The organism is Streptomyces mutabilis (genome assembly GCF_014649815.1).
In the GTDB taxonomy this organism is placed as follows: domain Bacteria; phylum Actinomycetota; class Actinomycetes; order Streptomycetales; family Streptomycetaceae; genus Streptomyces; species Streptomyces mutabilis.
The window spans coordinates 1-56871 of sequence record NZ_BMTT01000026.1 but is presented as its reverse complement, the minus strand read 5'-3'; the positions used below and the strand labels follow the sequence as shown (position 1 = coordinate 56871).

At 71.6% G+C, this 56871-nt stretch carries 53 protein-coding genes, 1 pseudogene and 1 riboswitch (1 of these 55 only partly in view); of the genes and pseudogenes, 19 read left to right on the top strand and 35 right to left on the bottom strand.

Annotated features, from left to right (window positions below; genetic code table 11):
* The 5 genes and pseudogenes from IE142_RS31550 to IE142_RS31530 all read right to left on the bottom strand — a co-directional run.
* Positions 1–516: the 5' portion of a 2-hydroxyacid dehydrogenase gene (locus IE142_RS31550; protein ID WP_191888894.1), read on the bottom strand. 480 nt of this gene lie to the left of the window's left edge; 516 of the gene's 996 nt are visible here — the first part of the coding sequence; the start codon lies at positions 514–516; its stop codon lies beyond the left edge, outside the window.
* Positions 517–594: 78 nt separating this feature from the next.
* Positions 595–804 (bottom strand): annotated as a pseudogene (locus IE142_RS31545) (6-phosphofructokinase); the annotation flags it as partial.
* 104 nt (positions 805–908) lie between these two features.
* Positions 909–1586, bottom strand: a complete 678-nt coding sequence (locus IE142_RS31540) for a response regulator (protein WP_043373882.1) — start codon at positions 1584–1586, stop codon at positions 909–911.
* Positions 1583–2818, bottom strand: coding sequence for a MacS family sensor histidine kinase (gene macS / locus IE142_RS31535; protein ID WP_191888893.1), 1236 nt, complete (start codon positions 2816–2818; stop codon positions 1583–1585). Before macS ends, IE142_RS31540 begins: the two co-directional genes overlap by 4 nt.
* A 48-nt stretch (positions 2819–2866) precedes the next feature.
* The gene (locus IE142_RS31530) at positions 2867–3676 is read right to left on the bottom strand and encodes a lysophospholipid acyltransferase family protein (RefSeq protein WP_191888905.1); all 810 of its coding nucleotides are present in this window, start codon (positions 3674–3676) and stop codon (positions 2867–2869) included.
* 238 nt (positions 3677–3914) lie between these two features.
* Between IE142_RS31530 and IE142_RS31525 the strand changes: the two genes are divergently transcribed.
* Both IE142_RS31525 and IE142_RS31520 read left to right on the top strand, forming a co-directional pair.
* Complete coding sequence (locus IE142_RS31525; protein ID WP_191888892.1) at positions 3915–4718, top strand: alpha/beta hydrolase; 804 nt, start codon at positions 3915–3917, stop codon at positions 4716–4718.
* Positions 4711–5361, top strand: a complete 651-nt coding sequence (locus IE142_RS31520; protein WP_191888891.1) for a hypothetical protein — start codon at positions 4711–4713, stop codon at positions 5359–5361. Before IE142_RS31525 ends, IE142_RS31520 begins: the two co-directional genes overlap by 8 nt.
* Positions 5362–5394: 33 nt before the next feature.
* On the opposite strand, the gene IE142_RS31515 is transcribed toward IE142_RS31520, so the two are convergent.
* From IE142_RS31515 to IE142_RS31490, 6 genes are all read right to left on the bottom strand, one after another.
* Positions 5395–6147: an endonuclease/exonuclease/phosphatase family protein gene (locus IE142_RS31515; protein ID WP_191888890.1), complete on the bottom strand. Its 753-nt coding sequence runs from the start codon at positions 6145–6147 to the stop codon at positions 5395–5397.
* A 152-nt stretch (positions 6148–6299) separates the two neighbouring features.
* Complete coding sequence (locus tag IE142_RS31510) at positions 6300–7253, bottom strand: ROK family glucokinase (protein ID WP_007448618.1); 954 nt, start codon at positions 7251–7253, stop codon at positions 6300–6302.
* A 54-nt stretch (positions 7254–7307) separates the two neighbouring features.
* Complete coding sequence (locus IE142_RS31505) at positions 7308–7841, bottom strand: DUF5304 domain-containing protein (RefSeq protein WP_191888889.1); 534 nt, start codon at positions 7839–7841, stop codon at positions 7308–7310.
* 57 nt (positions 7842–7898) lie between these two features.
* A complete protein-coding gene (locus IE142_RS31500) occupies positions 7899–9071 on the bottom strand; it encodes an ArsA family ATPase (protein ID WP_191888888.1) in 1173 nt (390 codons plus the stop codon).
* A gap of 200 nt (positions 9072–9271) precedes the next feature.
* Entirely contained in the window at positions 9272–9706 is a 435-nt protein-coding gene (locus IE142_RS31495) for an SRPBCC family protein (RefSeq protein WP_191888887.1), read from the bottom strand.
* Between the two features lie 139 nt (positions 9707–9845).
* Positions 9846–10601: a metallophosphoesterase family protein gene (locus IE142_RS31490; protein ID WP_191888904.1), complete on the bottom strand. Its 756-nt coding sequence runs from the start codon at positions 10599–10601 to the stop codon at positions 9846–9848.
* Positions 10602–10953: 352 nt separating this feature from the next.
* On the opposite strand from IE142_RS31490, the gene IE142_RS31485 reads away from it, so the two are divergent.
* Positions 10954–12750 (top strand): AMP-dependent synthetase/ligase, encoded by a 1797-nt coding sequence (locus IE142_RS31485; RefSeq protein ID WP_191888886.1) that lies wholly within the window; start codon positions 10954–10956, stop codon positions 12748–12750.
* A 121-nt stretch (positions 12751–12871) separates the two neighbouring features.
* Here IE142_RS31485 and IE142_RS31480 read toward each other — a convergent pair whose 3' ends face one another.
* A complete protein-coding gene (locus tag IE142_RS31480) occupies positions 12872–14014 on the bottom strand; it encodes a glycosyltransferase family 4 protein (protein WP_191888885.1) in 1143 nt (380 codons plus the stop codon).
* A 119-nt stretch (positions 14015–14133) separates the two neighbouring features.
* Here IE142_RS31480 and IE142_RS31475 point away from each other — a divergent pair, with 119 nt between their 5' ends.
* Positions 14134–15375, top strand: a complete 1242-nt coding sequence (locus tag IE142_RS31475) for a glycosyltransferase 87 family protein (protein WP_191888903.1) — start codon at positions 14134–14136, stop codon at positions 15373–15375.
* Here the strand turns inward: IE142_RS31475 and IE142_RS31470 are convergent.
* From IE142_RS31470 to IE142_RS31450, 5 genes are all read right to left on the bottom strand, one after another.
* Positions 15332–16525 carry a hypothetical protein gene (locus tag IE142_RS31470; RefSeq protein WP_191888884.1) on the bottom strand — a complete coding sequence of 398 codons (1194 nt, stop codon included), beginning with the start codon at positions 16523–16525 and terminating at the stop codon, positions 15332–15334. The two genes, IE142_RS31475 and IE142_RS31470, sit on opposite strands and share 44 nt — an antisense overlap.
* Before the next feature lie 164 nt (positions 16526–16689).
* The gene (locus tag IE142_RS31465) at positions 16690–17703 is read right to left on the bottom strand and encodes a C40 family peptidase (protein ID WP_191888883.1); all 1014 of its coding nucleotides are present in this window, start codon (positions 17701–17703) and stop codon (positions 16690–16692) included.
* 225 nt (positions 17704–17928) lie between these two features.
* On the bottom strand, positions 17929–18969 hold the full coding sequence (locus IE142_RS31460) for a C40 family peptidase (protein ID WP_191888902.1): 1041 nt from the start codon (positions 18967–18969) through the stop codon (positions 17929–17931).
* Between the two features lie 231 nt (positions 18970–19200).
* Positions 19201–20544, bottom strand: coding sequence for an NYN domain-containing protein (locus IE142_RS31455; RefSeq protein ID WP_191888882.1), 1344 nt, complete (start codon positions 20542–20544; stop codon positions 19201–19203).
* 64 nt (positions 20545–20608) lie between these two features.
* Entirely contained in the window at positions 20609–20848 is a 240-nt protein-coding gene (locus IE142_RS31450; protein ID WP_043373838.1) for a hypothetical protein, read from the bottom strand.
* 157 nt (positions 20849–21005) lie between these two features.
* Here IE142_RS31450 and IE142_RS31445 point away from each other — a divergent pair, with 157 nt between their 5' ends.
* The 7 genes from IE142_RS31445 (at position 21006) to IE142_RS31415 (ending at position 27284) form a co-directional block, all read left to right on the top strand.
* Positions 21006–21767 (top strand): rhomboid family intramembrane serine protease, encoded by a 762-nt coding sequence (locus IE142_RS31445; protein WP_191888881.1) that lies wholly within the window; start codon positions 21006–21008, stop codon positions 21765–21767.
* Positions 21764–22045: an Lrp/AsnC family transcriptional regulator gene (locus tag IE142_RS31440; protein WP_100044201.1), complete on the top strand. Its 282-nt coding sequence runs from the start codon at positions 21764–21766 to the stop codon at positions 22043–22045. The genes IE142_RS31445 and IE142_RS31440 overlap by 4 nt, the downstream gene beginning before the upstream one ends.
* 87 nt (positions 22046–22132) lie before the next feature.
* Positions 22133–22450, top strand: coding sequence for a small secreted hydrophilic protein (locus IE142_RS31435; protein ID WP_191888880.1), 318 nt, complete (start codon positions 22133–22135; stop codon positions 22448–22450).
* Positions 22368–23867, top strand: a complete 1500-nt coding sequence (locus IE142_RS31430; RefSeq protein ID WP_370466440.1) for a sensor histidine kinase — start codon at positions 22368–22370, stop codon at positions 23865–23867. The genes IE142_RS31435 and IE142_RS31430 overlap by 83 nt, the downstream gene beginning before the upstream one ends.
* A 19-nt stretch (positions 23868–23886) precedes the next feature.
* Entirely contained in the window at positions 23887–24552 is a 666-nt protein-coding gene (locus IE142_RS31425; RefSeq protein ID WP_191888879.1) for a response regulator transcription factor, read from the top strand.
* Between the two features lie 57 nt (positions 24553–24609).
* On the top strand, positions 24610–26025 hold the full coding sequence (locus IE142_RS31420) for an SLC13 family permease (RefSeq protein ID WP_191888878.1): 1416 nt from the start codon (positions 24610–24612) through the stop codon (positions 26023–26025).
* A gap of 38 nt (positions 26026–26063) precedes the next feature.
* On the top strand, positions 26064–27284 hold the full coding sequence (locus IE142_RS31415) for a glycerate kinase (protein ID WP_191888900.1): 1221 nt from the start codon (positions 26064–26066) through the stop codon (positions 27282–27284).
* Here IE142_RS31415 and IE142_RS31410 read toward each other — a convergent pair.
* From IE142_RS31410 to ctaE, 6 genes are all read right to left on the bottom strand, one after another.
* Positions 27221–28591, bottom strand: a complete 1371-nt coding sequence (locus tag IE142_RS31410) for an aminotransferase class V-fold PLP-dependent enzyme (RefSeq protein WP_191888877.1) — start codon at positions 28589–28591, stop codon at positions 27221–27223. The genes IE142_RS31415 and IE142_RS31410 overlap by 64 nt on opposite strands.
* Before the next feature lie 147 nt (positions 28592–28738).
* Positions 28739–28855, bottom strand: a riboswitch (SAM riboswitch).
* A gap of 80 nt (positions 28856–28935) precedes the next feature.
* Entirely contained in the window at positions 28936–30000 is a 1065-nt protein-coding gene (gene trpD, locus IE142_RS31405) for an anthranilate phosphoribosyltransferase (protein WP_191888876.1), read from the bottom strand.
* A gap of 131 nt (positions 30001–30131) precedes the next feature.
* Positions 30132–31769, bottom strand: a complete 1638-nt coding sequence (gene qcrB, locus IE142_RS31400; RefSeq protein WP_191888875.1) for a cytochrome bc1 complex cytochrome b subunit — start codon at positions 31767–31769, stop codon at positions 30132–30134.
* On the bottom strand, positions 31766–32821 hold the full coding sequence (gene qcrA, locus IE142_RS31395; protein WP_191888874.1) for a cytochrome bc1 complex Rieske iron-sulfur subunit: 1056 nt from the start codon (positions 32819–32821) through the stop codon (positions 31766–31768). The genes qcrB and qcrA overlap by 4 nt, the downstream gene beginning before the upstream one ends.
* On the bottom strand, positions 32818–33627 hold the full coding sequence (gene qcrC, locus IE142_RS31390; protein ID WP_191888873.1) for a cytochrome bc1 complex diheme cytochrome c subunit: 810 nt from the start codon (positions 33625–33627) through the stop codon (positions 32818–32820). The genes qcrA and qcrC overlap by 4 nt, the downstream gene beginning before the upstream one ends.
* Before the next feature lie 65 nt (positions 33628–33692).
* Positions 33693–34313 (bottom strand): aa3-type cytochrome oxidase subunit III, encoded by a 621-nt coding sequence (ctaE, locus tag IE142_RS31385; protein ID WP_029393865.1) that lies wholly within the window; start codon positions 34311–34313, stop codon positions 33693–33695.
* Between the two features lie 188 nt (positions 34314–34501).
* Between ctaE and IE142_RS31380 the strand changes: the two genes are divergently transcribed.
* The gene (locus tag IE142_RS31380; protein ID WP_191888872.1) at positions 34502–34903 is read left to right on the top strand and encodes a response regulator; all 402 of its coding nucleotides are present in this window, start codon (positions 34502–34504) and stop codon (positions 34901–34903) included.
* A gap of 114 nt (positions 34904–35017) precedes the next feature.
* Here the strand turns inward: IE142_RS31380 and IE142_RS31375 are convergent, their stop codons facing one another.
* The 4 genes from IE142_RS31375 to ctaC form a co-directional block, all read right to left on the bottom strand.
* The gene (locus tag IE142_RS31375) at positions 35018–36292 is read right to left on the bottom strand and encodes a L,D-transpeptidase (protein WP_191888871.1); all 1275 of its coding nucleotides are present in this window, start codon (positions 36290–36292) and stop codon (positions 35018–35020) included.
* Positions 36293–36422: 130 nt separating this feature from the next.
* Complete coding sequence (locus IE142_RS31370; RefSeq protein ID WP_191888870.1) at positions 36423–36821, bottom strand: cytochrome c oxidase subunit 4; 399 nt, start codon at positions 36819–36821, stop codon at positions 36423–36425.
* A complete protein-coding gene (gene ctaD / locus IE142_RS31365) occupies positions 36818–38551 on the bottom strand; it encodes an aa3-type cytochrome oxidase subunit I (protein ID WP_043373804.1) in 1734 nt (577 codons plus the stop codon). Before ctaD ends, IE142_RS31370 begins: the two co-directional genes overlap by 4 nt.
* The gene (ctaC, locus tag IE142_RS31360; RefSeq protein ID WP_043373802.1) at positions 38548–39507 is read right to left on the bottom strand and encodes an aa3-type cytochrome oxidase subunit II; all 960 of its coding nucleotides are present in this window, start codon (positions 39505–39507) and stop codon (positions 38548–38550) included. Before ctaC ends, ctaD begins: the two co-directional genes overlap by 4 nt.
* Before the next feature lie 326 nt (positions 39508–39833).
* Here ctaC and IE142_RS31355 point away from each other — a divergent pair, with 326 nt between their 5' ends.
* The gene (locus IE142_RS31355) at positions 39834–41216 is read left to right on the top strand and encodes a cysteine desulfurase/sulfurtransferase TusA family protein (protein WP_191888869.1); all 1383 of its coding nucleotides are present in this window, start codon (positions 39834–39836) and stop codon (positions 41214–41216) included.
* 78 nt (positions 41217–41294) lie between these two features.
* Here the strand turns inward: IE142_RS31355 and IE142_RS31350 are convergent, their stop codons facing one another.
* Positions 41295–42269: a carbohydrate kinase family protein gene (locus IE142_RS31350; RefSeq protein ID WP_043373796.1), complete on the bottom strand. Its 975-nt coding sequence runs from the start codon at positions 42267–42269 to the stop codon at positions 41295–41297.
* A gap of 132 nt (positions 42270–42401) precedes the next feature.
* Between IE142_RS31350 and IE142_RS31345 the strand changes: the two genes are divergently transcribed.
* Positions 42402–42611 carry a hypothetical protein gene (locus IE142_RS31345; protein WP_191888868.1) on the top strand — a complete coding sequence of 70 codons (210 nt, stop codon included), beginning with the start codon at positions 42402–42404 and terminating at the stop codon, positions 42609–42611.
* A gap of 113 nt (positions 42612–42724) precedes the next feature.
* A complete protein-coding gene (locus IE142_RS31340) occupies positions 42725–44239 on the top strand; it encodes a hypothetical protein (RefSeq protein ID WP_191888867.1) in 1515 nt (504 codons plus the stop codon).
* A 79-nt stretch (positions 44240–44318) separates the two neighbouring features.
* Here IE142_RS31340 and IE142_RS31335 read toward each other — a convergent pair whose 3' ends face one another.
* The gene (locus IE142_RS31335; protein ID WP_043373791.1) at positions 44319–44675 is read right to left on the bottom strand and encodes an iron-sulfur cluster assembly accessory protein; all 357 of its coding nucleotides are present in this window, start codon (positions 44673–44675) and stop codon (positions 44319–44321) included.
* Between the two features lie 252 nt (positions 44676–44927).
* On the opposite strand from IE142_RS31335, the gene nadA reads away from it, so the two are divergent.
* Together nadA and IE142_RS31325 are read left to right on the top strand one after the other, a co-directional pair.
* On the top strand, positions 44928–46112 hold the full coding sequence (gene nadA / locus IE142_RS31330; protein WP_191888866.1) for a quinolinate synthase NadA: 1185 nt from the start codon (positions 44928–44930) through the stop codon (positions 46110–46112).
* Between the two features lie 99 nt (positions 46113–46211).
* The gene (locus IE142_RS31325; RefSeq protein WP_191888865.1) at positions 46212–47726 is read left to right on the top strand and encodes a DUF4246 domain-containing protein; all 1515 of its coding nucleotides are present in this window, start codon (positions 46212–46214) and stop codon (positions 47724–47726) included.
* 10 nt (positions 47727–47736) lie between these two features.
* On the opposite strand, the gene IE142_RS31320 is transcribed toward IE142_RS31325, so the two are convergent.
* From IE142_RS31320 to IE142_RS31295, 6 genes are all read right to left on the bottom strand, one after another.
* Entirely contained in the window at positions 47737–48534 is a 798-nt protein-coding gene (locus tag IE142_RS31320) for an SMI1/KNR4 family protein (RefSeq protein WP_191888864.1), read from the bottom strand.
* 138 nt (positions 48535–48672) lie between these two features.
* Positions 48673–51789 carry an efflux RND transporter permease subunit gene (locus IE142_RS31315; protein ID WP_191888863.1) on the bottom strand — a complete coding sequence of 1039 codons (3117 nt, stop codon included), beginning with the start codon at positions 51787–51789 and terminating at the stop codon, positions 48673–48675.
* 156 nt (positions 51790–51945) lie between these two features.
* Complete coding sequence (locus IE142_RS31310) at positions 51946–52632, bottom strand: response regulator (RefSeq protein ID WP_191888862.1); 687 nt, start codon at positions 52630–52632, stop codon at positions 51946–51948.
* On the bottom strand, positions 52629–53858 hold the full coding sequence (locus IE142_RS31305; protein ID WP_191888861.1) for a sensor histidine kinase: 1230 nt from the start codon (positions 53856–53858) through the stop codon (positions 52629–52631). Before IE142_RS31305 ends, IE142_RS31310 begins: the two co-directional genes overlap by 4 nt.
* 164 nt (positions 53859–54022) lie before the next feature.
* Positions 54023–54307 (bottom strand): PspA-associated protein PspAA, encoded by a 285-nt coding sequence (gene pspAA, locus IE142_RS31300; protein WP_100044220.1) that lies wholly within the window; start codon positions 54305–54307, stop codon positions 54023–54025.
* A 21-nt stretch (positions 54308–54328) separates the two neighbouring features.
* Entirely contained in the window at positions 54329–55114 is a 786-nt protein-coding gene (locus tag IE142_RS31295; protein ID WP_268252993.1) for a PspA/IM30 family protein, read from the bottom strand.
* A 268-nt stretch (positions 55115–55382) separates the two neighbouring features.
* Between IE142_RS31295 and IE142_RS31290 the strand changes: the two genes are divergently transcribed.
* On the top strand, positions 55383–56021 hold the full coding sequence (locus tag IE142_RS31290) for a DUF3043 domain-containing protein (protein WP_191888898.1): 639 nt from the start codon (positions 55383–55385) through the stop codon (positions 56019–56021).
* Positions 56022–56104: 83 nt separating this feature from the next.
* A complete protein-coding gene (locus IE142_RS31285; RefSeq protein ID WP_191888860.1) occupies positions 56105–56806 on the top strand; it encodes a class I SAM-dependent methyltransferase in 702 nt (233 codons plus the stop codon).
* The last annotated feature ends 65 nt before the right edge of the window (positions 56807–56871 follow it).

Here is a 56871-nt window from a genome sequence, read left to right as displayed (position 1 = left end):
CCAGCCCAGCAGCCGCATGCCGAAGCCGTGGGCGATGCGGGCGAAGGCCTCGCCGATCTTGCCGGTGCCGAGGACGCCGGCGGTGCGGCCGTGCATGTCCCGGCCCATCAGGCCGTGCAGGCGGAAGTCGAAGTCCCGGGTCCGGGTGGAGGCGCGCACGATCCGCCGGTTGACGGCCATGGCGAGGGCCCAGGCGAACTCGGCGACCGAGTACGGGGAGTAGTACGACACCCGGGCGACGGTCATGCCGAGCCGCTCGGCCGTGTCGAGGTCGATGTTGTTGAAGCCGGTGGAGCGCTGGGCCACCATCCGGGTGCCGCCGGCCGCGAGGATCTCCAGGACGGCCGCGCCGAGGTCGGCGTTGACGGACGTGGAGACGATCTCGTGGCCGGCCGCGATGGGCGCGGTGTCCTCGTTGAGGAAGACGTCGAGGCAGCGGATCTCGTCGTGGCCGTGGAAGGCCCGCTCGATCAGGGGCCGCTCGTCGGCCTGTACGCCGAAGGCCAGGATCTCCATGACCGCTCCCGTTCTGCCGCGCTCGGGCTGTAGCCGGACTCCGGGCCGAATATACGGTGCGGGGCGCACGGCCGCCGGTCAGCCGAGGAAGACCCCGACCTCCTCGTACGGCTTCGGATCGACCGTCTTCAGCCGGGCCGTGGCCTCGGCGATGGGGACGCGGACGATGTCCGTGCCGCGCAGGGCGACCATCTCGCCTAAGTCGCCGTCGCGGACGCAGCCGATGGCGTGCAGCCCGAAGCGGGTGGCGAGCCAGCGGTCGAAGGCGCTGGGTGTGCCGCCGCGGCGTTGAGCCCGGGGCAGTCACCGCCTCCGGTCAGTGCTCCGACCTTCATCGCGTGATCCCCTTGCCACGTGGGTGGTTCAGGCCACCGCCACTGTCCCGCGCGGGGTCACGCGTCGTCCAGACCCCGTTCTATCGCGTACCGCACCAGTTCCACCCGGTTGTGCAGCTGAAGCTTGCCGAGGGTGTTCTGGACGTGGTTCTGCACGGTGCGGTGGGAGATGACGAGGCGTTCGGCGATCTGCTTGTAGCTCAGGCCCTTGGCGACCAGGCGCAGCACCTCGGTCTCGCGGTCGGTGAGCCGGGGCGCCCCGGGGTCGCCGGTCTCCGCGGCCGGGGCCGGTTCGGAGGCGAGGCGGCGGTACTCGCCGAGGACCAGTCCGGCCAGCCCGGGGGTGAACACCGGGTCGCCGACGGCCGTGCGGCGCACCGCGTCCTGCAGTTCCTCGGTGGAGGCCGACTTCAGCAGGTAGCCGGTCGCGCCGGACTTCACCGCCTCCAGCACGTCGGCGTGCTCCCCGCTCGCGGAGAGCACGAGGACGCGCAGCTTCGGGTCGGCGCCGACGACCTCCTTGCAGACCTGCACGCCGGGCTTGCCGGGCAGGTTGAGGTCGAGGACGAGGACGTCGGGCGCGGCGGCCCGGGCGCGCCGCACGGCCTGGTCGCCGTCGCCGGCGGTGGCGACCACGTCGAAGCCGGACTCCGCGAGGTCCCGCGCGACGGCGTCGCGCCACATGGGGTGGTCGTCGACCACCATGACCCTGATCGGTTCCTGTCGTTCGGTCATCGGTCCGCTTTCCCCCGTGCGGTGGTTCCGCCGGTCTTCTTCGGTGCTTTCAGTTCGACCTCCGTACCCTGCCCGGGCACCGAGATCAGTTCGGCCGTGCCGCCGAGGTCGCGCAGCCGGCCCCGGATCGACAGGGCCACGCCCAGCCGCCCCTCGCCCTCGGCCTCCGCGAGCCGGCCCTCCGGGATGCCGGGGCCCTCGTCGCGGACGGTGACGATCACCTCGTCGGGCTCGTCCTCGACGAGTATCCACGCCCGGGCGTCCGCGCCGACGTGCTTGCGTACGTTGTCCAGAGCGGCTCCCACGGCGGCCGCGAGCTCCCGGGCCGCGCCGGGTGCCAGCAGGACCGGCGCCCCGGGTTCGGCGAGGTTCACGAGGGAGCCCGCGTACGGGGCGAGCAGGGTCCGCAGGTCGACGGGGCCGTCGGTGTCCGTGGTCCCCGGTTCGTCCACCGCGCGGACGACCGCGCCCTCGGCGGCATCCTCCGACACGCGGGACACGGGCACCAGGCCGCCGGAGACCAGGGTGCGCAGGGCGACCTCCTGCTCGCCGGCCAGCCGGCCCAGTTCGGCCGCCTCACCGCCGATCACGGCGCCGCGCCGCTGCACCATGGCGAGGACCTGGAGCACGCTGTCGTGGATGTCCCGGGCGAGCCGCTCCCGCTCCCTGGTCGCCGCCTCGATCTCCAGGGCGCGGGCGAGGGTGCGCTCCGAGGCGCGGGCGACCTCGACGACGTAGCCGATGGCGATGGAGGCGACCCAGACCAGGATGACGTTGTGGACGGTGTCGCGGGCCGGGGAGCCGCGTTCGATCAGATTGGCGACGGCGACCAGGGTGGAGGCGACGGCCGCCCAGCGCCAGCCGCCCTTGATCGCGAAGGCCAGGACGGAGCCGGCGGTCCATATCGACGGCAGCGTCGGGGCGCCGTCCGCGACCCGCTCGGGCGCGTCGGCGAGCGGGGTGATCAGGATGCCGGTGAGCGCGATGGTGAGGTCGGCGGTGAGGAACCGCTTGGTGCAGCTCGCCGCTCCCGCGACCTTGGGCAGGGTCGCCAGGGTCCAGACGAAGAGGACGGCGTAGTAGGCGACGGCGAGCCAGGGGCGGACGAAGCCGGAGTGGGCGGTGGCGAAGAAGCCGATCGCGTACAGCATGGTGAGCACGCGGTAGCCGGCGAGCGCGCGCCACAGCGGCTGCTCGACCGACATCCTCATGACTCTTTCGCGCCTGGCCATGTCCCCCCGCCCCCTGGCACGTACGTCCCGCTGCCCGGTGCCCGGGCGCTACCGGTCGCCGGACCGCTCGTCGGACCGGTCCGCCGGCCGGTCCTGCCCGGCGGCCGCCTTCTCCTTGGCGGCCTGCTCCTTCTCCGCCTGGGCGAGCGCGGCCTTCGCCGCCTTGCCCGCCTCCTTCTCCGCCTTCGCCGCCTCCGCGAGCTGCCGCTTCATGGCGGTCGCGTACATGTCGACGTACTCCTGGCCGGAGAGCTTCATGATCTCGTACATGACCTCGTCGGTCACCGCGCGGAGCACGAAGCGGTCGTGCTCCATGCCCTGGTAGCGGGTGAAGTCCAGGGGCTCGCCGATGCGAATGCCGGGGCGCATCAGCTTCGGCATCACCGTGCCGGGCGGCTGGATCTTCTCGGTGTCGATCATGGCGACCGGGATGACGGGAGCGCCGGTGGCGAGCGCCACGCGCGCGAGGCCGCCGGGCTTGCCGCGGTAGAGGCGGCCGTCCGGGGAGCGCGTGCCCTCGGGGTAGATGCCGAACAGCTCACCGCGCTCCAGGACCTCTATTCCGCTCTTGATGGCGGCCTCGCCCGCGCCGCGCGCGCCGGAGCGGTCCACCGGGAGCTGGCCGACGCCCTTGAAGAAGGCCGCGGTCAGCCGGCCCTTGATGCCGGGCGTGTTGAAGTACTCGGCCTTGGCGATGAAGGTCACCTTGCGGTCGAGGACGGCGGGCAGGAAGAACGAGTCGGAGAACGACAGGTGATTGCTCGCCAGGATCGCCGGGCCGTCGGCCGGGATGTGCTCCAGGCCTTCCACCCAGGGCCGGAAGGCGAGCTTCAGCGAACCCCCGACGGTGACCTTCATCGCGCCGTACAACAACCGAGTGCCTCCTGTGTCCGTGGTCAGACCTTAACCCGGGGCACCGTCAATGGCCCCGACGGCCCTGGCCGGTGTCAGTGCGGTCGCGTACGGTGAAGTACCCGCAAGTACCGCGCCTACAAGTACCGCGCCCACATGTACCGCACCCGCGTGTACACACCCCCGCGCGTACCGCGCCCGACGTGCCGGCTGTGCCGGCCCGCTGACGACAGGAGACCGAGACGTGCCGGTCCTGCCCGGAGCCGAGCCGTTCCGCCATGAGGGCGGGGAGGCCGGCGTCCTTCTCTGCCACGGCTTCACCGGTTCCCCGCAGTCCCTGCGCCCCTGGGCCCGCCACCTGGCCGCGCACGGCCTGACCGTCACCCTGCCGCTGCTGCCCGGGCACGGCACCCGCTGGCAGGACATGCAGGTCACCGGCTGGCAGGACTGGTACGCCGAGGTGGACCGCGAGCTGCGCGCCCTGCGGGAGCGCTGCGCGCGCGTCTTCGTGGCCGGCCTGTCCATGGGTGGCGCGCTGGCGCTGCGGCTCGCCGCCAAACACGGGGACGCAATCTCGGGCGTCATGGTCGTCAACCCGGCGAACCGGATGCACGGAGTGGCCCAGCACGCCCTCCCGGTCCTGCGCCACCTGGTGCCCGCGACGAAGGGCATCGCCAGCGACATCGCCAAGCCGCTCAGCACCGAGCTGGGGTACGACAGGGTGCCGCTGCACGCGGCGCACTCGCTGCGCGCGTTCTTCCGGCTGGCCGACCACGATCTGCCGCAGGTGACCCAGCCGCTGCTGTTGCTGCGCAGTCCGCAGGACCACGTGGTGCCGCCGGCCGACTCGGCCCGCATCCTCGGCCGGGTCTCGTCGACGGACGTGACGGAGGTCCTGCTGGAACAGAGCTACCACGTGGCGACGTTGGACCACGACGCGGACCGGATCTTCGCTCAGAGCGTCGCGTTCATCGGCCGACTCGCGCCCGGTTCCGTCGGGGAGCCGAAGTTCGGTCTCGGTAAGGAAGGGACGACCACAGGTGGCTGAGCACGACTCCGACCGCGAGGAGCGCGGCGAGCGCGAGGACCGGGACCGGGACCGGACGCCGGAGCACCGGGAGGGACGGGAGCACGCGGCCGACCGCGGCCCCGGGGACCCGGCCGTGCCCTTGGACGAGGACGCCGCCTGGGCCGCGATCGTGGCCGGGTACGGCGACGAGCCGCCGGACCCGCCGGGCGCGAAGCCGTTCAAGTCGGTGGACGACCTGGCGCTGCTGGAGGTCGAGACCAACGACGACCGGCCCGAGGCCGACCGGAGCACGCCGGACCAGCCCGCCTCGGCCCGTCCGCTGGGCAGCTCCGTCGCCTTCGCCCCCGGGGTGGCCGGTCCGCGCGACCACAGCCTGGCCGAGCCCTCGGAGGACGATCTCGGCGAGGAGGACGAGGGCCACTTCGTACCGCCCGAGCCGCCGCCGCTGCCCGAGGGCGACACCACCGCGAAGTTCGCCTGGCTGGGTGTGCTCGGCGGGCCGGTCCTGCTCCTGCTGGCGGTGGTGCTGGACTGGGACATGACCTGGTGGCTGACGACGGTGAGCGTCGGCGGCTTCCTCGGCGGCTTCGCCACGCTGGTCATGCGGATGCGCACGGGTGACGAGGACGACGACGACCCGGGCCGGGGCGCGGTGGTCTAGGGTTGGTCCGGCACCGGGTCGCGGGTACGCGGCTCAGTCGCCGGACGCGGGCAGGCGGAGGGCGGTCAGGACCGGGAGGTGGTCCGTGGCCGCCCTCAGGTCGTCCTCGGCGACGCCGGGGAGTCCGAGCGGGACTCCGCAGCCCAGTACCTCGATGCCCTCCGTGACGAAGACCGCGTCGATGCGCCGGTCCGGGCCGGAGGCGGGGAAGGTGTACTCGCTGCCCCAGGGCGCCGCCGTCCAGCAGTCCCGCAGTCCGTCGCCGAGCCGCCGGAAGGTGCGTCCGCCCGGGCGCTCGTTCAGGTCGCCGCCCGCCACGGCGTGGGCCACGCCCATGCCGGCCAGTTGGTCGAGGAGCAGGCCGGCCTGCGCGTGCCGCTCTTCCGCTTCGAGGGAGAGGTGGCAGCTCAGCACGCCGAGGCGGGCCCCGCCGACGCGTACGACGGCGGTGGCGAGGCCGCGGCGGTGCCGGCCGGGGGTGAGCGGGAGCAGCACGTCCTCCGTGCGCTCGACGGTGGCTCGCAGGGAGCACAGCAGCGCGGGGCCGGCGGCGGTGGCGCCGCCGGAGAGGATCACCAGCCCGGAGGCGGCCGCGAGCCGGGCCAGCTTCTTGCGCCAGCGGAAGAAGCGCGGGGCTTCCTGGAGGAGGACGAGGTCGGGGTCGCAGGCGGCGATGACGCGAGCCAGGGCGGCGGTGTCGTCGCACATCGAGCGGATGTTGTAGCTGAGGACCCGGATGACGGGGGAACCGTCGGGTTCGGTGCGGGAGTTGGGGAGCGGCTCCATGTGGATCAATGTACGCCCAAGAGCTCGGGGCGCGGGGAGCGTGGGCGGCTGCCGGTAGTGCGTGGCTCGTCGCGCCCACGGGGCGGAGCCCTGGATGGACTCCGCCCCGCGCCCCTGAGGTCGGCGCAGTCCCCGGTACCGGGACGTGATCGTCACATGATCGGGTCGGGCTCCCGGGCCAGGTCGGCGGCGCCGACCAGACCGGCCTTGTTGCCGAGCTGGGCGGCGATCACGTCGGCGACCGGGCGCCAGTTACCGCCGACCAGCCACCGCTTGTAGGACTTGCGGATCGGGTCGAGGACCAGATCGCCCTCGTCGGAGAGGCCGCCGCCGACGATGAAGGCGGACGGGTCGAAGAGCGAGGCCAGGTCGGCGAGTCCGGCGCCGGCCCAGCGGGCCAGCTCCCGGTAGGAGTCCACGGCGACCGGGCAGCCCTGGCGGGCGGCGACGGAGATGTGCTTGCCCTCGATGCCGTCGGGGGTGCCGTCGCCGAGCGCGAGCAGCACCTCGGCGCGCTCCGGGGTGGCGTTGGCGCGCTGCTTGGCGTACCTCACCAGCGCCCGGCCCGACGCGTACTGCTCCCAGCAGCCCTGCGAGCCGCAGCCGCACAGCAGGCCGTCCGGCACCATGCGGATGTGGCCGAACTCGGCGGCCACGCCGAAGTGGCCGCGGCGCAGCTTGTTGCCGATGATGATGCCGCCGCCGAGGCCGGTGCCGAGGGTGATGCAGATGACGTTGCGGTGGCCCTTGCCGCCGCCGAACTTGTACTCGCCCCAGGCCGCGGCGTTGGCGTCGTTCTCCACGACGACCGGGAGGCCGACGCGGGCCTCGACCTTCTCCTTCAGCGGCTCCTGGCGCCAGTCGATGTTGGGCGCGAAGTAGACCGTGGAGCGCTGGCGGTTGACGTATCCGGCGGCGCCGATGCCCACGCCGACGATCTCGTGCCCCACGCGCGCACCCTCCACCGCCGAGGCGATGGCGTCCACGATGGCCTCGGGCGTGGTGGGGGTCGGCACCTTGTGGGTCGAGAGGATGTTGCCTTCCTCGTCGACCACGCCGGCCGCGATCTTCGTGCCGCCGATGTCGACGCCGATGGTGAGTCCCATGAATCCCTCAGTTCGGTCGAGCCCCGCTATGGCCAACCGTACCCGAGGCAGGACTCAGTCCAGGTCGATGCGCTGCCCCGGGCCGGTGCCCTCGTCGCCGTCGTCCCGGCCGTCGTCGCGGCGTCCGTCGAGGTTCCGGGGGTCGCTCGGGTCCTTGGAGGCGGTGTCCTGGGCGGTCCAGCGGCGCTCCTGGTTCTGGACCGCGGAGCGGTAGGCGGCGAGGAGTTCACCGCCGGCGGCCGCGAGGTGGTCGAAGACGTCCGGGTTGCGCTCGATGACCGGTTCGACGGCGGCCTTGGCCTGCTGGACGACCTGCCGGACCACCTGCTGGGCGGCCGGCCCGGCGGCCTGGCCGAACAGCGGGGACTGGAGGCCGGACAGCTTGTCCGCGACGGTGTCGACGAGCCGGCGCAGCTCCTCGGCCGCCGAGCCGGGGGGCGGGCCGTACTCGGCGCGACGGCGGGCCTTCTCCGCCTCCAGGTCCTCGGCGCACGCCGTCGCCCAGGCGTCGGCGTCGGTGGCCCGCACCTCGTCGACCGCGTCGGCCTCGTCGGGGCGGTCGGCCTCGGACGGGAGCTCTTCGCTCATGACGGACTCCTGACTACGGTTCGTCCTTACGACGTTACCCGAACGGGCGCGGCGGGATCAGCGTCCCCGCGGCCACAGCCGGGGGTCCGGCGTGAACCGGACGGCGAGGGTGCCCTCCCGCAGGGCGGCTCCGTCGACCGTGCAGCGGCGCAGCGCGGACGGCAGCGGGACGATCCGGCGGAACGGCCCGGCGGTGACGACCAGTTCGTCGCCGCGCCGGACCAGGTCGAGTTCCTCCCGTACGGCGCCGGGCAGCGGGATGTGCCAGACCAGGACGCCGTCCTCGGCCAGCCGGTCGGCGACGGGCCACTCGGCCGGGGTGGCGTCCGGGTTGACGAAGGGGGCGTCCAGCACGGCGAGGTCGTCCGTGCCCCGCGGGTCGCGTCCCAGGTGGGCGACGGTGCGGACGTCGTACGTGCCCTGCCACTCCTCCAGTGCCTTGCGCTGCTGGGCGAGGGGCCCGCCGAGCCAGCTGTCGGCCGGGACCTCCTCGGGCAGGACGCGGTTGGCGACCAGAAGGTCGGTGCGCAGGCCACGCAGGGCGAGGCCGAGGCCGGCGGAGCGCACGGCGTCGGCACCGGCGGGGCCGGGCTCGGCGACCAGCCGTACGACGGTGTTCCGGTCGGCGACGACGGCTTCCGTTGCGGCGAGTTCCAGGTCCCAGCGGGCGGCGGCCTCGTACAGCGCCTCGGCGGGCATGGGGACGCCCGCCAGCCGGCCGAGCACGGGGCGCAGGGCGCGGGCCGTCTGCCGCTCGGGCGGGAGGAGGCGGCGCAGGTAGCGGCGCAGTTCCTCGGGCAGGGCGAGCAGGGCGAGGGCGCGCGGGGCGGGCGGGAGGTCGACGACGAGGAGGTCGTGCGCCTCGGCGAGGGCGGCGTCACGCAGGGCTCGCAGCAGGGCGAGTTCGTCGGCGCCGGGCAGGGGGGTGAGCTCCTCGGGGTCCAGGCGGGAGGCGCCGAGCAGGTCGAGGGCGGCGGCGGCGCGGTCCTGCAGCGCGGCGAGGCCGTCCCGGAAGCCCTGGGCGGGGTCGGGGCGCCGGGCGGTGAGGCCGGGTTCGACGGTGACCGGTTCCGGGCCGGTGCGCATCCCGAGCGCGGCGCCGAGGGTGTCGTCGCGGTCGGCGCCGAGGAGGAGGGTGCGGGTGCCCTGGCGGGCGGCGGCGAGCGCGGTGGCGGCGGCGACGGTGGTACGGCCACTGCCGCCGGGGCCGGTGATCAGGATGGTGCGCATGGGGGTGAACGGTACCGGCGCCGGCGGCGCTGCGGGGTTGACGGCGTCTCGGGCATCGCACGGGCACTGCGCGGCCCGCCGTCGCGGGGTGCCGCTGCGCCCACCCGTGCCGCTGCTGGGGGCACGTCCCAGGCTTTCAGGCACTGGGGGAGGCACGACTGCCCGCGGCTATGGCGGCACGGCGACTTCCCGCAGCCGCGTTACTTCGACTCCACGCGCTTCTTCAGGCCCGCCAGTGCCCGGTCGATGATGACCTTCTCGGCCTTGCGCTTGATCATGCCGAGCATCGGGATCTTGACGTCGACCGTGAGCCGGTAGGTGACCTCCGTACCCGTGCCCGCGGGCTTGAGCAGGTAGGAGCCGTCGAGGGAGCGCAGCATCTGGGACTTGACCAGGGTCCAGGAGACCTCGTGCTCACCGGTCCAGGTGTAGGCGAGGGTCTGGTCGTCCTTGATCGCCCCGGCGTCCATGACGAGTCGGACCTGCTCGGCACGGCCCTGCGCGTCGGAGCCGAGCACCTCGGCCTCCTTCACCTCGCCGGTCCAGTCCGGGTAGCGGGCGAAGTCGGCGATCACCGACATGACGTCGGCCGGTGCCGCCTCGATGGTGATGCTCGAGCTGGTGTGTTCCGCCATCGCCGTGGCTCCTGTCGGATGCGGGCCGGTACTGAGTGTCGTCGTGCGCCGGTGGCGCACACGTGTGTGCCGCGTGAAGGCTATCGCGCACGGGCACCGCCGCCGTCACCACCTGCCTGCGCAGATCGGCCCGCAGGCTTCACCACTCCAGCGCCCACGGCTTCCCCGTCGACGCGAAGTGCCCGACGTTCACGCACTCGGTCGCCCCGATCCGCATCCGCCGCGACAGCGGCTGGTGCACGTGCCCGAACAGCGCGTACCGGGGCCGGGTGCGGCGGATGGCGTCCAGCAGCGCCCGGCTGCCCCGCTCGAAGCGCCGCGCCACCGTGTCGTAGACCAGCTCCGGCACCTCCGGCGGGATGTGCGTGCACAGCACGTCGACCTCGCCGACGGCCTCGATCTTCGCGGCGTACTCCTCGTCGTCGATCTCGTACGGCGTCCGCATCGGCGTCCGCAGTCCGCCGCCGACGAAGCCGAAGACCCGGCCGCCGATCTCCACCCGTTCCCCGTCGAGCACGGTGGTGCCGGGACCGGCGTACTCGGGCCACAGGGCCGGCATGTCGACGTTGCCGTAGGTGGCGTACGTCGGCGTCGGGAACGCGGCGAACATCTCGGCGTACTGCCGGCGCACCGCCCCCTCGATCAGCGCCGCACGGTTTCCGTCGACGCTCGCCCACAGCCGCGCCCCGAACTCGCGTGCCTCGGCGAAGCGCCGGGCGGTGCGCAGCTCGACGATGCGGTCGGCGTTCGCGACGCCGAAGAGGTCGGGGAAGATGCCGCGCGAGTGGTCGGCGTAGTCGAGGAAGAGGACGAGGTCGCCGAGGCAGATCAGGGCGTCGGCGCCGTCGCCGGCCCCGGCCAGATCGCGGGCGTTGCCATGGACGTCGCTGACCACGTGGACACGGGTCCTCGTGTTGCCGGGCGGTGTGGGTGCCATGACGATCAAGCGTAAGCAGCGCGTGCCACTCGTGAACAGTGGCGGTCGGACCTGCGGTTACTGGCTGGTCGGTCGGTGTGTCGACTACTGTGCGCGAAGGAAACCCCATCCGTGTGACGCAGCGAACATCTCGCGGGGACCCCCTGTCGGAGAGGCCATACCGGCGGGTAACGTCCGGGCAGTCCAGTCGTGCTCTGGGCTTCAACATGTGAATTCCGCATGAGTCGTCCCGAGCGCTTGCCCGAGCCTTGGACCGCACCGTCGCATCACACAGTGTCGTGGCGCCGGCGCCCTATGAGGAGCAGCAGTCTTGCGCGAGTTCAGCCTTCCGGCTTTGTACGAGGTCCCTGCGGACGGGAACCTGACCGACATCGTCCGCAGAAACGCCGCGCAGCACCCGGACGTCGCCGTCATCGCCCGCAAGGTGGGCGGCGCCTGGCAGGACGTGACCGCCCGCGACTTCCTCGCCGAGGTGCAGTCCGCCGCCAAGGGCCTCATCGCGTCCGGCGTGCAGCCGGGCGACCGGGTCGGGCTGATGTCCCGTACGCGCTACGAGTGGACGCTGCTGGACTTCGCGATCTGGAGCGCGGGTGCGATCACCGTGCCGGTGTACGAGACCAGCTCGCCCGAGCAGGTGCAGTGGATCCTCAGTGACTCGGGCGCCACCGCGTGCGTCGTGGAGTCCGCCAGGCACGCGGCTTCCGTCGAGTCGGTGCGCGAGCAGTTGCCCGCCCTCAAGCACGTCTGGCAGATCGACGCCGGTGCCGTCGAGGAGCTGCGACGCCTGGGTCACGACGTGACGGACCAGGCCGTCGAGGAGCGCGGTTCGATCGCGAAGGCCGACGACCCGGCGACCATCGTCTACACCTCCGGCACCACCGGCCGCCCCAAGGGCTGCGTGCTCACCCACCGCAGCTTCTTCGCCGAGTGCGGCAACGTGGTGGAGCGGCTGCGTCCGCTCTTCCGCACCGGTGAGTGCTCGGTCCTCCTCTTCCTCCCGCTCGCCCACGTCTTCGGCCGCCTCGTGCAGGTCGCGCCGATGATCGCGCCGATCAAGCTGGGCTGCGTCCCGGACATCAAGAACCTCACCGACGAACTGGCCGCCTTCCGGCCGACGCTGATCCTCGGCGTGCCGCGCGTCTTCGAGAAGGTCTACAACTCGGCGCGCGCCAAGGCGCAGGCCGACGGCAAGGGCAAGATCTTCGACAAGGCCGCGGACACGGCGATCGCGTACAGCAAGGCGCTGGACACGCCGTCCGGTCCGCCCCTCGGTCTGAAGATCAAGCACAAGGTCTTCGACAAGCTCGTCTACTCCAAGCTCCGCACGGTCCTCGGCGGGCGCGGCGAGTACGCCATCTCCGGCGGCGCCCCGCTCGGCGAGCGGCTCGGCCACTTCTTCCGCGGTATCGGCTTCACGGTGCTGGAGGGCTACGGCCTGACCGAGTCCTGCGCGGCCACCGCCTTCAACCCCTGGGACCGGCAGAAGATCGGCACGGTCGGTCAGCCGCTGCCCGGGTCCGTGGTGCGCATCGCGGACGACGGGGAGGTGCTGCTGCACGGCGAGCACCTGTTCAAGGAGTACTGGAACAACCCGGGCGCGACCGCCGAGGCGCTGGCCGACGGCTGGTTCCACACCGGGGACATCGGCACCCTGGACGAGGACGGCTACCTGCGGATCACCGGCCGCAAGAAGGAGATCATCGTCACCGCGGGCGGCAAGAACGTCGCCCCGGCCGTGATCGAGGACCGCATTCGCGCGCACGCGCTGGTCGCGGAGTGCATGGTGGTCGGCGACGGGCGGCCGTTCGTGGGCGCGCTGGTCACCATCGACGAGGAGTTCCTCGGCCGCTGGTGCGCGGACCACGGAAAGCCGGCCGGCTCGACCGCGGTGTCGCTGCGGGAGGACCCGGATCTGCTCGCGGCGATCCAGGACGCGATCGACGACGGCAACTCGGCCGTCTCCAAGGCGGAGTCGGTGCGGAAGTTCCGGGTGCTGTCGGCTCAGTTCACCGAGGAGTCGGGGCACTTGACGCCTTCGCTGAAGCTGAAGCGGAGTGTTGTGGCAAAGGATTACGCGGACGAGATCGAGGCGATCTACGCCAAGTAGGGGCGCCTTCCGAGGTGCCGGGTCCGGTTCGTCGGCGGCTGCGCGTCCGTTGTGGCCGGCCGCGCAGTTCCCCGCGCCCCTCGGCGGCGTGCAGACCCCAGCGCTTCCTCGGCGTCCCTTGTCACAGCAGCGCCTTCAGGTGTTCCGCCAGCAGGTCCCACCGCCACTTCTCCTCGACCCAGGCACGGCCCCGCTCGCCCATCCTGCGGCGCAGCTCCGGGTCGCCCAGGAGCGTGACGACGCGGTCGGCGGCCTGGTCGGGGTCGCCGCCCCGCACCACCCACCCCGTCTCGCCGTCCAGCACGGCGTCGGGGGCGCCGCCCGAGTCGCCGGCGACGACGGGGAGGCCGGTCGCGGAGGCCTCCAGGTAGACGATGCCGAGGCCCTCCACGTCGAGCCCGTTCAGGCGGGTGCGGCACGGCATGGCGAAGACGTCGCCGGCGCCGTAGTGGGCGGGCAGCTCGGACCAGGGGACGGCGCCGGTGAAGTGCACCGAGGCGGCGACGCCGGTCTCCTCGGCGAGGCGGCGCAGGTCGTTCTCGTAGGGGCCGCCGCCGACGATCAGCAGGACGGCGTCCGGCTCGGCGGCGAGGATGCGCGGCATCGCCCGGATCAGGGTGTCCTGTCCCTTGCGGGGGACCAGCCGTGAGACGCACACGACGACCGGCCGGTCGGTCAGGCCCAGCCGGGCCCGGACCTCGTCGCCGCCGCTGCCGGGGTGGAAGGTCTTCTCGTCGACGCCGGGCGGCAACTGCACCATCCGCGCGGCGGCCTCGGGCGTGAGCGCGCCCGCGATCCGGGAGCGCGTGTACTCGCCGAGGTAGGTGATCGTGTCCGTGGACTGCCCGATCCGGCGCAGCAGCTGCCGGGCGGCGGGCAGCTGGGCCCACCCCGCCTCGTGGCCGTGGGTGGTGGCGACGATCCGCTCGGCGCCCGCCTTGCGCAGTGCCGGGGCCATCAGCCCCAGGGGCGCCGCCGCCCCGAACCACACCGACGTGCACCCGTGCTCGCGCAGCAGCCGGACGGCCGTACGGGTCGCGCCCGGCGTCGGCAGCAGCATCGTCGTACGGTCGCGTACGACGGTGAAGGGCTGCGCGGCGTCGAAGGCGGCGGTGGCCTCGACGCCCTCACGGCTCCGCTTCCAGGTGGAGGCGTAGACGACGAGCCGTTCGGGGTCCAGCCGTAGCGCCATGTTGTGCAGGAAGGCCTGGATGCCGCCCGGGCGGGGCGGGAAGTCGTTCGTCACGATCAAGGTCTTGCGCACGCCGCCGACCCTACCGAACCGTCCGGACGGCCCGGGGCCCGACCGCTTCCTGTGGCACGCGCACAGGTGTCCGGGTCATCATGGCCGCACGGCACGGCACGCGGACGGGCAGGGAGCACGTGGAGACGACGGACGCGAGGCGGTCACCGGTGTGGCCGCTGACGGCCTGGGGTGCCACGCGGCTGGTGCTGCTGCTGTTCGTGCTGAAGGTGTGGGTCTTCCCGGGCCCGGACGTCACCAGCGACGTGTCCGTCATTTACCGCGGCTGGTACGGGATCCTGCGCACCGGAACGTTTCCGCTGGGCGACGTCACCTGGCAGTACCCGCCCGCCGCGGCCTTCGCGATCCTCTCCCCCGCGCTGCTGCCCTTCCTGGAGTACGCGACGGCCTTCTTCGTCCTGGCCTGCCTGGCGGACCTGGCCGTGCTCGCCCTGCTGTGGCGCGCGGGCCGGGACCAAGGGCGTTCGCCGCGCGGGGCATGGGTGTGGGTGGTGGGCGTACCGTTGCTCGGTCCGACGGTGTACGCCCGTTACGACGTGATGGTCACCGCCGTCGCGGTGGCGGCGGTGCTGGCGGCGGGCCGGCATCCGCGGGTGGCGGGGGCGCTGGTGGGTCTGGGGGCGCTGCTGAAGGTGTGGCCGGCGCTGGTGCTCCTCGGGATGCGCGGTCGTGCCCCGTGGGCCGCCGCGGCACTGGGCGCGGCCGGACTGGCGGGGCTGTTCGCCGTGACGATGCCCGGGGCGTTCGCGTTCCTGGGGTTCCAGCGGGAGCGGGGCACCGAAGTGGAGTCGCTGGGCGCGCTGGTCTTCCACGTGGCCCGGCACTTCGGCTGGGACGGCGAGGTGCTGCTCAACTACGGCTCGGTCGAGTTCCTGGGTCCCCACGTGGGCGCGGTGAGCACGGTGGCGCTGGCGCTGACCGCCCTGGCGTTCGGGTGGCTGCTGCTGTGGCGGCTCGCGGCCTCGCGGTTCGCGGCGCACACGGTGGCGGACGCGGCGTTCACGGCGGTGCTGATGTTCACGGTCACCAGCCGGGTGATCAGCCCGCAGTACCTGGTGTGGCTGGTCGGGCTGGCGGCGGTCTGCGGGTGCTTCCGGGCGAGCCGGATGCGCGTGCCGGCCTCCCTGGTGCTGGTGGCGAGTCTGGTGACGGTCCTGGAGTTCCCGCTGTACTTCGCGCAGGTCGTCGCGAGCGACCCGTTCGGCGTCGCGCTGCTCTTCGTCCGCAACGGCCTGCTGGTGGCCGCGGCACTGGTCGCGGCCCGCGTCCTGTGGCGGGACACGGTTCCGCGCGGACGGGCCGACGCGAAGGGCCGGCTCAGCCGAACTCCGTCCGCAGATACTCCCGCCACCGCGCCGTGAACTCCTCCGGCGTGATCCCGAGCACCCCGTTCATCGCGTCCTCCACCGCGCCCGCCCGCTCGTCGTGCGCGCCCACCGCGCGGTAGAAGGCGTCCAGCCGTTCCTCGCCCCACCGGTCGGCGATCATCAGGCAGGCCAGCCAGCCGCCCTCGTAGGCGCGGGCGAGCTGGTCCGCGTCGGCGGTGAACCCGAAGTCCTCGTCGGTCGGCAGGTCCGCGGGCGTCCGGCCCTCGGACACCGCGCGGGCCAGAGCGGGGGCGGCCTGGGCGGGGGTGCGGCCGCTGCCCCGGTAGCCGACCCAGTCCGCGTAGCCCTCGGAGAGCCACAGCGGGGTGGCGGCGGTGGTGTCGGCGCGGGTGGCGACGTGGGTGGTCTCGTGGGTGAGGACGACCTGTTTGCCGAGCGTCCCGAGGAGCCCGTACGCGTCGGGGTTGACGATGATCCGGTCGGCGGGGGCGTGCTCCCGCCCGCCGGTCTCCCCGGTGGTGACCGCCGCGATGCCCCGGTACGAGGACGCGGGCGAGCCGAGCAGGCCGGCCATCGCCTCCAGCGACTTCGGGACGAGTACGACGACCCGCCGGGCCCAGTCCCGCTCCCAGGCGTCCGACACGGCCGGCACCGCCCGGTCGGCCAGGTCCGCGAAGCCGCGCAGCGCCTCGGTGGACTGGCCCACGCCCAGCACGAGGCTGTGGGTGCCGCGGACGACCCGGACATCGCCCTGGTCCCACGGCTGCTGGCCGGACTTCTCGGCGGGCCGGTCGGAGTCGACGGACCACCGGCCGCCCGCGCCGTCCCGGCTCAGCCGCAGGGTGCGCCGGGTGGTGACGGGGCCCCGGTCGTAGCCGTCGAGCCGGTAGCGCAGCTCGACGTCGGCGGTGGCGGTGTCGCCGGCGCGGACCACGTCGGTGACGCGGTACGACCACGCTGCGAGCGGCACCGCGTCGAGGTTGCCGTAGGGGGCCGCGGCGCCTGTGCGGGCGTAGGCCAAGCGGTCGTGGCCGAGGACGGCGGCGGCCCGCCGGTCCAGTACCCCCTGGACCTCGGTGCGGACCGGGTCCGCGGTGTTCCGGCCGCCGCAGGCCACGAGGGACACGAGCAGCAGGCACAGCGCCACCACCGAGGAACCCGACACCCGCCTTCGACCAGCCACCTTCCCGATCGTACGGGCGCCGGGGTGCGGGAGTCAGGGGGCGGGAGAACCGGAAGGGCCGCCCCCGCCCGGCGCCCCGGGCCGACGCCCCCCGCGACCCGCACCCGGCGCCTGTCGCAGCGCCGACGTCCCGGCGCGACCCCGCCGGCAGGCACCCGCCCGCATCAGACCCGGGTCACCGACGACACCGGCATCATGCCCACCGGGTCGTAGCGGACGGGGGCGCCGGGGTAGGGCGCGTGGATGACCTGGCCGTTGCCGACGTACATGCCGATGTGGCTGGCGTCGTCCCGGTAGGCGACGAGGTCGCCGGGGCGGGCCTCGGACAGGGGGACGCGCTGTCCGGCCCCGGACTGCGCCTGCGAGGTGCGCGGCAGGCCGACGCCGGCCTGGGCGTACGACCACTGGGTCAGGCCTGAGCAGTCGAAGCCGCTGGGGCCGTTGGCGCCCCAGACGTACGGCTTGCCGAGGGCGGAGCGGGCCGCGGCCACGGCGGCGGCCGCGCGGCCCGAGGCGGGGGCGGCGGCGCCGGGGGCGGTCAGGTCGGTGCGGCCGGAGCGGGAGCCGCGGTCGTGGGCGGCGCGCTCGTCGTCCGGGAGGGAGTTGAGCAGCCTGCGGGCCTCGGCGAGTTTGCGCTCCACCGTCTTCTTGTGGGCGGCCACGGCCTTGCGGCCCTTCTCCAGCTCGGCGAGCTTGCGTCCGCCCTCGGCGCGGTCCTGGGCGAGGTCGCGCATGGCCTCCTGGAGCTCCTTGAGCTGACCGGCCTGGAGCGTGGTGACCCGGTCGAGCGCGGAGGCCTTGTCCAGGTAGTCGTCCGGGTCGGCGGAGAGCAGCAGCGCCAGCGAAGGGTCGATGCCGCCGGAGCGGTACTGGGCGCCGGCCAGCGAACCGAGCGCGTCCCGCATGGAGTTGATCCGCGCCTGCTGCCGGGCGATCGCGTCCTGGGCCGTGCTGACCTCCTTGCGCAGGGCGTCGGTGCGCGCGTCGGCCTTGTTGTACGCCTCGGTCGCCCGCTCCGCCTCCGTGTGGAGCCGGTCCACCTCCGCCCGCCGGTCGTCCTCCGGGGCGGCCGTGGCCGGTACGGCGCCCAGGAGCGCGGCGGCGACGGAGATCAGGCCGACGGCGGCGGTGGACCCGCGGTCGAATCCGGTTGGTGCAAGGCGGCGATGGGACCCCACGGGAAGCCGCACTCCTTCCGCTGACGGACAGGGAAACGCGGCAGACAGTAACCCCGCGACGGGGCACCCACCAACGACCTCGAAGGGGCGCACAACCCGCCGCCCCGCCGCTGACGCAGGTCACCGGCGGGGCGGGAGTCCCGAGGGCCTGCCACGATTCGCCCGAACGGGCGGCACGGCGAGGCGACTCGAGGGTTGTAACGAGGGCGGCAGGAGGGCCTGGGGTCAGACCCGGACGCCGAACATGAACGGACCGCCGATGGTGCTCATCGACTCGTAGCGGACGACCGTTCCGGTGCGCGGCGCGTGCAGGACCTGGCCGTTGCCGGCGTAGAGGCCGACGTGGTGCAGGTCGTTGAAGAAGAAGACGAGGTCGCCGACCTGGAGCTGGCTCATCGAGGAGATGCGCGTGCCCGCGCCGGTCTGCGCCTCGGAGGTGCGCGGGATGCCGACACCGGCCTGGGCGTAGGCCCAGGAGGTCAGGCCCGAGCAGTCGAAGGAGGACGGCCCGGTGGCCCCGTAGACGTAGGGCGTGCCGAGCTTGCTCTGGGCGGCGGCGAAGGCGGCGGCGGCCCGCCCGGAGGCGGGGGTGCCGGTGCCGGTGAGGACCTGGCGCTCGCTGCTGCGGGTGGCGCGCTGCTCCTCGGCCTGGAGGGCGGCCTTCTCCTGCGCGGTGAGCGAGTTGAGCAGCTTCTGCGCGGAGGAGAGCTTGCCCTGGACTTCCTTCTTCTTCTTGCCCAGCTCGGTCCGGGTGGCGGAGAGGTCCTTGAGCTTCTCGGACGCCTCGGCGCGCTGCTGGGCGAGGTCGCGCTGCTTCTCCTGGACCTTCTTCAGCGTCTCGACCTGCTGACCGCTGAGCTGGTCGAGGGTGGAGGCCTTGTCCAGGTAGTTGTCCGGGTCGGCGGACAGGAACAGCTGGAGGGACGGGTCTATCCCGCCGGAGCGGTACTGGGAGCTGGCCATCGAACCGAGGCCGTCGCGCAGCTCGTTGAGCTCCTCCTGGCCGCGGGCGACGTTGTCCTGGATGGTGGAGATCTCCTTCTGGAGCTTCTCCTGCTTCTCCTTGGCCCCGTTGTACTTCTCGGTGGCCTGCTCCGCCTCCTGGTAGAGCTTGTCGACCTTGGCTTTGACCTCGTCCTTGTTCGGCTTCTCGCTCGGCGCGGCGTTGGCGGCCTGGGAACTGAGAGCGACAGCGGCGGCGGCAGCGGTGGTGAGCACGGTCACGCGCGTGCGGCTCGGCTGCTTGGGACGACGGTGGGACGCCACGGAGACGAGCTCCTTCTTGAGAGGGATCACCCGTGCGAGGGTTCGAGGGCTGACCCTAGTGACCCACTCGTGATCAGTTCAAATCCTCCGCCCGAAAAACCCTGTTACTCACCGCGTTCTTTGCCACAACTCACCTGCTGTGACGTTTCATTGACGCTACGTTGCGTGACGGTTCCGTCAATACGGGCATACAACTCCGACGTTATGGTTGGCACGAAAGTGGAGCAGGGGTCAGGAAAGCCGCTTGAGGAGCACCGCGGACGCCACCGGGCGTGCGCCGGCGCGCGCGACGCCGTCGGCGACCTCGCGGTCGGTGGAGACCACGATGACCGGCCGGCCCGGCGGCTCGGCCCGCACCAGCTGGCGGATCAGCTCGTCGGCGGTGACGCCGGGCTTGGAGAAGAGCACCCGGACCCCGCGCGGCGGCGCGAGCAGCACCGGCGCCGCCAGTTCGGCCCCGTCGAAGACGCAGGTGGTCTCCGCGCCGGTCTGGGCGGCGAGCTGGGAGAGCTGGCCGAGCAGCCGCAGCCGCTGCTTCTCCAGCGGCATCTGCGGATAGCCGGTCTTGGTGACGTTGTAGCCGTCGACGACGAGGTGGGCCTGGGGCAGCGCGAGCAACTGGTCGAGGACGGCGGGGTCGTGCTCGGACAGAGCGCGGTTGGCGATGTCCTTCGGCGTCATGCGGCCGGGCTCCACCGCGTCCACCGTCTCGGCGGGCCGCACGGACACCGGCGGCAGGGCCAGCTCCCGGCGCAGCCCCTGCGTGGCGTCCAGCAGGGTGTCCAGGAGCAGCCGTACACGCATGTCCTCGACGCTGCGCCCCTCGCGGGCCGCCTTGCGGGTGGCCTCCAGGGCCGCCTCTGCCTCGGTGAGCCGGGCCTTGAGCCGCCGGGTCTCGCTCTCGGCGGCGGACACCTGGGCGTGCCCCTCCGCGCGTACGGCGTCGATCTCGGCCTGGACCTTGCGCAGCGCCGCCTCGCCGCGCTTGACGTCGCTGAGGGCGGAGCGCAGCTTGCGGTGCAGCGACTCGGCCTCCCGCTTCGACGCGTCCAGCTCGGCGCGCAGCCGCTCGGTCTCGGCCCTGGTGTGCTCGCGGGCGCGGGCCAGCTCCTCGTGCAGCCGCTCCAGCTCCGCGCGGCTCTCCTCGTCGGCGCGCTCGGCGTCCGCGCGCTGCGCCTCCTCGCCGGCGGCGGTCACCAGCTTCACCCAGCCGTGCGGCCGCAGCACGTAGGCCGCCGCCGCGACGTCGAGCGGGTCGGCGGCCGGGGGCGGGGAGCCGGCGTCCAGGGCCCCGGCCAGTTCCGGCTGGGCGTCGCGGAACTTCTCGCCGATGCGCTGGCGGAACAGCGTGTCGGTCTCGACGGCGGCGGCCATGGCGTTGCCGGCGAACTTGGCCCTGCGGTTCGGGGTGAACCTGGCGTACTGTCTCAGCTGTGCGGGCAGTTCACCGAGCGTGAGCCCGCCGAAGCCGTCGGAGACGATCTGCACGACCCTGCGGCGCACGCCGTCGGGCAGCGGGCGGTCGAGCACCTCGGCGGCGCCGTCGCCCGGCCCACCGCCCTGTGTCTCCACCATCCGTCACCCCAATGTCTCCGCGTGATCCCGGACGGGATCACATCGTGCGGAACCGCTCCCGTGATCAGGAGGCGGCACCCGGCCTGTCGACGAGTTCCACCTGGTCCACGGCGTTGCACCAGCGGCACCGCACCGACTCGATGGTCTCACTGAGCACCTCGCGCTCCTCGACCTTCGGCTCGCCGGCCAGATCGAGGTGCACGTACTCGACGACCTTCGAGGCCCGGGTGACGTCGAAGCGGGTGAGGTTGCCGCAGAGGGTGCAGCGCCACCGCGTCGTCTCGGTCGGCAGGGGAACCGTCATCGTGGCTGTTCGCTCTCTTCCAGTGTCGGTGACGCGCCGGGCTCCCCCGGTGCGTGTGGCTCGTAACCCTACGGCCTGGCGGGTACCCGACGCCCGCGTGTCCACGGCGGCGAGGCGACCTGGGCGGTTGCCTCCCGTTACGTCATGCTTTGTAGTCATGATCCGCAACTGGAGCACTGGGGTCCGCAGGACGGTCGGGTCCCTCGGCGGGGCCCGCCCCGCGGGGCGCCGGTCCGCGCCCGTGACGCACACGCTGATCACGATGTGCTGCCTGCTGTTCCTGGTCAGCCCGGCGGCGGGCCTGAACCCGGTGTACGGCACCGGTGAGGAGCTGCTCGCCGCGCAGCGCGCCTACTTCCGGCGGTGGGGCGTGATCCCCGCGGAACTGTTCGAGGACTCCCCGGGTTCGGCCCTCACGCCCGCCACGGCGCTGTTCGTGCACGGCAGCTGGGTGCACCTGCTGGGCAACATGCTCTTCTTGTACGTCTTCGGCGCGATGACCGAGCAACGGATGGGCCGGCTCCAGTTCGCCCTGTTCTACCTCGGGTGCGGCTACCTGGCCCTGCTCGGCTACGCGGGCGCCAACGCCCACTCCCAGCAGTCCCTGGTCGGCGCCTCCGGGGCGATCTCCGCGGTCCTCGGCGCGGTCCTGTTCCTCTTCCCGCGCGCCCGGGTGACCAGCCTCCTGCCCTTCCTCTTCTTCCTGCCGCTGCGCTTCCCCGCCTGGGTCGTGCTGCCGTTCTGGGCGGCCCTGCAGTGGACGGCGGCGGGGCGGGCGGGCGACGGGCCGGGGGTGGCGTACCTCGCGCACCTGGTGGGCTTCGGGCTGGGCTTCGTCTTCGCCTGGGTGCGATTCGGGCGTACGACTAGAGTGAAGAGCGTTCCAGTGGCGGCGCCCGAGGGAGAGAACCAGCCGTGATCAGCGCGATCGTCCTCATCAAGACCAGCGTGGACCGCATCCCAGAGATCGCGGAGCGAATCGCCGCGCTGGAGAACGTCAGCGAGGTCTTCTCCGTCACCGGCACCTACGACCTGATCGCGATGGTGCGGGTGAGCCGGCACGAGGACCTGGCCGAGGTCATCCCCGGCCGGATCAGCAAGATCCCGGGCGTGGAGGGCACGGACACGCACGTGGCGTTCCGGACGTACTCGCAGCACGACCTGGAGGCGGCCTTCGCCATCGGGCTGGACAACTGATCCCGGCGCCCGGCCCGCGCGCCCGATGAAGAGTTCTTCATCCCGGGCTCATCCGGAGGGCCGGGTACCGGGCGCAGTATCAGGGGCATGGTCTTCTCACGCCGGATGGCGGCCCTGGCGGCCGTCGTCCTGATCCCGCTCGGCATCGCCGCGACGAGCTTCGCCCTCACCGACAGTCCCCAGGAACCCGAGGTCCCGTCCAAGGTGGAGCTGGAGAGCGGCTCCCCCACCCCGACGCCCACCTCCTCCTCACCCGACCAGGCGCCCAGCGACCAGGTGGTGACCCGGCCGCCGGTGACCGACAGCCCTCCGGATGACGACGATGACGACGACCGAGGCCAGGGAACCGGGGACGACTCCGGCGCCGAAGGATCCGCCGACGACGGCCCCGGCGACGACGGCTGACCGTGAGCGCCGCCGGATCTCGGCCCGCGTCCGCATCCTGCTCTGGCTGCTGCTCGTGATGGCGGTCGCCCTCGCCTCGGTGGCCGCGACCACCCGCTCGATCCTGCTGCGCGACACCGACCAGCGGATCAGCGGGCTGCTCGCGCAGGAGGCCGGGGAGTTCGCCAACTTCGAGGAGCAGGGCTTCGACCCGGAGACCGGCCTGCCGTTCACCGCCCCGGAGCGGCTGCTGAAGGTGTTCCTGCAACGGCAGTACGCCGACCTGGACGAGGAACTGCTCGGCCTGGCGGGCAAGGTGGGCGACAGACCGACCAAGTTCGTGCAGCAGCGCGAGATCCCGGTCGCCCTGCCCCTGCACGAGGACGGCGACGCCCTGCGCACCATCTACGCCTCGCCCGACTCCACCGGCACCCTGCACCGGCCCGAGGGCGAGGTCCGCTGGGCCAAGGTCACCGTCGCCCGGTACGGCGGCGAACCGGCGGCGGCGTTCGTGGTCGCCTTCCACCCGGGGCGGGAACAGGAGCGCGCCGACGAGGTGTTCCGCGTCCTGCTCGCCATCTCCGGCGTCGCCCTGCTGATGACGACGGGCATCGCCTGGGTGGTCGCGGGCCGCATCCTCAAGCCGGTCCGGCTGGTGCGCACGACGGCCGCGCAGCTCACCGAGCAGGACCTGACCCGGCGCATCCCGGTGCACGGCAACGACGACGTGGCCGCGCTCGCCGAGACGTTCAACGCCATGCTCGACCGGCTGGAGCGCGCCTTCGCCGCCCAGCGCCGGTTCGTCGACGACGCCGGCCACGAGCTGCGCACCCCGATCACCATCGTGCGCGGCCACCTGGAACTCATGGGCGACGACCCGGCGGAGCGGGAGGAGACCGTCCGCCTGGTCACCGACGAACTGGACCGGATGAGCCGCATCGTCGAGGACCTGCTGCTGCTCGCCAAGACCGAGCGCCCCGACTTCGTCACCCCCGAGCCCGTGCAGCTCGCCGAACTCACCGCCGACGTCTACGTCAAGGCCCGCACCCTAGGCGATCGCGACTGGGTGCTGGACGGGGTGGCCGACCGCGAGGTGCGGCTGGACCCACAGCGGATCACGCAGGCCATGGTGCAGCTCGCGCAGAACGCCGTACAGCACACCACCACCGGCCAGACCATCCGCATCGGCTCCCGCGCCGACGGCGCCCGCGTCGAGCTGTATGTCGCCGACTCCGGCCCCGGCGTGCAGGCGCAGGACGCCGAGGTCGTCTTCGAGCGCTTCCGGCGCGGCACGGCCCGGCGCGGGGTGCGCGGGACCGGCGCCGGGCTCGGGCTGTCGATCGTGAAGGCGATCGCCGAGGGCCACGGCGGACGGGTCGGTCTGCGCACCACCGAGGGCGGCGGCGCCACTTTCGTACTGACACTTGATTCCGACTGATCGCGGAAGAGGCACGCCCATGAACCGCATCCTCATCGTCGAGGACGAGGAGCGCATCGCCTCCTTCGTCGAGAAGGGCCTGCGCGCCAACGGCTTCACCACCACCGCCGTCGCCGACGGCGACGCCGCCTGTGAGTACGCCCTCACCGGCGGGTTCGACCTGGTCGTCCTGGACATCGGGCTGCCCGGCCGGGACGGCTTCACGGTCCTGCGCGAGCTGCGGGAGTCCCGGGTGACCACCCCGGTGATCGTGCTGACCGCGCGGGACTCCGTACGGGACACGGTGGCCGGCCTGGAGGGCGGCGCCGACGACTGGATGACGAAACCGTTCCGCTTCGAGGAACTGCTCGCCCGGGTACGGCTCAGGCTGCGTACGGCGGCCAGGGCGCCCGAGGTGACGATGCTGAAGTCGGGTGCGCTCAGCCTGGACCTGCGCACCCGCCGGGCCCGCGCCGGGGAGCGCACCGTCGACCTGACGGCCCGTGAGTTCGTGCTCCTCGAGCTGTTCCTTCGCCACCCGGGTCAGGTACTGTCCCGCGAGCAGATCCTGTCGCACGTGTGGGGCTACGACTTCGACCCCGGCTCCAACATCGTGGACGTCTACGTCCGCGCGCTGCGCAAGAAGCTCGGGGCACAGCAGGTCGAGACGGTGCGCGGGATGGGATACCGGCTGCCTGCCTGGTGAAGCTTCCTTCATGTGACGCTCATCGATGGCTCACCGCCCCCGTGAATCCTCGATGACGTGACGTTGAACCCCCGCCTCGCGGCGGCCTCCTGCGTGGCCCTGTCCCTGTGCGCACTGCTGGCGGTACCCGGCAACTTCCCGGCCCTCGACGGCGACGCGCGCCTCACCCTCGCCGTGTTCGCGCTGGCGACCTGCGCCTGGATCGGTACGCCGATCGACGACACGTACATCGCGCTGGGCGCCGGACTCGCGCTGACCGCGACCGGCGTGATCAGCAGCGACACCCTCTTCGGCACCCTCGGTGAGGACACGGTGTGGCTGCTGATCTGCGCCTTCGTGCTGGCAGCGGCGGTGGCACGGACCGGGCTCGCCGGGCGGGCGGCGGCGTTCCTGGTCGGCGGGGCGCGCAGCGTACGGCAGTTGGTGCACCTGACGACGGCCGCGCTGGTCGTCACCGCGTTCGCGGTGCCGGCCACCTCGGGGCGGGCGGCGCTCGCGCTGCCGGTGTTCCTCGCCCTCTCCAAGGCCCTCGCGGACCGCAAGCGGCTGGTGGTGATGCTGGCGCTGCTGTTCCCGACGGTGATCCTGCTGTCGGCGGTGGCGACGCTGATCGGCGCGGGCGCGCACCTGATCACCGTGTCGGTGCTGTGGGAGGCGACCGGGGACCGGATCGGCTTCACCCAGTGGCTGCTGCTCGGGCTGCCGCTGGCGGTGGCCTCGTCACACCTGGCCGCCGAGGCGGTCCTGTTGACGACCACTCGGCGGGCGGATCGCAAGGGTCCGGTGCACATCACCGCCGAGGAGATACAGCGGCACAGCGAGGACCCGGTCACCGGCCCCTGGACCCAGGCCGAGAAGCGCTGCGCCCTGCTGCTGGCCACGGTGGTGGCCCTGTGGTGCAGCGAGCCGCTGCACCACGTCCCGCCCGCGGTGGTGGCGCTGATCGGCGCCGTCGTCGCCTCCTCCCCCGCGCTCGGCACCGTACGCCTCAAGGACGCGCTCAGGACCGTGCCGTGGTCGCTGCTGCTGTTCATGGCGGCGACCATGGCGATGGGCGTCGCGCTCGCCGACTCCGGTGCCGCGAAGTGGCTGGTGTCCGGGCTGGCCGCGGACGTCGCGCCGGCCGTCTTCCTCGGCGTCGTGGTCGCGGTGAGCACGGCGGCCCACCTGGTCCTCCAGTCCCGCTCGGCCCGCTCCTCGGTCCTGGTGCCGCTGGTGATCGCCGCGGCCGTGGGCGCGGGGGTCAACCCGGTCGCCGCCGCGCTCGCGTCCACGGCGGCGGCCGGTTTCTGTCACACGCTCCCCGCCTCCGCCAAGCCGGTCACGCTCTTCTCCGACATCCCCGGCACCCCCACCTACACCCCGCGCGACCTGCTGCGGCTGTCCGCCGTCCTGGCACCGCTGACCGCCGCGCTCGTGCTGTTCTTCGCCGCCGCCGTGTGGCCGCTGCTCGGCGTACCCGTGACCCGTTGAAGGAGCCCGCCATGTCTTCCGTGCCCTCGATGCCCTCCCTGCTCGACCGGGTCGCCGTGGCCCCCAGCGGCTTCAAGGAGTCCTTGTCCGCCCGGGCCGCCGCCGACGCCATCGCGGCGGGCGTCCGCCGGGTCCTGCCGAACGCCGAGATCGACCGCATCCCGCTCGTGGACGGCGGCGAGGGCACCGCCACCGCGCTGGCCGCCGCGACCGGCGGGCGGCTGGTCGCGCTGGCCGCCACCGGCCCGGTCGGCGAACCCGTCGGCACCCACTTCGCGCTGCTCGGCGGCCGGGACACGGCGGTGGTGGAGATGGCCGCCGTCGCGGGACTGTCCCTGGTCCCCCGCGCCCTGCGCGACCCGGGCGCCACGACCACGTACGGCGTCGGCGAGCTGATCCGGGCCGCGCTCGACACCGGGGTGCGGCGCGTCCTGGTCGGCTGCGGCGACTCGGGCACGTCCGACGGGGGCTCGGGCGCGCTCCAGGCGCTCGGGGCGCGGCTGCTCGACGCGGACGGCTTCGAACTCCCGCACGGCGGACGCGAGCTGATCCGCCTCGCCCGCATCGACCCGTCCGGCCTCGACCCGCGCCTGAAGGACACCGAGCTGCTGGTCGCCTGCAACCCCTTCAACGTGCTGTGCGGTCAGCGGGGCGTGGCCCGGGTGTTCGGCCCGCAGAAGGGGGCGACGCCCGCGCAGGTCGAGGAGTTGTCGGCGGGGCTGGAGAACTGGGCGCGGGTCCTCACCCGCGACCTCGCGGCCGTCGGCGTCGACCTGCGCACGGGCCCCGGCACCGGCGCCTCCGGCGGGCTGGGCGCGGGTCTGGCCGCCGTCGGGGCCCGGCTGCTGCCCCGCTTCGACGTCCTCCTCGATCACCTGGACCTGGACGCCCGCCTGGCCCGCGCCGACCTCGTGCTCACCGCCGAGGGCGCCCTGGACCACCAGACGCCCCGCGGCAAGGTCCCGGCCGAGGTCGCCCGGCGTGCCAAGCTGCACGGCCGTCCCGTCCTCGCGCTGGCCGGCACGCTCGGCGAGGGCGCGCACGAGGTACCCGGGGTGGACGCCTTCCACGGCATCATGCCGGCGCCGATGGCCCTGGCGGACGCGCTGGTGCGGGCGGCCGAGCTCCTCACGGACGCCACCGAGCGGGCGCTGCGGATGATCCTGCTCGGCTCGCGGCTGCCGGGCCGGGCGGCTCAGACGGTGAAGGTGCCGGCGGCGGACGTGTCGGGCACGCAACGCCCGTCCTCGGTCCGGTAGTTCCACCGGGCGCCGTCGCGCACCAGCTCCTTGACGGCGTCCACGAACCGCTCGACGTGCTCGTCCGGGGTGCCGGCGCCGAAGCTGACGCGGATGGCGTTGAGGGACTTCTCGCCGGGCGCCGCCTCCGGAGCACCGCACTCGCCCTGCGTCTCGGGGTCGCTGCCGAGCAGGGTGCGCACCAGCGGGTGGGCGCAGAAGAGGCCGTCGCGCACTCCGATGCCGTACTCGGCGGAGAGCGCGGCGGCGAAGTGGGAACTGTTCCAGCCGTCGACGACGAAGGAGAGCACCCCGACCCGGGGAGCGTCGTCGCCGAAAAGGGACATGACCCGCACCTCGGGCACCTCGGCGAGCCCCTCCCGCACCTTCCCGATCAGGTACTCCTCGCGGGCGACCAGTGTGTCGAACCCGGCCTCGGTGAGCGCCTTGCAGGCGGCGGCGATCGCGTAGGCGCCGATGACGTTGGGCGAGCCGGCCTCGTGCCGGGCAGCGCTGTCGTGCCACCGGACGTCCACGCCGCCGTCCGCGCGCCGGGAGACGCTGCGGCTGGCGCCGCCGCCCGCGAGGTAGGGCTCCGCCTCGCGCAGCCAGTCGGCCCGGCCCGCCAGCACGCCGGCGCCGAAGGGGGCGTAGAGCTTGTGCCCGGAGAAGGCGACCCAGTCCGCGTCCAGCTCGGTCACCGAGACGGGGTGGTGCGGGGCGAGCTGGGCGGCGTCCAGCACGATCCGGGCGCCGTGCGCGTGCGCGGCGGCGGCCAGTTCACGCACCGGCCACAGCTCGCCGGTGACGTTGGAGGCGCCGGTGACGCAGACCAGGGCGGGCCCGTACGGCTCGCGGGCGGCGAGGGCGCGCTCCAGGGTCTCGACGGCCTGGGCGGGCGTGCGCGGGGCGTCGAGGTAGGTCACGTCCGCGTCCCGCCAGGGGAGCAGCGAGGCGTGGTGCTCGGTCTCGAAGACGAAGACCCGGCAGCCGGCCGGCAGCGCACCGGCGAGCAGGTTCAGGGAGTCGGTGGTGGACCGGGTGAAGACGACCTGGTCGCCGTCCCGGCAGCCCAGGAACTCGGCGACGGTCCTGCGGGAGTTCTCGAACAGGTCGGTCGACAGCTGCGACAGGTACCCGGCCCCGCGGTGCACGCTGCCGTAGTAGGGGGCGTAGGCGGCCACGTCGTCCCAGACCCGCTGGAGCGCGGGCGCGCTGGCGGCGTAGTCGAGCGCGGCGTAGGCCACCTCGCCACCGGTGACGAGCGGGACGGTGACGTCCCGGCCGAGGACGGGCAGCGGGGTGGCGGCAGCGGTGGGCACGGACATGGCGGACTCCCGTGAAAGAGCAGCGCGAAGAAGGGCGCTGTAAAAGAGAAACAAGGGATGTGCGGAGGCGGGGCTCTGCGGCCCTATCGCATTCGCTGGTTCACGGAAGACTCCCTCGGACGACCCAGGACCCCTGGTTCCGCGAGGGGTCCGCGCTTGCCGTGGACCTTGCTGTCCACGGCCTGGTCTTCACCCGGGGCACCCCGCCACGGACGGAGGGTTGCCGGACAGTCGGCCGGGGCCTCTTGACTGTCACTCATGACCTGTCGAAAACCTATGGGAAGTGATCGGCGCCCCGCAACCCGAGTCCGGATCGCGGGACGCACGTCACTCGGGAAGGCGGGCTACGCGTTGCTCGCCGCGACCCACCGCTCCAGGACCCGCCTGGCGGCGCCCGAGTCGATCGACTCGGCGGCACGGTCCATGCCGGCCCGGATCTGTTCGGTGAGCGGCCCGCCGCCGGGCTCCAGGGCGACCAGGGCCGCCGCGGAGTTCAGCAGCACCGCGTCCCGCACCGGGCCCCTCTCGCCGGCCAGCAGGCGGCGGGCGACGTCGGCGTTGTAGGAGGCGTCGGCGCCGCGCAGGGCCTCGACCGGTACCAGTTCGAGGCCGACGTCCCGCGGGTCGAAGGCCTCCTCGGTCACCCGGCCGTCCCGCACCACCCAGACCCGGGAGGTGGACGTCGTGGTCAGCTCGTCGAGGCCGTCGTCGCCGCGGAAGACCAGGGAGGAGTGGCCGCGCTCGGCGAAGACACCGGCGATGATCGGCGCCATCCTGGCGTGCGCGACCCCGATCGCCTGGGCCTTGACGCCCGCCGGGTTGGTCAGCGGACCCAGGAAGTTGAACACCGTGCGGATGCCCAGCTGGCCGCGCGCCGCCGCCACGTGGCGCAGCGCCGGGTGGAACTTCACCGCGAAGCAGAAGGTGATGCCGGCCTCCTCGGCGACCTCCGCCACCCGCTTCGGCGTCAGCTCCAGATTGATGCCCAGCTTCTCCAGGACGTCGGAGGCCCCGGACGCCGAGGAGGCGGCCCGGTTGCCGTGCTTGACGACCTTGGCGCCGGTGCCGGCCACCACGATCGCCGACATGGTGGAGATGTTGACCGTCTTCGCGCCGTCGCCACCCGTGCCGACGATGTCGACCGTCTCCCCCGGCACCTCGATGACGTTGGCGTGCGCGTACATGGTGCGGACGAGACCGGAGATCTCCTCGACGGTCTCCCCCTTGAACCTGAGGCCGACCGCGAGGCCGGCGATCTGCGCGTCGGTCGCCTCGCCGCGCATGATCACGTCCAGCGCCCACGCGGTCTCGTCGGCGGTCAGGTCCCGGCCGTCCGCCAGTCCGTTCAGCAGGGCGGGCCAGGAGCGGCCCGCCGCGGTGTCGCCTCCAGCGGGGGTCAAAGCGCTCATGAGCCGCTCCTGAATCGTGTGCACGACGGTAAGAAGGTGTGCTCCCACCCTATCCAGCCCCGGGCACGGCGAAGGGCCCCGTCCGCGGAACGGACGGGGCCCTTCGACCGTGGTGTGGCGACGCTGGAGGGTCAGTGGTGGCCGTGGCCGCTCGTGATCTCCTTGTACTCCTCGACGGTCGGCTTCGGAATCTGCGACTCCGGGCCGTAGTACGACTTGCTGAGCTTGGCGCGCAGCTTGTCCGTGCGCTTCACCTTGCGCTGGACGCCGTTCTCGTCGACCGTCGGGCCGATCTCGGCCGACTTGTACTGCTCGTGCGCCGTGAGCGTGTGCAGCTGTTCCTGGCTGAGCGGCTCGTGGACCTCGATGAACTCACCGTGCGGCAGGCGCTTGATGATGCCGGACTCGCGTCCGTGCAGCACCTTCTCCTTGTCCCGGCGCTGGAGGCCGAGGCAGATCCGCTTGGTGATCACGAAGGCGATGACCGGGCCGGCGAAGAACCCGATCCGGACGAACCAGGTGACCGCGTTGATCGACAGGTGGAAGTGCGTGGCGACGATGTCGTTGCCACCACCGATCAGCATGATCATGTACGCGGTGACCCAGGCGACACCGAAGGCCGTACGGGTCGGGGCGTTGCGCGGCCGGTCCAGGATGTGGTGCTCGCGCTTGTCCCCGGTCACCCACGACTCGATGAAGGGGTAGAGGGCGATGATCGCCAGGAACAGACCGAAGATCACCAACGGGACGAACACACCGAGGACCAGCGTGTGACCCCAGAAGTTGATTTCCCAGCCCGGCATGGCGCGGACCAGACCCTCGGCGAAGCCCATGTACCAGTCGGGCTGGGCACCGGTGGACACCTGGTCCGGCCGGTAGGGGCCGATGCTCCAGATCGGGTTGACCGAGGCGATGCCGGCGATGGCCGCGATGACACCGAAGACCAGGAAGAAGAAGCCTCCGGCCTTGGCCATGTACACCGGCAGCAGCGGCATGCCGACGACGTTCTTGTTGGTCTTGCCGGGACCCGCGAACTGCGTGTGCTTGTGGTAGAAGACCAGGATCAGGTGGCCGACCACGAGACCGAGCATGATGCCCGGCAGCAGCAGGATGTGGATCGAGTAGAACCGGGCGACGAAGTCGGTCCCGGGGAACTCCCCGCCGAACAGGAACATCGAGATGTACGTGCCGACGATCGGCACGGACAGGATCGCGCCCTGGGTGAAGCGGACACCGGTGCCGGAGAGCAGGTCGTCCGGGAGCGAGTAACCGGTGAAGCCGGTGAACATGCCGAGGACGAACAGCAGGAAGCCGAACAGCCAGTTGATCTCACGCGGCTTGCGGAACGCACCGGTGAAGAAGACGCGCATCATGTGCACGAACATGCCGGCGAGGAAGATGATCGCCGCCCAGTGGTGGATCTGCCGGATCAGCAGACCGCCGCGCACGTCGAAGCTGATGTCGAGCGTCGACTTGTACGCCTCACTCATCAGCTGTCCCTGCATCGGGACGTACGAGCCGTGGTACTCCACCTCGTTCATCGACGGGTGGAAGAACAGCGTCAGGTACACACCCGTGAGGATGATGATGATGAAGCTGTAGAGGCAGATCTCACCGAGCATGAAGGACCAGTGGTCCGGGAAGATCTTGCGCATGTTGGCCTTGGCCAGGGAGTAGATCCCGAGCCGGCCGTCGGCCCAGTCGGCGACGCGTTCGCCGGCCGGGGCCTTCCCGCGAGAGCGGGGTGCTTCGTTGGCTGCAGTACTCATCCGCGCTCCCAGAATGCAGGACCGACGGGCTCCTCGAAGTCACTGAGAGCCTCGAGGTAGCCCTCGTCGTTCACGCCGATGCGCAGCTGCGGCAGGGCGTGACCGGCGGGACCGAAGATCACCCGGGCACCGTCGGCGAGGTCGAAGGTGGACTGGTGGCAGGGGCACAGCGCGTGGTGCGTCTGCTGCTCGTACAGGGAGATCGGGCAACCGACGTGGGTGCAGATCTTCGAGTACGCCACGATGCCCTCGTGGGACCACTCGAGCTCCCGCTTGTCCTTGATGGCCTCCGGCTCCAGCCGGATGAGCATCAGGGCAGCCTTGGCGATCTCGTTCTGGAAGCCGTGGTCGTGCTCGTCCAGGCCCTCGGGCTTGGCGAAGGTGAGCGAACCGACCGCGATGTCCGACGGACGCATCGGCTCGTTCGTGTTCATGTTGACGAGCAGCTTGCCCTTGTTCCAGAGCGTGTGGCGCAGCTTGGTCCCGGGCAGCGGACCGAGGTCGCGCAGCAGGACGACGCCGGAGAGCGGCACCAGGGTGAGCGCGCCCAGCATCGTGTTGCGGATCAGCTTGCGCCGGCCGATCACCGACTCCTTGGCACCCTGCTTGAAGTCCGCGTGGACCTTGGCACGGACCTCGGGCGAGGCCTCGATGGGGTGCCGCTCGTCGGCGACCTCCTCGTCGGACATCAGGGTGCGCGCCCAGTGGACGGCGCCCGCGCCGATGGTGAAGAGCGCCACGCCCAGCGTCAGGCCGAGCGCGAGGTTCATCGCGTTGATGTGCCCGAGCGGGAAGACGTAGATCGACTTGTCGTGCGGGATCGCGACGAACGAGGCGATGAAGCCGATGGTCGCCAGCATCGAGACCGTGAACAGCAGGGCGACGGTGCGCTCGGACCGCTTGGCGGCCCGCTCGTCGATGTCCTGGATCCGGTGCTCGTGGGGCGGCAGGCCCGGGTCCGCGAACGGGTTCTTGTCGTCCGCGGGCTTCGGCGCGTGGGTGCCGCGCTGCGCAGCGGGCAGGTTCTCTTCTGGAATGTCTTGGCTACTCATGACTTCTTGGCCTTTGCGGTCCGAGCGGCGACCCACACGGCGACGGCGATGCAGCCACCGAGGCCGAAGATCCAGCCGAAGAGGCCTTCACTGACCGGCCCCAGGCCACCCAGCGAGAGACCGCCGGGGTTTACGGTGTCGTCACTGTTGACCGCGTCCAGGTAGGCGATGATGTCCTTCTTGTTCTGCTCCGACAGCGTGGTGTCGGGGAAGGAGGGCATGTTCTGCGGGCCGGTCTGCATGGCCTCGTAGATGTGCTTGGGGTCGACATCCTCGAGGGTGGGCGCGTACTTGCCGTGGGTCAGCGCGCCGCCCTTGCCGGTGAAGTTGTGGCACTGCGCGCAGTTGTTGCGGAACAGCTCGCCACCCTTGGCGGAGTCAGCGCCCTCCGGGCCGTACTTCTCCTCCGACGGGATGGCCGGACCGGCACCGAGCGAGGCGACGTAGGCCGCCAGCTGGTCGATCTCCGCCTGGGAGTAGATGACCTTCTTGCGCGGGACCTGCGGACCCGGCTGCTGGGCCGGCATACGGCCGGTGCCCACCTGGAAGTCGACGGCCGCGGCGCCCACGCCGACCAGGCTCGGACCGTCGGTGGTGCCCTGACCTCCGGTGCCGTGGCAGCTGGCACAGCCGACGGCGTAGAGCTTCTTGCCCTCGTCGATGGCGAGGGACTGGGCGGTTTCATCGGCCTGCGCCTTGTCCGCGGGTGCGAACGCGGCGTACAGCCCCCCTGTGCATGCCAGCGCGAGGAGTAGGACGACGAGCGCCGCCAGCGGGTGGCGTCGTCGTGCGGAGAGCTTTTTCACGGATTACCCCGGTGTCAGGATCTTCTGCGTCGATGCTTCTGGTATTGCGCGGGTGCGTGCCGCGACTACTTGATCATGTAGATCGTGGCGAAGAGGCCGATCCAGACGACATCGACGAAGTGCCAGTAGTAGGACACGACGATGGCGGCGGTCGCCTGCTCGTGAGTGAACCTCCGGGCCGCGTAGGTGCGGCCGAGGACCAGCAGGAAGGCGATGAGGCCGCCCGTCACGTGCAGTCCGTGGAAGCCGGTGGTCAGGTAGAACACCGAGCCGTACGGGTCCGACGAGAGCGAGAGGCCCTCGTGCTTGACCAGCTCGGTGTACTCGAACACCTGACCGCCGATGAAGATCGCACCCATCACGAAGGTGACGATGAACCACATCCGGAGCTTCTTCACGTCCCCGCGCTCGGCCGCGAACACGCCGAGCTGGCAGGTGAGGGAGGAGAGCACCAGGATCGTGGTGTTCGTCGCGGAGAACGGGAAGTTCAGCGCGTCGGCCTTCTCGGACCAGAAGTCCGGGCCGGTCACCGATCGCAGGGTGAAGTACATCGCGAAGAGGGCCGCGAAGAACATCAGCTCGGAACTCAACCAGATGATGGTTCCGACGCTGGTGAGATTCGGCCGGTTGACCGACGGGTGCGCGTGCCCGGTTTCTACTGTCGTTGCTGTCGCCACGACCGACATTATGTCGGTCGCTTATCCCGCCCTCACCCCGGGGGGTGCCGTTCGGTGTGTTCCCCCCGTCTGTACTGCCCGGATGGCCCATCGAACGGACCGTCGAAGCCGTGTCCGAACCAGTGTTGGCGGGCAGTGGGAGGGAGTAGCATCCGCCGCGACGGGCTACGACTGTTTCACTGCGTATCGGAGGAAGCATGCAGCCGACCGCCACGGTGCTGGTCTACAGCGACGACTCCAACACCCGCGAGCAGGTGCGGCTGGCGACCGGTCGCCGGCCCGCCCCGGACGTGCCCGTGGTCGAGTTCGTGGAGTGCGCGACTCCGGCCGCCGTGATCAAGGAGCTGGACAAGGGCGGGATCGACGTCTGCGTGCTGGACGGCGAGGCGGTGCCCATGGGCGGCATGGGGCTGTGCCGGCAGATCAAGGACGAGGTGTTCCGGTGCCCGCCGGTACTGCTGCTCATCGCGCGGCCGCAGGACGCGTGGCTGGCCACGTGGAGCCGGGCTGAGGGGGCTGTGGCGTTGCCCGTGGAGCCCGTCGAGTTCGCGGAAGCGCTGGCTTCTCTGCTGCGGCAGCAGAGGCTGCAGAGCGCGTAGGGCGCCTACTGGGTGGGGGCCGCGCGTCGTGCGGCGGGAGCGGCGCCGTCGTGGCTTGTCGCGCCCACGCGGCGGAGCCGCACACCGGACCGGCCCCGCGCCCCTGTCGGGGCGCTACACCACCGTGGGTCGCAGCCTGGCCGCGTCCTGGTTCGCGGCGTTGCCCGTGCCGCCCGTGAGGGCGCTTCCCGTGGTCCATTTGTTCCAGTCCAGGTTCCAGTCGCCGAAGCCGTTGCCGAAGGGCTCCATCGTCTCGCCGTCGGAGTTCACGACCTCGACGAGGTCGCCCTCCTGGACGGCGCCGAAGAACCACTCCGCGTGGGCGGTGCTCATGCCGACGCAGCCGTGGCTGACGTTGGCGGAGCCCTGGGAGCCGACGGACCAGGGGGCGGCGTGCACGTACTCGCCGCTCCAGGTGACCCGGGTGGCGAAGTAGACGGGCAGGTCGTACGACTCCGAGGAGCCCTCGGCGATGCCGACGGTGCTGCTGCGCATGCGTACGAAGGGTTCCTTGCCCAGGACGACCTTGACGCCGTTGCGGGTCTCGAAGCCGGGCTTGCCGGTGGTGACGGGGATCTGTCTGATCGCTTCGCCGTCCCGGTAGACCGTCAGCGTGTGGGCGGCGGCGTCGGTGACGGCCACGACGCGGTCGTCCGTGGTGATGGTCAGGGGCTTGGCCGTACCGCCCCACATCCGGTCGCCGATCTTGATGCCGTCGAGGGTGCTGCTGACCTGGACGGTGGCGTGCGCGGGCCAGTACTCCTCGGGCCGGTAGTGGAGCTTCTTGTCGTCGACCCAGTGCCAGGCACCCTCCACGGCGGGCGTGGACCGAACCTTCAGGGCACGTTCCACTATGGCCCGCTGGGCCGGGTCCGCGACCGGCTGGCTCAGTTCCGCGGTGACGGGCTGGCCGACGCCGTACGCGCCCGCCTTCGGGCCGAAGGACACGTCCAGGGTCTTCTTGGCGCTGGGCCTGCCGGTCTCGAAGGTGAGGACCTTGCGGCCCGGCGCGCCGTCGCCGTCCTCGGTGCTCACGCGGACCGTGTAACGGGCGTTGGCGGCCAGCGGTGAGGTGCTGTGCCAGCGGGCCCCGTCGGCGGAGAGTTCGCCCGCCACGTAGCGGCCTGTGGCGTCCATGGCCGTGACGTCCGTGATGCGCCCGTCGGCGCCCTCGGCGACGACCTCCAGGGGCTTGTCCGGGTCCGCCTTCTTCCCGGCGTCCGTAGGGCCGTTGAAGGAGATCTGGCCCGCCGCGTCGTAGGGCGCTGCGGACAGGGGGTGGTCGGCGTCGCCGCTGCAGGCGGTGACGCTCGCGCCGAGGGCGATCACCAGCAGGGTGCAGCCGACGACCGTACGCCCCCGCGCCTGGAAGTGAACCGGGTTGCTCATGTCCTCACGCTAGGGAGCAACGTCAACGGCGGCACGACGGGTAAGCCGGACGGGTGAGGAAAGGTACGGCAGACGAAGGGACCCGGACGCTCCTGACGGAGTGTCCGGGCCCCTCGGCGCACGGCGCGTGCTACTGGGTGCGGTTCTCCCCGCGGTAGTACTCGAAGACCCAGCCGAACAGACCGATCAGGATGACCGGGGCCGAGAAGTACATCAGCCACCAGCCGATCGCGATGCTCATGAAGGCGAGCGCTCCGCCGATGCCGAGCGCCAGCGGCTGCCAGCTGTGCGGGCTGAAGAACCCGATCTCGCCGGCGTCGTCCGCGACGTCCGCTTCCTTGTTGTCCTGCGCACCGACGTCGACCCGCCTGGCCGTGAAGGCCAGGTAGAAGCCGATCATGATGGCCAGGCCGAAGGCCAGGAAGAGGGCCGTGGTGCCGGCCGGCTCCTTCGACCAGTAGCCGTAGACGATCGCGACGGCCAGGATGAAGACGCTCAGCCAGATGAAGAGCTTGCCCTGGATCTTCACTTGCCGGCCTCCTTGCCACCGGCGAGGGTCTTCTCGCCGTGACCGACGTTCTCGAGCTGGTCGATCGCCGAGACCTCCGGGTGGTGCAGGTCGAAGGCGGGGGATTCACTGCGGATGCGCGGCAGCGTGAGGAAGTTGTGCCGCGGCGGCGGGCAGGAGGTCGCCCACTCCAGCGAACGGCCGTAGCCCCAGGGGTCGTCCACGTTCACCGGCTTGCCGTACTTGGCCGTCTTCCAGATGTTGTAGAAGAACGGCAGCAGGGACATGCCGAGCAGGAACGAGCTGATCGTGGAGATCGTGTTCAGCGCGGTGAAGCCGTCGGCCGCCAGGTAGTCGGCGTACCGGCGCGGCATGCCCTCGGCGCCCAGCCAGTGCTGGACCAGGAAGGTGCCGTGGAAGCCGATGAACAGCGTCCAGAAGGTGATCTTGCCGAGGCGCTCGTCCAGCAGCTTGCCGGTGAACTTCGGCCACCAGAAGTGGAAGCCCGCGAACATCGCGAACACCACGGTGCCGAACACCACGTAGTGGAAGTGCGCCACCACGAAGTACGAGTCCGAGACGTGGAAGTCCAGCGGCGGCGAGGCCAGGATGACACCGGTCAGACCACCGAAGAGGAAGGTGATCAGGAAGCCGGTCGACCACAGCATCGGTGTCTCGAAGGACAGACTGCCCTTCCACATGGTGCCGATCCAGTTGAAGAACTTCACACCGGTCGGGACCGCGATCAGGAAGGTCATGAAGGAGAAGAACGGCAACAGCACGCCGCCCGTGACGTACATGTGGTGCGCCCACACGGTCACCGACAGACCGGCGATGGCGATCGTCGCGGCGATCAGGCCCATGTAGCCGAAGATCGGCTTCCGGGAGAAGACCGGGATGATCTCACTGACGATGCCGAAGAACGGCAGCGCGATGATGTACACCTCTGGGTGTCCGAAGAACCAGAAGAGGTGCTGCCACAGCAGTGCTCCACCGTTGGCCGAGTCGAAGATGTGCGCGCCGAACTTGCGGTCCGCCTCCAGCGCGAACAGGGCCGCGGCCAGGACCGGGAAGGCAAGCAGGACCAGCACACCGGTCAGCAGCACGTTCCAGGTGAAGATCGGCATGCGGAACATGGTCATGCCCGGCGCGCGCATGCAGATGATCGTGGTGATGAAGTTGACCGAGCCGAGGATCGTGCCGAAGCCGGAGAAGGCCAGACCCATGATCCACAGGTCACCGCCGATGCCCGGCGAGTGCACCGCGTCGGACAGCGGCGAGTAGGCGAACCAGCCGAAGTCGGCCGCGCCCTGCGGGGTCAGGAACCCGCCCACCGCGATGAGCGAGCCGAACAGGTACAGCCAGTAGGCGAACATGTTCAGCCGCGGGAAGGCGACGTCCGGCGCGCCGATCTGCAGCGGCATGATCCAGTTCGCGAAGCCCGCGAAGAGCGGCGTCGCGAACATCAGCAGCATGATCGTGCCGTGCATCGTGAACGCCTGGTTGAACTGCTCGTTCGACATGATCTGCAGGCCCGGGCGGGCCAGCTCGGCGCGCATGAAGAGCGCCATCACGCCGCCGATCACGAAGAACGCGAACGACGTCACCAGGTACAGCGTGCCGATCGTCTTGTGGTCGGTGGTCGTCAGCCACTTCACCACGATCTCGCCACGCCTCTGGCGCCGGACCGGCAGTTCGTCCTCGTAGTGGGACCCTGCCGCGGCACCCTGGGGTTCGTTGAGGATGCTCACAGGTTGTTCGTCTCCCGGTTCTTCTCGTGGCTCGTCTGCGCGATGCCGGCGGGAACGTAACCGGTCTGCCCCTTCTTAGCGAGGTCCTGAAGGTGCTGCTCGTAGCGCTCCGGGGAGACGACCTTCACGTTGAACAGCATCCGGGAGTGGTCCACGCCGCACAGTTCGGCGCACTTGCCCATGAAGGTGCCCTCCTTGTTGGGGGTCACCTCGAAGGCGTTGGTGTGGCCCGGGATGACGTCCTGCTTCATGAGGAACGGCACCACCCAGAAGGAGTGGATGACGTCACGCGAGGTCAGGACGAAGCGGACCGTCTTGCCCTTGGGGAGCCAGAGGGTCGGGCCCGGGTTGCCGTTCTGCGGATTCCTCGTGCCGGGGACGCCGCAGTCGTTGACGCCGCCGGCGTTCGCCGGGAAGTCGTCCTTGTAGCGGTCCGGAACGGCGGCCAGTTCCTTGGAGGTCTTGGCGTCGCCGGAGGAGCCCTCGACGTTCTCGACGTAGTTGAAGCACCAGCTCCACTGGAAGCCGACCACGTTGACCGTGACGTCGGGCTTCTTCTTCAGGCTCATGAGCTCGGACTCGTCGCGGGCGGTGAAGTAGAACAGCACCGAGACGATGACGAGCGGAACGATGGTGTACAGCGCCTCGATGGGCAGGTTGTACCTGTTCTGCGGAGGAACCTCGACCTTGGTGCGGGTGCGCCGGTGGAAGAAGCAACTCCACAGGATCAGGCCCCACACCAGCACGCCGGTGGCCAGCGCGGCAGCCCACGATCCCTGCCACAGGGAGAGGATCCGCGGAGCCTCTTCCGTGGTTGGGGTGGGCATGCCGAGGCGGGGGAAGTCCTCGTATGTGCAACCGGTGGCGGTCGCCAGGACCAGGCCCGCGGTCAGTGCCTGCAGCAGCTTCCGCCGCATCGGGCGCCGCGGCGAGCGGTCGGAGCCGTTGGGACTCACGTAGCGCCTTCCCGAGAGTCTCGCCCGCGCTGTTCGGCTGCGGCCTTCTCGCTGGTCGGTCGCCGCCCTGCGTCGGGCAGGGGTTTGATGTTTATGCGGACCAAACCCTAGCCGACGCTCTCCGGGGGGTCGCGGGGAGGGTGGCATACGCGCCGGGGGGCACCCTGAAAGGGTGGGACGGGGCTCCTACGGGGGGTGCGAGCTGGGGTTGTTCAGCGGCTGACGGTTTATTGCGGGTGCTCGCGCCCACGCGGCGGAGCCGCATGTCGAGCACAGCCCCGCGCCCCTTGAGGGCACTTCCCTGGCGGACGTCATAGCGTTGGCGTGTGGCCTACTTCGATGCTGCTTCCGCCGTTCCTCTTCATCCCGTCGCCCGGCAGGCCCTTCAGGCCTCCCTCGACGAAGGGTGGGCCGATCCCGCGCGGCTGTACCGGGAAGGGCGGCGGGCGCGGATGCTGCTCGATGCCGCCCGGGAGGCGGCCGCGGAGGCCGTGGGCTGCCGGGCGGACGAGTTGGTGTTCACTCCTTCGGGAACGCGGGCGGTCCATTCGGGGGTCGCCGGGGCGCTGGCCGGGCGGCGCCGGGCCGGGTCCCACCTGATCGTGTCAGCGGTCGAACACTCCTCCGCACTGCACGCCGCCGAGGCGCACGAGGCCGGGGGCGGCACGGTCACTCAGGTGCCCGTGGACCGGACGGGGGCGGTGGACCCGGAGGCCTACGCGGACGCCCTGCGCGGCGACACCGCGCTGGCCTGCCTCCAGTCGGCCAACCACGAGGTGGGCACCGAGCAGCCGGTGGCCGAGGTGGCCGAGGCCTGCCGGGCGGCGGGCGTGCCGCTGCTGGTGGACGCCGCCCAGTCCCTGGGGTGGGGCAAGGTGACGGGTGACTGGTCGCTGCTCACCGCCAGCGCCCACAAGTGGGGCGGGCCGTCGGGGGTCGGGCTGCTCGTCGTACGCAAGGGGGTGCGGTTCGCGCCGCAGGGGCCCGGGGACGAGCGGGAGTCGGGCCGGGCGCCCGGTTTCGAGAACCTCCCGGCGATCGTGGCCGCGGCGGCGTCGCTGCGGGCCGTGCGCGCCGAGGCGGCCGGGGAGGCGGTGCGGCTGCGGCAACTCACGGAGCGGATCCGGACCCGGGTGCCGGCCCTGGTACCGGACGTGGAGGTGGTCGGCGATCCGGTGCGCCGGCTGCCCGGCGTCGTCACCTTCTCGTGTCTCTATGTCGACGGGGAGACATTGCTGCACGAACTGGACCGTGCCGGTTTCTCGGTCTCCTCCGGGTCTTCCTGCACGAGCGGCACCTTGACGCCGAGCCATGTCCTGAGGGCGATGGGCGTGCTCAGCGAGGGCAACGTCCGGGTGTCGTTGCCGCCGGGGACGCCGGCCGAGGACGTCGAACGGTTCCTGGAGGTGCTGCCGGGCACGGTGGCCGCGGTGCGGGAGAAGCTGGGCGTGCCGGGGGCGACGGAGGCCGCCCCGAAGACCGGAGGCGACCTCGTGGTGGACGCGGTCGGCAGGCGCTGTCCCGTTCCGGTGATCGAACTCGCCAAGGTCATCGGCGACGTCCCCGTCGGCGGCACGGTCCGCGTCCTCTCCGACGACGAGGCGGCCCGCCTGGACATCCCGGCGTGGTGCGAGATGCGGGGGCAGGAGTACGTGGGCGAGGAGCCGACGGAAAGGGGAACGGCCTACTCGGTCCGCCGGGTGAGCTGACCACTCGGGGCGCGGGGCTGGTCGTCGATGTGCGGCTCCGCCGCGTGGGCGCGACCAGCCCCCGCCCGCCGGGCCGGATCAGGCCAGGTGCGCCCGGACCTCCTCGGCCGCCTCGTCGCCGTACGCCTTGGTGAACCGCTCCATGAAGTGCCCGCGCCGCAGCTGGTACTCCTGCGTCCCCACCGTCTCGATGACGAGGGTCGCCAGCATGCAGCCCACCTGCGCCGCCCGCTCCAGCGAAACCCCCCACGCCAGTCCGGACAGGAACCCGGCGCGGAAGGCGTCGCCGACGCCCGTGGGGTCGGCCTTGCGCTCCTCGTCGGGGACGCCGACCTCGATGGTCGCCTCGCCGACCCGCTCGATGCGCACGCCCCGCGCGCCGAGGGTGGTGACGCGATGGCCGACGCGGCCGAGGATCTCCTGGTCCGTCCAGCCGGTCTTGGTCTCGATGAGCCCCTTCTCGTACTCGTTGGAGAAGAGGTAGGTCGCCCCGTCCAGCAGTATGCGGATCTCGTCGCCGTTCATCCGGGCGATCTGCTGGGAGAAGTCCGCGGCGAAGGGGATGGACCGCGTGCGGCACTCCTCGGTGTGCCGGAGCATCGCCTCCGGGTCGTCGGCGCCGATGGAGACCAGGTCGAGGCCGCCCACCCGGTCGGCGACGGTCTTGAGCTCGATGAGGCGGGCCTCGCTCATCGCGCCCGTGTAGAAGGAGCCGATCTGGTTGTGGTCGGCGTCCGTGGTGCAGACGAAGCGGGCGGTGTGCAGGGTCTCGGAGATGCGCACCGACCCGGTGTCGACGCCGTGCCGGTCAAGCCAGGCCCGGTACTCGTCGAAGTCCGAGCCGGCGGCGCCGACCAGGATCGGGCGGGTGCCCAGCTGACCCATGCCGAAGGCGATGTTCGCGGCGACGCCGCCCCGGCGCACCTCGAGCTGGTCGACCAGGAAGGAGAGCGAGACCGTGTGCAACTGGTCCGCGACGAGCTGGTCGGAGAATCGGCCGGGGAAGGTCATGAGGTGGTCGGTGGCGATGGAGCCGGTGACTGCGATGCGCACGGCGTGGACTCTCTCCTGAGGGGAGGCGGGTTGACAGTTCACGCTACCCGGGACCGTCGCCTGACCGAAGCAGGCGAAACTACCCGGTAGTACGACTTTCTTCGCGGTCCGGGACGTGCCTACGGTCCTGTCATGACGAACCTGAGGACCGCCGACCCCGCCCCGGCCGACCTGGACGGCGATCTGGCGTCGCTGCGTGGTGACTGCGCCCGGATGGCCCCGCGCTGGGAGGCTCCGGTCGAGGTCTCCGCCCGTCCCGTCCCCGTCTCGCTGCTCCACGGCGTGCGGGTGCCGCAGACATCGGCAAGGCTGCTGGAGGCGATGTCGGACTACGGCGACTGAGGGCCGCAGCCGACGGCTCCCGGACCCTCCCGGCGCCCGGCCACCGGCGGGAACCGGATCCTCCTCCACCGCGTCCCATCGCTGTCCCCAGTAACAGCCGAAGGAGCGATGCGGTGAACACCGAGCGACCCGACAACGACGACGCCACCGCCGCCGACGAGGCCGGTACCGGGCGTCCTGCGCGGCGGCGCCCCCCGGCGCTCGCCGTCGCGTCCGTCGCCGCCGCCGTGCTGTTGGTCGGGACCGGCGGGGCGTATCTGGCCACGTCCGCCTCCGGTGGCGGCCAGGACGGCGGCGGTACGTCGTCCGGCGCGTCCGGCGACGGCACTCCCCCGCCGCTCGCCCTGGACGGTCACGGGGCCGCTTCCCCGGGCGGCCAGGACGGTACGCACGGCATCGCGCCCGGCGAACCGAACCCCTACGGCGTCACCTACCGCGCCGACGGCCCGCTCCCCGAGGGGCCCGGCTCGGGGCCCGTGTACCGGGCGAAGGGCGAGGTCACCGAGGAGGAGGTGGCCCGCCTGGCGAAGGCGCTCGGCGTCGAGGGGGTGCCGCGGATCCAGGGCGGGGCGTGGAAGGCCGGAAACGCCAAGGACGGCTCCGGCCCGCTGCTCACGGTGGACAAGCAGGCACCGGGCACCTGGACCTTCCACCGGTACACGCCCGGCACGGACGACTGCAAGAAGGTCGCCGCGTGCAAGGCTCCGTCCGCCGACGGGACGGGCGATCCGGTGAGCGAAGCGGCCGCGAAGAAGGCGGCGGCGCCCGTGCTGAAGGCGCTGGGACAGGACGACGCCAAACTGGATGCCGGACAGGTCATGGGCGCCCGGCGCGCCGTGAACGCCGAACCCGAGGTCGGCGGGCTGCCCACGTACGGCTGGACGACCGGTGTGGTGGTCGGCGCGCAGGGTGACGTGGTCGGCGGCAGCGGGCAGGTGAAGGCCCCGGTCAAGGGGGACACGTATCCCGTCCTGGGTGCCGAGGAGACGCTGGCGCTGTTGAACTCGCCGGGCAGCGCCCCCGGCGCCGGGATCGGGGGCTGCGCGAGCCCGGTACCGCACCGGGGCGGCGCGGACACGCCCTGCGAGCTGCCGACGGACGCGCCGAAGAAGCCTGAGAAGCAGACGGTGACGGTCGAGGAGGCGGTGTTCGGGCTGGCCGCGCACCCGGTCCAGGGGCGGCAGACGCTGGTGCCGTCCTGGCTGTTCGAGGTGCGGACGCCGGGTGCGGAGGGCGCCGTCACGGTCACCTACCCGGCGGTCGACCCGAAGTACCTGACCACCGCGGCGCCCGAACCGTCCCGGGAGCCGACCTCGGCCCCCGGCGAGCAGCGGGACGTGGAGGTGCGGGGCTACACGGCCGCGGGCGGGGAGCTGACCGTGCACTTCACGGGCGGGGTCTGCGCCGACTACGCGGCGACGGCGAAGGAGAGCGCGGGGAAGGTGACGGTCACGGTGACCGAGACCCCGCACCCGGAGAAGGTCTGCATCCTGATCGCGAAGGAGCACGAGCGGACGGTGCCGCTCGACCAGCCGCTGGGCGACCGGAAGGTCGTGGGGTCGGACGGCGAGGAGATTCCGGCGCACAAGCCGGGCGCGCGGCTCCCGGGGCCGACCGGGGGCCGGTGACCTCGCGGACGCGAGAAAGGGCGGCGGGGTGTCCCGGGCCGCCGCCCTCTTCGTACGCCGTCCGCCGGCGCCGCGCGGCTCAGCTGAAGGAGTCGCCGCAGGCGCAGGAGCCCGTCGCGTTCGGGTTGTCGATCGTGAAGCCCTGCTTCTCGATCGTGTCCACGAAGTCGATGGTGGCGCCGCCCAGGTACGGGGCGCTCATGCGGTCGGTGGTGACCTTGACGCCGTCGAAGTCCTTCACCACGTCGCCGTCGAGCGAGCGCTCGTCGAAGAAGAGCTGGTAGCGCAGGCCGGAGCAGCCACCGGGCTGGACGGCGACGCGCAGCGCCAGGTCGTCACGGCCTTCCTGGTCGAGCAGGGCCTTGACCTTGGCCGCGGCGGCGTCGGTCAGGATGATGCCGTCGGTGACGGTGGTGGTCTCGTCCGATACGGACATCTACATCTCTCCCGGGTTGTACGGAGACTGCTTGCCGACGGTTCCAACCGACGGGGCCGCGTATTCATTCCGGGCCGGGGCCGTGTCTTTCTCCTCGGCTCGTCCCTTCATGCTCGCACACGCCCCGGGGAGCGGACAGTGGCTCGGGGACCGGGATTCACGTCACACCGACACTATGGGCATCGTCAAAGTGACGTGAACCAGTTATGATATATAGCGTCAGTTCGACGAAAAGTAGAAAGGGTGCGTGTCGTGACCACCGCCCAAACCCAGGAGCTCGACGTGCAGCCGACGCCCCTCGCCCTGCTGCTGCTCGGCCGCGAGGCCGACCCGACGAGCGAGCGCGGCGTGGACTGCCCCGGCGACCTGCCCTCGCCCTCCGACCCGGACCTGGTCGCGCGCGCCCGCGCGGCCAAGGAGAAGCTCGGGGACAAGGTCTTCGTGCTCGGTCACCACTACCAGCGCGACGAGGTCATCCAGTTCGCCGACGTCACGGGGGACTCCTTCAAGCTGGCCCGGGACGCGGCCGCGCGCCCGGAGGCCGAGTACATCGTCTTCTGCGGTGTGCACTTCATGGCGGAGTCGGCCGACATCCTGACCTCCGACGACCAGAAGGTGGTCCTGCCCGACCTGGCCGCCGGCTGCTCGATGGCGGACATGGCGACCGCCGAGCAGGTCGCCGAGTGCTGGGACGTGCTGACCGAGGCCGGCATCGCCGAGCAGGTAGTGCCCGTCTCGTACATGAACTCCTCCGCCGACATCAAGGCGTTCACCGGCAAGCACGGCGGCACCATCTGCACCTCGTCCAACGCCGAGCGGGCCCTGAACTGGGCCTTCGAGCAGGGCGAGAAGGTCCTCTTCCTGCCCGACCAGCACCTGGGCCGCAACACGGCGGTGCGGGACATGGGCATGTCGCTGGAGGACTGCGTCGTCTACAACCCGCACCGGCCGAACGGCGGGCTGACGGCCGAGGAGCTGCGCGGGGCGAAGATGATCCTGTGGCGGGGGCACTGCTCGGTGCACGGCCGCTTCGGCCTCGATTCGGTCAACGACGTGCGTGAGCGCATACCGGGCGTGAACGTCCTGGTGCACCCCGAGTGCAAGCACGAGGTGGTGGCCGCGGCGGACTACGTCGGCTCGACCGAGTACATCATCAGGACCCTGGAGGCCGCCCCGGCCGGTTCCAAGTGGGCCATCGGCACCGAGCTGAACCTGGTCCGGCGCCTGGCGAACCGTTTCGCCGCCGAGGACAAGGAGGTCGTCTTCCTCGACAAGACGGTCTGCTTCTGCTCGACCATGAACCGCATCGACCTCCCGCACCTGGTCTGGGCGCTGGAGTCGCTGGCGGAGGGCACCCTCGTCAACCGCATCGAGGTCGACAAGGAGACGGAGGCGTTCGCGAAGCTGGCCCTGGAGCGGATGCTGGCGCTGCCGTAACCCGCTCGGGTCGGTCCGGGCGGCGGGAAGCCCACGCGGTGTCAGTCCGCTGCCGTAGGCTTCCCGCCGCCCGCACACCGACTGTGAGGATCCAGAGCATTGACCGGCCTGTTTGCCTTCCCGCTGCCCTTCAACTCGACCCGTTCCATACCGTCCGTGAAACCCCGGACGCTGCGGGAACTCGAGATGACCCGGTGCAGCGCCCACATCCGGTCGAAGCCGGGGTGGGCCGACAAGATGAACGACCCCGACATCGTGGCCAGATGGTCGCGGGAAGCGGTCGCCCAGGGCCTCACCGAGGCGCAGGTCCGCTACGTGCTCGCCGAACTCTCGCACTACGCCGCGCTGCGGGACGCGCGGACCGGCGTCGAGGTGTCCGCCGTCGACGGGGTGTGGCAGTCGGACACACTGATCGACGACGAGCTCCGGTCCCGGCTGCGTGAGGCGGTCCGGGTCCTGGAGGAGGTCCCCGAGGAGGAGCGGGACTGGCACCCCGGGTCCGACGGCCAGGTACTGGACCTGGTCCACCCTTCCTTGTTCTGCCTGGTGCGGGAGGCCAGCGGCGCGCCCGAACGGGCTTGGCACAACCCGGTGGACCGCTACTCGAAGTACGAGTTCTCGGAGAGGTTCCAGTGGCTGCCCACGGACGTGGACGTCAGTGACGACGGCGACGTCACCTTCCGTTCGTACGTCAACAACGTCCACCCCGAAGATCATCGCGAACTGGCGTCGGTCCTGCCGGACCTGTTCGCGCGCATGCGCCCGCTGCTGGAGAACGTACTCACCGACCTGCGCCATCCACGTCCCCTGCGGATCGAGGCCGACCCCTTCGGCTGGTACGACGAGTCGCAGGAGCCGCAGGAACCCGACGAGTCCTCCTTCAGCGACGAAGAGGCCTACGAAGAGGCCATGCAGGCCTGGGAAGAGGCCAGCGACGACTGGTGGGAGAACCGCCGCCCGGCCGTCCCGGACGCCCCGGTCTTCACCCCGCCCGAGAAGCCCGGCGAAACGGCGCGCGTCGACCTGCGCGGCCGCCGGCTCCAGGTCATCGTCAAGCTCGCCACCATCCACCTCACCCCGGACAAGCCCGAGTACTCCGGCGGTTCCTGGCACGTCGAGGGCATGCTGAACGAGCGGATCGTCTCGACCGGCATCTACTACTGGGACAGCGAGAACATCACCGAGAGCCGCCTGAGCTTCCGGACTGCGCTCGACGACCCGTCCTACGCGCAGAACGACGACAACGGCATGCGTGAGGTCTACGGACTGGAGAACGAGGACGCGCTGAACCAGGTGCTGGGGTCGGCGTCGACCCCGGCGGGCCGCTGCCTGGCGTTCCCGAACGTCCTGCAGCACCGGGTCGGCGGATTCCGCCTGGCGGACCCCACCCGCCCGGGCCACCGCAAGATCCTCGCGTTCTTCCTGGTCGATCCGTCGGAGCGGATCGTGTCCACCTCCGACGTACCGCCGCAGCAGCCCTGGGCCGACACCTCGACCATGACGCTCGAACAGGCCGAGGGCTACCGCGAAGAGCTGATGCGCGAGCGCAAGTTCTTCGTCGACGAGCACAACGAGCAGGTCTACGAGCGGGAGTTCTCCCTGTGCGAGCACTGAGGGGATCCGGTCAGTCGCCTGTCCCGTAGCTCATGAACCAGTGGGTGTCGAAATAGCGGGCCATCGTGTACGGGTGGTGGGGGTCGACGAGGATGCGGCAGACGAACTCCGCGGTGCGGCAGTCGAACACGAGGTCGTCACCGTCGAAGGACCGGACCAGGACGGGCCAGCGGTCGGGGTCGTCGCCGTCGGCCCTCCAGCAGTACAGGTCCTCGTGCTCGGTACCCGCCCAGACGAGCGGCCCCCCCTCTCCGCGGTCCGCCCACGGCTCCTGGAAAAGCCCCAGATACCCGTCGAAGGCACCGTCGCCGAATGTCTCGACCATGCGCTTGTAGTCACTCGGCAGCGCGGTGCCCAGACGGGACTCGATCTCCGCCCAGTCCGCGTCCGACTGCCGCGCGGGCCCGGTCCAGCCGGTGATCCGCCGCAGCCGCTCCAACCAGTCGACATCCTCGCCCGGAGCGAGGGCCGAAGGTTCCGGCACCTTCCTGTGAGCGACCACCAGCACCGGCCGCTCGACCCCCTCGGTGTCCCGCGCCGTGCCCGCGCCGACCCACTGATCGCCGTACGCCCACGCCCGTATCGTCACGGCCCGGCCCCCGAAGGGGACCAGGAGTGCGGCGCCGCCGGACTCCTCGACGGTCGGATCGGTGAAGCCGTCGAGGACGAGGGTGCGCGGGGCACCGAACCGGTCACCGAGCAGGTCGACCAGGTCCTGCGGGTCGAGGTCGCCGGGCAGGCAGAGGTGCCTGGACCCCGGGCCGAGCCGGGTCAGCAGGTCGCTGATGGCCGATTGTGTGAGCTCCATGGCCGCCAGTGAAGCCCACCGCACTGACAACGCGGCCACTCACCACCGGGCCGGCTCCCGGACTCGGGCACGGCGCGAACGCGGAGGGGCGCCCCCGTGATGACTCTCGGGAGCGCCCCTCCGCCGTACCGGCGGGTGTCAGACCTGGGCCGGCTCCGGCTCCTGCGAAGGCTTCTGCTGCTCGGGCAGGCCGCCCTTCTTCGCGGCCCGCTTCTTCGCGCGCCGTTCCTTGCGCAGCTCCAGCATCGCGTACAGCGTCGGGACGAGAAGCAGCGTCAGCAGGGTCGAGGTGATCAGGCCGCCGATCACCACCACCGCCAGCGGCTGGGCGATGAAGCCGCCCTCACCGGTGACGCCCAGCGCCATCGGGAGCAGGGCGAAGATCGTCGCCAGGGCCGTCATCAGGATCGGCCGCAGTCGGTGCCGGCCGCCCTCGATCACCGCTTCGACGACGCCGTGACCCTGCTTGCGGTACTGGTTGATCAGGTCGATGAGCACGATCGCGTTGGTGACCACGATGCCGATCAGCATCAGCATGCCGATCATCGCCGGAACGCCCATCGGGGTGCCCGTCGCCAGCAGCAGGCCGATCGCGCCGGTCGCCGCGAACGGGATCGACACCAGCAGGATCAGCGGCTGGGCCAGCGACCGGAAGGTGCCGACCAGCAGCATGAACACGATCGCGATAGCCGCGAGCATGGCCAGGCCCAGGTTGACGAACGCCTCGTCCTGGTCGGCGGTGACGCCGCCGATCTCGGCCGTGGCGCCGGCCGGCAGGTCCAGCGCGTTGATCTTCGACTGGAGTTCCGTGCCCACCGCGCCGGTGTTGTCACCGGTCGGCTTGGCCGTGACGGTCGCGGCGCGCTGCCCGTCGATGCGGGTCATCGAGACCGGGCCGTCCACCAGCTGCACCGTGGCGATGTCACCCAGCTTGACCGGACCCAGGTTCAGGGCCTTCAGCTCGGCCATCGTCGTGGCCGGCTGAGCGGAGCGGATGACGACGTCGCGCTCGGTGTCGTCCAGGGTCGCCTTGGCGGCCGGGGTGCCGCGCACCGCCTGGGCGACGGCCGCGCCGAGCGTCTGGTCGGTGAAGCCGGCCCCGGCGGCCTTCGCGTTGGCCTTGACCGAGATGCGCGGCACGCTCTGCGCCAGGTCGCTGGTGACGTCAGTGACGTCGTCGAGCCCGGCGACCGTCTTGCGGACCTCCTCGGAGGCCTCGCGGAGCACGTTCGCGTCGGCCGCCTTCACGACGACGCTCAGGTCCTGGCTGGCGAAGCCGTCACCGGCGGCGACCGTGGTGGTGCCGATGCCGTCGAGCTTCGCGAGCCCGTCCTCGATGTGGTCCTGGACGTCCTCGGCGTCGGCCGAGTCCTCCAGCATGAGCTGGTAGGAGGCCTGGTTGGTGTCCGTGCCGCCGCCGAAGGCGGCCATGAAGCCGGACGAGCCGATGGTGACCTGGAAGTCCTTGACGCCCTCGGTGTCGCCGAGCAGCTTCTCCACCTTCTCGGCCTGGGCGTTCGTCGCGCTCAGGCTGGTGCCGGGCTTCAGCTCCTGCTTGATGCTGAGGACCTTCTGCTCGCCCTGGTCGAAGAAGTTGGTCTTCAGCAGCGGCGCCATGGCGAACGTGCCGATCAGCACGACGACCGCGATGGCCACGCTGGTGAGGCGGCGACGGGTGGCGAAGCGCAGGACGGGGACGTAGAAGCGCTGGAGGCGGCTCTTGGCCTCCCTCTCCTCGGCCAGCCGGCGAGCCTCGGCCGCGTCCTCGGGGGTGCCCTTCGGCGGGCGCAGGAACCAGTACGACAGCACCGGGACGACCGTCAGCGACACCAGCAGGGAGGCCAGCAGCGCGGCGGTCACGGTCAGGCTGAAGGAGCCGAACAGCTCGCCGACCATGCCGCCGACCAGACCGATCGGCAGGAAGACGGCCACCGTCGTGAGCGTGGAGGAGGTGACCGCGCCGGCGACTTCGCGGACGGCCTTGAGGATGGCCTCCTGGCGCTCCTCGCCGTAGCCGAGGTGCCGCTTGATGTTCTCCAGGACCACGATCGAGTCGTCGACGACCCGGCCGATGGCGATGGTGAGCGCGCCCAGCGTCAGCATGTTCAGCGACAGGTCGCGCGTCCACAGCACGATCAGCGCCAGCACCACCGACAGCGGGATGGAGACCGCGGTGACCAGGGTGGAGCGGATGGACGCCAGGAAGACCAGGATGACGAGGACGGCGAAGACCAGACCGAGCGCGCCCTCGGTGGTCAGGCCCTCGATGGCCTTGGAGACCGCCGGGCCCTGGTCGCTGACGACGGTGAGCGTCGCGCCGGAGCCGAGCTGCTCGCGCAGGTCGGGGAGCTTGTCCTCGACGGCGTTCGAGATGGCGACCGCGCTGCCGTCGTGGTCCATCGTGACGGCGACGGCCAGGCTCGGCTCGCCGTTGGTGCGGGTGAGGGAGTCGGCCCTGGCCTCCTCCTCCTTGACGGTGGCGACGTCGGCGAGGCGGACGGGCTTCCTCACGCCCTCGCCGGTGACCATGAGGTCCTGGATCTGCCGCAGCGAGGTGAAGCCACCGCCGACCTGCACGGTGCGGTTGGCGCCCGCCTCGTCGAAGGAGCCCGCCGGGACGGTCGCGCCGCCGGCCTGGAGAGACTGGGCGAGGGCCTGCGGGGTGACGCCGGCCCGGGCGAGCTTCGCCGGGTCCGGCGTGACGGTGACCTGGACGTCACGGACGCCGTCGACCATCACCTGGGCGACGCCGTCGATGTCCTTCAGCTCGGTCACGACCGTCTTGTCGAGCTGGTCGGCCAGGGCCTGCTGGTCCTTGTCCGAGGTGACGGCGAGGACGACGGTCGGGATGTCGTCCGTCGAGCCGGAGACGACCTGCGGGTCCACGTCGTCCGGGAGCTGGGCGCGGGCCCGGTTGACGGCCTGCTGGACGTCGGCGACGAGCTGCTGGGTGCCGTTGCCGTAGTCGAAGGACGCCATGATGACGGCGCTGCCCTCACTGGCCGTCGCGGTGATGCCCGAGATCCCGTCGACCGCTTCGAGGCTGTCCTCGATCGGCTCGACGACCTGCTTCTCGACCACGTCCGGCGAGGCGCCCTGGTACGGCGCCAGCACGGACACCATGGGCAGTTCGATGGTGGGCAGCAGCTGCTGCTTGAGCTGGGGGATGGCGATCGCGCCGAAGACGAGCGCGACGATCGACATCAGGCCTATCAGGGCCCGTTGCGCGAGGCTGAATCTCGACAGCCAGGACATGGACAGGGTCTCTCTTCTGTGGCCGAGCGGAGGGGGACGGGGCACATCTGTACGCCCACCCCAACACCCTGGTCCATCAGTGACCCCGGTTCCCTAGGTCCCAGGTCCATTTCCTTATGCGGCGCATACTCCGGCCGCAGTACACCGGGACGGACGTCACTCCACCCTTGGACGTACCAGCCCGGACTCGTAGGCGATGACGACGAGCTGGGCGCGGTCGCGGGCGCCCAGCTTGGCCATCGCCCGGTTCACGTGCGTCTTCACGGTGAGCGGGCTGACCTCCAGCCGCTCGGCGATCTCGTCGTTGGAGTGGCCCCCGGCGACCTGGACCAGCACCTGGCGCTCGCGCACGGTCAGCGACTCCAGCCGCTCGGCGCGGGCCGGGTCGCGTTCCGCGGCGTCCGCCGTGCCCTCCTGGGCGAGGAAGCGGGCGATCAGCCCCTTGGTGGCGGTCGGGGACAGCAGCGCCTCGCCGCCGGCCGCGACCCGGATGGCGCTGAGCAGTTCCTCGGGTTCGGAGCCCTTGCCGAGGAAGCCGGAGGCGCCCGCGCGCAGCGACTGCACCACGTAGTCGTCGACCTCGAAGGTGGTCAGTATGACCACCCGGACGTGGGCGAGGGACGGGTCGGCGCTGATCATGCGGGTGGCGGCGAGGCCGTCGGTGCCGGGCATCCGGATGTCCATCAGCACCACGTCGGCCCGCCGCTCGGCGGCCAGCCGGGCCGCCTCCGCGCCGTCGGACGCCTCCCCCACCACCTCCATGTCGGGCTCGGAGTCGACCAGCACACGGAAGGCGCTGCGCAGCAGTGCCTGGTCGTCGGCGAGCAGGACACGGATCGTCATGCGGGGTCCCTTGCTGCATCGGTGCGGTTCCTGACCGGAAGGATCGCATGGACGCGGAAACCGCCTCCGTAGCGGGGACCGGTGGTCAGGGTGCCGCGCACCGCGGCGACCCGCTCGCGCATGCCGAGCAGGCCGTGCCCGCCGCCGGCCGGCGCGGAGGTCTCGGCGGCACTGCCGCCGGCTCCGTCGTCGAGCACGGTGACCTCGATGTCCGGCCCCACCCGCACGACGCTGACCTCGGCCTTCGCCCGCGTCCCCGCGTGCTTCTGCACGTTGGTCAGCGCCTCCTGGATGATGCGGTACGCCGCCAGGTCGACGGCGGTGGGCAGCTCGGCGCCCTGGTCGGCGCGGGCCACCTCGACGTGCAGTCCGGCGTGGTGGAAGGTGGCGACGAGCTCGTCGAGCCGGTCCAGGCCGGGGGCGGGCTCCGTCGGAGCCTCCGGGTCGCCGGACTGGCGCAGCAGGCCCACGGTGGCGCGGAGCTCGTCGAGTGCGGAGCGGCTGGCCGTCCGTACGTGGGCCAGGGCCTCCTTGGCCTGGTCGGGCCGCTTGTCCATGACGTGCGCGGCGACCCCGGCCTGGACGTTGACCAGGGCGATGTGGTGGGCGACCACGTCGTGCAGGTCGCGGGCGATGCGCAGCCGCTCCTCGGCGACCCGGCGGCGGGCCTCCTCCTCCCGGGTGCGCTCGGCCTTCTCGGCCCGGTCGCGGATGGCCTGCACGAAGGCGCGCCGGCTGCGGACCGCGTCCCCGGCGGTGGCACCGATGCCGGCCCAGGCGAAGACGGCGAGGTTCTCCTGCGCGTACCAGGGCAGCGGTCCGGCCAGCATGGCCGCCCCGGTCAGGACGGTCGTGGTGAGCAGGCCGACCCGCCAGGTGGTGGGGCGGTCGGTGGAGGCGGCGACCGTGAAGAGGGCGACCACGGCGGACATGACGACGGGCGCACGGGGGTCGCCGGTGACGCTCTCGACGACGGAGACGCAGCCGGTGACCGCGAGGACCACCAGCGGGGCGCGGCGGCGGAAGACGAGCGCGGCGGCGCCGAAGGCCATGAGGGCGAGACCGAGCGCGTCGGGCGTGCGCAGGCCCCAGCTCACGCCTTCGGGCCCGTGCGGATCCACGAAGGAGCCGCAGACCATGCACACCAGGACGGCCGCGGCGAGGGCCGCGTCCAGGGCGGAGGGGTGGGCGCCGAGGGTGCAGCGGGCGCGGGCGAGAGTGCTCACGGGTTTCTAAGGTAGCTGGAGTGGGCGTCGCTCATGGGTGGGACCGCACTCGGTGGGCGTCGGCCGCGGGCTGCGCCCCCCAGGCCCCCGCTTCGGCCTGGACGGCGTCGTCCTCGAACGCCGGACGGGCCGGAGGTATCGAACGGCGTCCCCCGGACACCGCTTCAGGCGCCGTCCGGGATCAGGCCGTCGTCGCTCAGCAGCTCCTGTACTTCCTCCAGGGTCGCGTCCGGGGACGGGAGGATGAGGTCGGACGGCTCCAGGCTGTCGTCCGGCAGGGGCTCGCCCAGTTCGCGGACCTTGGCCAGCAGGGCCTGGAGGGTCGCCCGGAAACCGGGGCCGTCGCCGTTCTCCATCTCGGCCTGGAGCTCGTCGTCCAGCTTGTTCAGCTCGGTGAGACGGCCGTCGGCCAGCGTCAGCTGTCCCTCCCCCATGATCCGTACGATCATGTCGCCCTCCTAGGCGTGGCCCTACTGCTTGTCGAAGCGCGGGGTGTCCTGCGGCTGCTGCCGGGACTGCTGCTGATCCTGGCCGCCCTCGATGGCCTGGCGGTCACCGGTGCCGCCGCCGGCCAGCTCGGCCTTCATCCGCTGCAGTTCCAGCTCTACATCCGTACCACCGGAGAGCCGGTCAAGCTCGGCCTGGATGTCGTCCTTGTGCATGCCGGACTGGTCGTCCAGGGCACCGGAGGCGAGCAGTTCGTCGATGGCGCCGGCCCGGGCCTGGAGCTGGGCGGTCTTGTCCTCGGCGCGCTGGATGGCCAGGCCCACGTCGCCCATCTCCTCGGAGATGCCGGAGAACGCCTCGCCGATGCGGGTCTGCGCCTGGGCGGCGGTGTAGGTGGCCTTGATGGTCTCCTTCTTGGTGCGGAAGGCGTCCACCTTGGCCTGGAGCCGCTGGGCCGCAAGGGTGAGCTTCTCCTCCTCGCCCTGGAGGGTGGCGTGCTGCGTCTCCAGGTCGGTCACCTGCTGCTGGAGCGCCGCGCGGCGGGCCAGCGCCTCGCGGGCAAGGTCCTCGCGGCCCAGCGCGAGCGCCTTGCGGCCCTGGTCCTCCAGCTTCGACGACTGGGACTGGAGCTGGTTGAGCTGGAGCTCCAGTCGCTTGCGGCTGGTCGCCACGTCGGCGACGCCGCGGCGCACCTTCTGCAGCAGCTCCAGCTGTTTCTGGTACGAGTAATCGAGGGTCTCGCGCGGGTCCTCGGCCCGGTCCAGGGCCTTGCTGGCCTTCGCGCGGAAGATCATCCCCATACGCTTCATGACACCGCTCATGGGCTTCGCGCGCCCCCTTCTGACGGACTCCAGCTCCAGCGACTGCAACAGAACCCACAGTACGGGCCCTGCATCCATTACCGCACTGTTCGGGGACGGATGCGCTCATCCCCGAGGACGACTGCGTTCCTTCCAGGTCCGGCGTAGGGAGTAGGTGCTCCCCGGGGTTGTCCGGAATAGCCCGGTGTCCGAGGTACGCAACGTCCCCTCTGTCCCCTTACGGACGACCGGCGTTGCCGGATCGTTCCCCACCGGACTGGGGTCCACACCCCCACACCCCGTACCCTTGGGTTTTGTGTTCCGTAGCCGTGCCAAGGATGAGAAGGCCCAGGGCGCCGTCAGCGCGCAGGTGACCGACTCCAAGCAGCCCCGTGACCCGCAGGCCCCGAAGGGCAGGCCGACGCCCAAGCGCAGCGTGGCCCAGTCCCAGCGCCGCAGCGTCGCCAGTACGCCGATGACGCGCAAGGAGGCCGCCAAGCGCCAGCGCGAGGAGCGGCGTACCGCGCTGGCCAAGCAGCGCGAGGCGCTGGCCAGCGGGGACGAACGGTACCTGCCGGCCCGCGACAAGGGCCCGGTCCGCAAGTACGCGCGCGACTTCATCGACTCGCGGTTCAACATCGCGGAGTACTTCCTGCCGATGGCCGTGATCATCCTCGTGCTGAGCATGATCCGGGTGGCCTCGCTGCAGAACGTCGCGCTGCTGCTGTGGCTGGTCGTGATCGTGCTGATCGTGCTGGACTCGGTCGTCACCGGCTTCCGGCTGAAGAAGCGCCTCGCCGAGCGCTTCCCCGACGACCGCAGGCGCGGCGCGGTGGCCTACGCGCTGATGCGCTCGCTCCAGATGCGCCGGCTCCGGCTGCCCAAGCCCCAGGTCAAGCGCGGGGAGCGGCCCTGAGCACGACGCCGTTCGCCGGTGACGCGGCGGAAACCCGGCCGGCCGAGCCGGGCGGTCTGCGGGACGTCGTACGGCAGGAGCTGGTGGCCCGGCAGCTCGACGAGCAGATGGTCGGCCGCTTCCCGGTGGGCAAGCGGCTGCGGGTCCTCGACGTCGGCATGGGACGGGGCACCCAGGCGCTGCGGCTGGCACGGGCCGGGCACCAGGTGACCGGCGTGGAGCGGGACGCGACGATGATCGCCGCGGCGCGGGACGCGCTGGCCGGGCAGCCCGAAGGCATCCGCGAGCGGATGCGGATCCTGGAGAGCGACGGCCGGGACACCGGCGTGCACTTCCTGCCGGGCAGCTTCGACGTGGTGCTGTGCCACGGCGTGCTCATGTACGTCGAGGAGCCCGACCCGCTGCTCGCGGGACTGGCCCGGATGCTCGCCCCGGGCGGGCTGCTGTCGCTCCTGGTGCGCAACGGCGACTCGCTCGCGCTGCGCCCCGGTCTGTACGGCGACTGGGCGGGCGCGCTGGCCGCCTTCGACAACACCGAGTACACCGACCGCCTCGGTCTGCACGTCCGTGCGGACCGCCTGGCGACGCTGACGGCGAAGCTCGCGGGCATCGGCGCCCCGCTGCACACCTGGTACGGAGTCCGCGTCTTCACGGACACGGCGTCCGACGGCACCGCACCGCCGGACGACCTGGAGACCATGCTCGCCGCCGAGGAACGGGCCGGCCGGACCGACCCGTACCGAGGGATCGCGGGGCTGCTGCACCTGTGCGGGGTGCGGGGCTAGCACCAAGGCCGTGAAGTTTGGGGGTTGGGGCGGGTTGTCAAGGTTCTGGAGACGCGAGGATGTTG

Coding starts and splice junctions, on each gene's coding strand:
- IE142_RS31505 (WP_191888889.1), bottom strand. CDS start 7,841: ATGAGCGAAGAGCTCCCGTCCGAGGCCGACCGCCCCGACGAGGCCGAC.
- IE142_RS31425 (WP_191888879.1), top strand. CDS start 23,887: ATGAACCGCATCCTCATCGTCGAGGACGAGGAGCGCATCGCCTCCTTC.
- IE142_RS31500 (WP_191888888.1), bottom strand. CDS start 9,071: ATGCGCACCATCCTGATCACCGGCCCCGGCGGCAGTGGCCGTACCACC.
- IE142_RS31450 (WP_043373838.1), bottom strand. CDS start 20,848: ATGACGGTTCCCCTGCCGACCGAGACGACGCGGTGGCGCTGCACCCTC.
- IE142_RS31310 (WP_191888862.1), bottom strand. CDS start 52,632: ATGACGATCCGTGTCCTGCTCGCCGACGACCAGGCACTGCTGCGCAGC.
- IE142_RS31530 (WP_191888905.1), bottom strand. CDS start 3,676: ATGAAGGTCACCGTCGGGGGTTCGCTGAAGCTCGCCTTCCGGCCCTGG.
- IE142_RS31435 (WP_191888880.1), top strand. CDS start 22,133: ATGGTCTTCTCACGCCGGATGGCGGCCCTGGCGGCCGTCGTCCTGATC.
- trpD (WP_191888876.1), bottom strand. CDS start 30,000: ATGAGCGCTTTGACCCCCGCTGGAGGCGACACCGCGGCGGGCCGCTCC.
- IE142_RS31320 (WP_191888864.1), bottom strand. CDS start 48,534: ATGGAGCTCACACAATCGGCCATCAGCGACCTGCTGACCCGGCTCGGC.
- IE142_RS31540 (WP_043373882.1), bottom strand. CDS start 1,586: ATGACCGAACGACAGGAACCGATCAGGGTCATGGTGGTCGACGACCAC.
- pspAA (WP_100044220.1), bottom strand. CDS start 54,307: ATGATCGTACGGATCATGGGGGAGGGACAGCTGACGCTGGCCGACGGC.
- IE142_RS31495 (WP_191888887.1), bottom strand. CDS start 9,706: ATGGCGGAACACACCAGCTCGAGCATCACCATCGAGGCGGCACCGGCC.
- IE142_RS31345 (WP_191888868.1), top strand. CDS start 42,402: ATGACGAACCTGAGGACCGCCGACCCCGCCCCGGCCGACCTGGACGGC.
- IE142_RS31510 (WP_007448618.1), bottom strand. CDS start 7,253: ATGGGACTCACCATCGGCGTCGACATCGGCGGCACGAAGATCGCGGCC.
- IE142_RS31455 (WP_191888882.1), bottom strand. CDS start 20,544: ATGGTGGAGACACAGGGCGGTGGGCCGGGCGACGGCGCCGCCGAGGTG.
- IE142_RS31445 (WP_191888881.1), top strand. CDS start 21,006: ATGATCCGCAACTGGAGCACTGGGGTCCGCAGGACGGTCGGGTCCCTC.
- IE142_RS31315 (WP_191888863.1), bottom strand. CDS start 51,789: ATGTCCTGGCTGTCGAGATTCAGCCTCGCGCAACGGGCCCTGATAGGC.
- IE142_RS31335 (WP_043373791.1), bottom strand. CDS start 44,675: ATGTCCGTATCGGACGAGACCACCACCGTCACCGACGGCATCATCCTG.
- IE142_RS31295 (WP_268252993.1), bottom strand. CDS start 55,114: ATGAAGCGTATGGGGATGATCTTCCGCGCGAAGGCCAGCAAGGCCCTG.
- IE142_RS31380 (WP_191888872.1), top strand. CDS start 34,502: ATGCAGCCGACCGCCACGGTGCTGGTCTACAGCGACGACTCCAACACC.
- macS (WP_191888893.1), bottom strand. CDS start 2,818: ATGGCCAGGCGCGAAAGAGTCATGAGGATGTCGGTCGAGCAGCCGCTG.
- qcrB (WP_191888875.1), bottom strand. CDS start 31,769: ATGAGTACTGCAGCCAACGAAGCACCCCGCTCTCGCGGGAAGGCCCCG.
- IE142_RS31410 (WP_191888877.1), bottom strand. CDS start 28,591: ATGTCCGTGCCCACCGCTGCCGCCACCCCGCTGCCCGTCCTCGGCCGG.
- qcrA (WP_191888874.1), bottom strand. CDS start 32,821: ATGAGTAGCCAAGACATTCCAGAAGAGAACCTGCCCGCTGCGCAGCGC.
- IE142_RS31375 (WP_191888871.1), bottom strand. CDS start 36,292: ATGAGCAACCCGGTTCACTTCCAGGCGCGGGGGCGTACGGTCGTCGGC.
- IE142_RS31515 (WP_191888890.1), bottom strand. CDS start 6,147: ATGGAGCCGCTCCCCAACTCCCGCACCGAACCCGACGGTTCCCCCGTC.
- IE142_RS31430 (WP_370466440.1), top strand. CDS start 22,368: ATGACGACGACCGAGGCCAGGGAACCGGGGACGACTCCGGCGCCGAAG.
- ctaE (WP_029393865.1), bottom strand. CDS start 34,313: ATGTCGGTCGTGGCGACAGCAACGACAGTAGAAACCGGGCACGCGCAC.